We start from the raw sequence: 57,671 nt of genomic DNA on the forward strand, positions 1-57,671 counted from the left end.
AGGACCGGGAAGCGTGGCAACAGCTGTTTGAGCGCACAGCGCATGCCGAGGCTTTATTAAAACTACTGCAGGTAAAATGCATCTCATTGCTGTTAGAAAGTAAAAATCTGACTGAGATCGGGAATTTTTGGCCAATTCTGATTGAAGAACTGACTGAAAAACTGGGATCTGAAAATCAGGTGGTCAAGTGGCTTCATACTTTGCCGGCATCCTTGCAACAGCGTTTTATCCAACGCCTGCTTAAAACGCATGGTTATCCTGTAACGGCACTTTCGCAGCCGCTGCTTGTCAGCGAAGCCTTTAATCTTGGGCTACAGGAGGGATATCTTAGCCATCTTAAAAGTGAACAACCGGTTATAATGCGAGATAAAGATTTACGCGGTATTGATTTAAGCGCCCTGGATCTGACCAATATCGAGTTGATTAACTGTGATTTAAGACTTACCGGGATATTTAAAAATAAAACGATCACCAAGGCTCATATTGAAGAGAACCGGCTGGATAAGAAATTTTTTATCCAGTTATTTCTCGACGGAAACATCGAGGCTATCAAACTTGCTCTTTCAAGCACGAAAGCGTTTAGTCTTTTCGATGAAAAATATAAAGGTATGAATATATTCTCCTACATGGGGGACAGCGAATTTCGTAGATTCCACGGGATCGATAGGTCAATCTGGCGGCAGCTGGTTTACCACATCTATCAAGCGTTGATCGAAAGCCCTTATTTCACTCCTCAATATTTAGCGCGATCTGGTGTATTGAGCTCTATAGTAAAGTATAAATATGCCGATTTAATGCGTACGTTTATAGAAAGTCCAAAGTGCTCAACCGAAGCATTTAAGCGGGTAATAGAATCCTCATATCAGCTAAAGACAGAATCCACCATCCTATATGATATTATAAGCGGTTTGTCAGAAAGCCAGGCTGATAAACAAGTGCTTTTAACAATGGCCGATATGGTGTTGCAAAGTTCCCATATGAAACCAGAAATTTTATTGGTTAAACATAGGGGATATTATGATGCGCTTACGCAAGCTCTATCACTAGGGCAAACTGAGATGATTTTGAAAATTTTGAATAGCCCCTGTTGTAATGATGTAACAGTTCGGACAGCAATGAAAACAACTGATTATCTGATGATGAATTACAAGGCAAAAGGCTACTGGACCCTTTTAAATAATTACATCAATCCTCCACCCAGCTATCAGGCAATTTATCAAAAAACAAAAGGCAGCGAATTTAATAAAGCCTGTGCCTTGCTGAGCGATTATACCAAGGGCGGCTCAGCGGCCTTACGTTTTTTCTGCGGTCATTGGAATCGGCATTATATCAAAGAGGTTGGCCAGATTTTGCAGCAAGTTAAAAGCGGGCAGCTTTCTACTCTTGATGAGCTGATTACAGCGCTGCATCAAATTAATCCGACGAATAAAACGGGTTCCTTGACTGCCCGGACATTATTTATCGTCAGGGAACAAAAAAAAACTGTGCGGGCTCCAGAGGTTGCGCCGGAGCCGTCAGGTTACAGGCTATAAACTCATACCCGTTCGGGCAGAAGGAAAATGCGGAGCATTTGTCTCGAAGGCTTTGCACCGTACCACAGGCTTCGAGACAGCGCTAAAGCGCTTCCTCAGCCCGAGCGATGTCAAAACGACCCAACCTACAAAAATTATCCGGTACAAAGAGCGCTTATGCTTTTAGCTCATACCTTAATAAATATTTAATCACAAAATTTAATAGGGCGCATACTATTGTAACCCCAAACAAAATCAGGAAAAGCACTAAAAACGTATTGGCGTAATGTACCTTTAACTCAACAATACTGAGCTGATCCGGATCAACAGAGGTAATCTCCGCCAGTTTTCCTGATAAAAAAGCACCAACCCCCAGAGAAACGAAGAATATTCCCATCATTGTACTGACTTTGCGGCGGCTTGCCAGCATGGTAATAGCCGATAAGCCTACAGGAGAGAGTAACAGTTCAGCAATCGAGATCAATAAATAGGCCGGAATAAATAGCAGGGGCGATAATAATCCCTCTGTTAAATTGTGATTACAGACATATGCAATTAACGCATAGGCCATAAACATGAAAATAATGGCCAGCATAAATTTATTGCCTGTCCTTATTCCTCTTTCTGCCAGGTTTAATGTTGGTTTGCTGCGTGATAATAAATAACCAAACAACAACATACCCAGGCTTTGAATACTGACATAATAAGGCGGAGGGAAAGCGATACCAAATAATTGCGGTTGGACAACGCGCGAAATAAACAAGGTTAACGATAAAAACATCTGAAAATAAAAGGCCCAGAACAGCACGGAAATAATGCAAAGCAAGCCGATTACAATCGTTTGCCGTGCCTGTGCCGGGGATTCGCGTTTTATCGCAACAGACAGGTAAATCAGTGAAATAACGCTTGCAATTAGAAACGCGGCATCTGCAAAATGCGGTTGCATCAGAACAAAAAATGAAAAAATCCAGAATGCCATGGTAATAAAAAAGGCTTTGACAATTTTACTATGGCGATATTCAAAATGGTTATAATCCTTGATCTGATATTTCCGAACACCAAAGAAAAAAACAGTGAATGCGATAATCATTCCAACTGCCGCGCTTGCAAAACTTGCCGACCAGCCAAGATGTTTATTGATAAGGCTTGGCAAGGTTGTTCCAAGGATAATACCAGTTGTTATTCCCATATAGAAAATAGTAAATCCGCTTTCACGTTGCGGCGAATTTTCAGCATATTCATTCCCCAGAAGTGAAGATATATTAGGTTTAAGAAAACCTGTACCCAGCGCTATGCAGGCCAGAGCGACAACCAGATTGTATTCTGAGGTAGACAATGCAAGCGTTGCGTAACTAAAAAATAAAAACACGGCGCCGGCAAGAATACTGTTTTTCTGGCCTAACAGCTGATCGGCAACCCAGCCGCCCATAATCGGCGACAGGTAGGTAAGGGCCGTAAATGATGCAACAAGGGAATAAACCTGTTTGTCTGGCCATTTGAAATGGAGCGCCAGATAAAGTGCGAGTAAAGTCTGCACAACATAAAAGCCATAACGCTCCCACATTTCAGTAGCAAAAAAAACGCGTAACGAAGAAGGTTGTTTAAGGTCTTCAGTATGCACAATAGTCAACCTGAACATAATAATCAATCAAGTAGTCTATCATGAGCAAAATACGCTTCATATAGCCAATGTTAATAATTATTTGTCTGATTATTGAGCAATCCGGAGTTGGATTGGAATCCAAAAATGCTAAAGAGCAAAAAAATAAACAAAAAATGCTGCAAACGAAACTTTTTGGTTTAAAATTACAATTTTTTTAGTTGGTAAAAGCGATGCCCAATTTTATACCGGTTATAAAGTCCAGTTTTATTAAAAAAATTGTCACCCTTGCCCAGAACAATGATATTGAAGGCTTAAATCAGATTATGAGTGACCGGGTACCGGTCAACGTATTACGCTGGGGGTATTCTGCAGTTTATTATCTGGCTTGCATGGGAAAAACCAGGGCAGTATACCTGCTTCTTGATAAATTTGACGGTTCTCCAGAGCAGGCATTGTTTGGGGCTGCCGAGGCAAATAACCAGACATTAATAGAAAATTTATCAAAAAAATATTTTAAAAACAAACCGCCTGCAGGCCCGATTGCCAGAGGATACGCTATGGCAGGCAACGAAGCAGGATATAGGATAAAAAATCTAAAAAGTAATATGCATATTGCTATTGATATCACAATCGGTTTGGCAAAAGGTGAACACAAAGATAAACTAGTCAATTTTATTAAAAGCCAACCTCAGTCAATGCGCGAAGATCTATATCTTGCTGCATCGATGGGCTATGCAATGGCAGGCAATGAAAGAGAATTTTTACATTTCAGTGCATTAGCAAAAAAAGCAAAGAATAGTGATGTTGATATCTTTCTGAATGGATTGATTTATGCTTTTGATTTTGGCCACTACCAACTGGTTGCCTCACTATTGAGACGGCTTGAAAATGTTGCTGAAAGAGATAGAAAAATCAATTGCAAAATTATTGATTTAGTTGTCGATAAAGGTAATATTGAACTGGTTGAAAGATTGTTAGTGCATTATGATGCGTTAGGAATTGCGGTACAGGGTTATAATCAACGAAACAATAGCAAAATGAAAGAACGGTTAATTAGGCCATATGTTCTGATTAGCTCCCAAGCCGTCGAACAGCAATCGGAATTGGCGCCACCCAAAGAAGAAAAACCAACTGAATCATCCAAACTGACTTTTGATATACTGGCTCGTGAAATTCAAGACTATATCAGAACCCACAAGATTACTGTTATGCCCGACACTGATCTATCGTATTTGATAGAATCGCTACAAGGAGAGATGAGCTTTGCAAATATTGAAAATTATTTTGAAAAGCTATTTGTTAGCAAAAACAATGAGAAACGTTCGCCGCTCTTTTATTTTACTAGAGAACGTTGTATAGGTTTATTTGAATATTTAATGAAAAAATATCCCTGGCTAGGCAGCCAAATCTCTGCAAAAGCACTAAATCAACCTGCGAAATTTGTGACATTATCAGTGGAAATGGAAGATAAACAAACTTGTGAATTGATTAGAAATATATCACCGCTATACACGTTACTGTCAACTGATAATTGGGAGTTTTGGACAAAGGCAATTGATATTGCAGAAAAGGCAAATGAAGAAGTAATGACTGCACCGTTTGAAAACATGAATGGCCTGGCTACAACCTATATCTCTCCGATGCTTAATTTGTTACTTCGGCCAAAGGGTTTAGCCTATGTTTTACAGCACTCTCGTTTACGGCGTATTCTTGGAACAAACCTGAATAACCGGGCTTTTCTGCACTATGTATTATCCGATTCAGCCGGTGTAGATTGGTTAGCAGCAAATCCTGAGTATCTTGATAGAATTGATGTAACAATTTTTGCTTATGGCAATATGACTGATTTGATGCTGTCATGGCCGCAGCTTAAAGAGATAATAAGTAACAGGGAAGCGGTATTAAACAAATTGCCTGCAATTAACAGACTGGAGTTGCTGGCAGAAATGATGGATCTGCCTCAACCTCAATTAAATAAACAGGAAAATTTACCTTCAAATGATGCCGGGAACTACAATACACAAGAATGGATGGACGGCTTAAAAGCCATTTTTTGCGAACCGGATCAGAATAAGCTTCCAATTGAAGAAATAACCAACGGAGCCAGAAAAGGCTTTGTGGTTAAATTGCCATTAAACCCTTTAATGGTAAAAATTAAGGACGGTAATCCGTCTTCAGACCCAGTTGAAGTAAAACTTTCTCAACAATTGATAGAAAAATTTATTATTATACCTTTCAAGTCTTATGCGGAAAAGGAAGGGATAGCGGAAGTAATTCTTACCGATAGTGAAGTACGGATTTATCCATTAACAGAAACCCTGAAGCGTTTTACATCCCGTCAAAATCAGAATTATAAAATCTTGACCAAAGAGCTGAACATTGCATGTGATATTATTGAAAAACCTGTACAGCATGAGGTGTTTTTACCGATTTCAGGCACGCTGCCAAAAGAGCAAAGCTTTAAAAAATGCCAATATTCGCCAACGATAGCGAAAGTTATTGCTCGTATTAAAGAGGAATTAAAAAAAGAAAACCTTAAAATCAAGTTGGCTATTACAGGTAGTAATGCCAGCAATGCCGTAGAAGGTATTGAGTATAAAGAAGGGGTCGATCTTGATTTGACATCAACGCCGCTACCAGCCGAAATTCTCAAAAAATTAGGATTAGAGAAATGTCCATATACAGTTGGAGGTAAAAATTTATTTACCGGTACTATAGAAGGAGTCCCCGTTGACTGGTTGATAACCGAAGACAGTGAACAATGGTTAACTGATAATGCAAATCAGCGGGATTTTTTCAAATGCGCATTTTTTCTCGATGTGGACGGTAATGCCTATGATCCAACTGGTCAGGGTGTACATGATTTGTATACTAATCAGCTACGTACGATTGAGATGCCAGAGGACTCATTCAAAAATGATCCGAGCCGCCTGGTACGTGCAATTAAAATGAATGTTCTGGGGGCCGGATTTTCTTATCGTTTAGAGCGGGCAATCAGGGGGTGGCAGCGTGCTTGCAGTAATTATGATGAAGGACATATTGCCGCTTTGAGCAATAATCTGCTTCAGCGCTTAAATCCACAAAAGTTTTTGCGTAAGCTGGAGGAATATGATCTCCTGAAAAAGCTTTTTGATATTGATTACGATATTACCAATGTTGAAGCGGTTGTTGAAAAATTCAAAGACAGAGTCGCCGTAATGCTGCTTAAAAGTAAAATCAATCGTTGGCTCCGTGATGAAAAAATTGATGAAGTTGAGCAGGCATGGCGTGTATTTAACGGCCTTAGATTTAATAATAAGCATTTTTATTTAAAAGCATTGTGTGAAACGGGGGCATTGAAAAAACTATATGATCTGGAATACCAGCCAGGCACAGAAGACAAGCTAGCGGTAGCTTTAAATGATAAACTGGAACCGTTAATATTTATCCGGAAAATTAATGGCTGGAAAGCCAATATGACGCCGGTACAATACCCTATGCGGATAGTCAAGGAGTTGTCTCAGGGTAAGGAAATTACCTGGATAAAGGCGCTGCAAAAGACAGGACTGCTGAAAGAAATTTATGGTATTGATAATACTGATACATTAGAACAATCAGAAGGAAAATTCAGAGCTATCGCTGAAGACAAAGCATTGCAAATTCTGGTTGCCGCTCTTGCCAGCCAGCATCTTGAACCTGCCAGTTTTGCGTTAACAGTTAAAAATGCTTTGACCATGTTTAATCAGGAGCGATATCTGGGGGCGCTGGCAAAGGCTGGCGTGTTGAAACGGGTTTTCAATATTGATTATAAGCCAGGGTATTGTAAAGAGATTGCCGACAATTTTAGCAACCACGTCGCTGAAGTGATTGCAGCCGTGAATCAGGCAGCAAAGAAGAAAACGCCGTTAATGTACGAGTTTTTCAAATTGCCTCTGACATACGCTGAAGCGACGGTAAAGGCGGAAAAAATATCCACGTTGACAGTCGCACCTGCTTGATCAGGAGTGCCTGATAAAAACCTGTTGGGTCGTAACCGCCCAACCCGGCGTAAGCATATTGACCCGGCAAATTTCTGCTGTATGCTATGAAAAATTCTTTATCCCGGGAAGGAAAATGGCAACAACACGATTTGTTAAAGCAGCACACGGTACTACATTACAAGCTAAAAGCTGGCTAACCGAAGCCGCTTTACGAATGCTCTGCAATAACCTTGATCCGGAAGTTGCAGAGCATCCTGACCAATTGATTGTTTATGGCGGGCTTGGAAAGGCTGCCCGTAATTGGGATTGTTTTGTAAAAATTGTTTCGACATTAAAGAAACTCGAACACAACCAGACCTTGCTAATTCAATCTGGAAAACCAGTTGGCGTATTCACTACTCATCCTGACGCACCGCGGGTTTTGATTGCCAACTCTAATCTGGTTCCGCATTGGGCCAATTGGGAGCATTTTAACACCCTGGATAAAAAAGGCCTGATGATGTACGGTCAAATGACAGCTGGAAGCTGGATTTATATCGGTTCACAAGGCATCGTCCAGGGTACTTATGAGACATTTGTATCAGCCGCTAAAAAACATTTTAATGGCGACTTGACCGGGCGGTGGATTTTAACCGCTGGTCTTGGCGGCATGGGCGGAGCACAACCACTGGCGGCGACAATGGCCGGAGCCAGTATCCTGGCAATTGAATGCGATCCCAGCCGATTGAACAAACGATTACAGACACGTTATCTTGATAAATCAACGGACAATCTTGGGCAGGCTCTGCAATGGATAAAGCAGGGTTGCGAATCCGGACAGCCGGTATCGGTAGGATTACTTGGCAATGCGGCTGAACTCTATCCTTTATTATTAAGCAAAAATATTCTTCCTGATTTGGTCACAGATCAAACAAGTGCTCACGATCCCTTGAATGGCTATTTGCCAAAAGGTTGGAGTCTTGAACAGGCAGCGGCTATGCGTAAAACAGAACCAGAGCAGGTTATCGCAGCGGCCAAAATATCAATGAAAGAACAGATAGAGGCGATGCTGGGTTTTCAGGCTCTTGGCGTTCCGGTATTTGATTATGGCAATAATCTACGGCAAATGGCCAAAGAAGCTGGCGCCGAAAGGGCATTTGATATTCCCGGATTTGTTCCAGCTTATATTCGGCCGTTATTTTGTCAAGGTATTGGCCCGTTTCGCTGGGCTGCATTATCTGGCGATCCGGAAGATATTTATAAAACCGATCAAAAAGTGAAAGAATTATTGCCTGATAACAAGCCGTTACACCGCTGGCTGGATATGGCGCGTGAAAAAATTGCTTTTCAGGGATTGCCTGCACGTATTTGTTGGGTTGGTTTAAAAGACCGGGAACGTTTGGGGCTTGCTTTTAATACCATGGTGAAGCAAGGGGAACTTAAGGCGCCGGTTGTGATCGGACGCGATCATCTGGATTCAGGTTCAGTAGCAAGCCCTAACCGGGAAACCGAAGGCATGCTCGACGGCAGTGATGCCGTTTCTGATTGGCCATTATTAAATGCGCTGTTAAATTGTGCCAGCGGAGCAACCTGGGTCAGCATCCATCATGGCGGAGGCGTCGGCATGGGCTTTTCACAACATGCTGGCGTGGTGATTGTCGCTGACGGAACGGAACAGGCAGCACTTCGGCTTGCAAGAGTTCTGCATAATGATCCGGCCACAGGCGTTATGCGGCATGCTGATGCAGGCTATGAACTTGCGGAGCAATGCGCCCGCGAAAATCAGTTATGGTTGCCGATGTTTGACGTGGAGGCAAGCCATGACTAATCGTTTTACGCTTAATCCGGGCCAGTTGAAAATTGCCGATCTTGCCAGATTGACTGCAGAAAATACGCCGATTCAATTGGCCGAAGAGGCGTTAGCCAGAATTGACTCGGCCAATGCCTGTGTCAGGCAAGTTCTTGAAAATGACAAAATTGTTTATGGAATTAATACCGGTTTTGGTTCCTTGGCTAACCAGATAATTTCAGCTAATAATCTGAAACAGTTGCAACGCAACCTAATTCTGTCGCACGCATGCGGTACAGGTGATTTACTGGATAATGGTACTGCCAGACTGTTGCTGCTCCTTAAAATTAATAGCCTGGCGCAGGGATATTCCGGAGTCAGTCTTAAATTACTAAACTATTTAATCACGTTTAATAACCGCTCCATTATTCCCTGCATTCCAGCCAAAGGGTCAGTGGGCGCTTCAGGTGATCTTGCGCCACTTGCCCATATGTCGTTACCGTTATTAGGCGTAGGCGAAGTGTGTCATAACGGGAAGATTATTTCGGCGGAGGAGGGGCTGGCTATTGCCGGGTTGCCAGTGCTGGAATTAGAGCCAAAAGAAGGTTTGGCTTTGATTAATGGTTTACAGGCCTCAGCGGCGATTGCGATTCAGGCTTATCTTAATGCTGAAAAGCTGTTTAATACTGCAATTATTGCTGGAGCGCTATCGGTTGATGCCGCCAACGGCAGTGATGTGCCATTTGATGCCAGAATTCATCAGGCCAAAGGCTATAGACATCAAAGTGAAGTGGCGGCCTGGTATCGAGATTTGTTGGCTGGAAGCGCGATTCGGGAGTCGCATCGTCATTGTGAGCGAGTACAAGATCCCTATTCGTTAAGGTGTCAGCCGCAAATAATGGGTGCAGTATTGCATCAAATGGAATTCGTAAAAGAAACATTGGAAATTGAAGCTAACTCAGTCTCTGATAATCCATTGATTTTCCCGGAACAAGGAGAGATTTTGTCAGGCGGGAATTTTCACGGAGAAATGTTGGCAATGGCATCTGATAATCTGGCATTGGCAATTGCTGAAATCGGAGCGGCAGCGGAAAGGCGTATTGCTTTATTGATTGATAAAAACTTTAGTGGTTTACCTGCCTATCTGGTAAAGGAGGGCGGGCTTAACTCCGGTTTTATGATCGCTCATGTAACAGCTGCCGCCTGTGCAAGTGACAATAAAGCGCTGGCACATCCGCATTCAGTCGACAGCTTGCCTACTTCCGCAAATCAGGAAGACCATGTTTCAATGGCGACTAATGCGGCACGGCGGTTACATGCCATGATTGATAATACGGCAACGATATTGGCTATTGAATTGCTGGCTGCATGTCAGGGACTGGAGTTCCGTAAACCATTGCAAACTTCTTCAGCATTGCAAAAATATTATGCCGAAATTCGTCAGAACGTACCTGCTTATGATCAGGATCGCTATTTCGCACCAGATATTGCAGTGATTAAGAATAAAATCTTACAAGGAGATTTTAAGCTTGATAACGTATATAATAACGCGATTTAATAGCATTCGGGAGTGAGCCATTAACGAAATAACATTGCAGATTTTTACCGATGGAGCCTGTAAAGGAAATCCAGGCCCAGGGGGCTGGGGCGCTTTGTTGCGTTATGGTACACAGGAAAAAAAGCTCTATGGCGGTGAACAACTCACTACCAATAACCGAATGGAGTTAATGGCTGCAATTAAAGCGCTCGAAGCGGTAAAACGTAGCTGCAAAATCGATCTGTTCACAGATTCGCAATATTTACGGCAAGGTATTACTGGCTGGATTTTCGGCTGGAAAAAAAATGGCTGGAAAAACTCCAAAAAAGAACCGGTAAAAAATGCCGATTTATGGCAACAACTGGATATACTTGCCAATCAGCATCAGATAACCTGGCATTGGGTCAAAGGACATTCCGGCCATCCTGAGAATGAATTGGCTGATGAGTTGGCGAATCAAGCTATCAGAGAATTAACAGGTAATTAATTATGCGTCAAATTGTTCTCGATACGGAAACAACCGGGATCAGCCATGAAACCGGACATCGGATTATTGAAATTGGTTGCGTTGAAATTATTGATCGCAAGCTAACCGGTAATCATTATCATGTCTATCTTAATCCAGAGAGGGAAGTGGACGAGGGGGCGTTTCGCGTTCATGGCATAAGCACCCAATTTTTACAAGACAAACCGCTTTTTAAGACTATAGTTCAGGAGTTTATTGATTATATCGCTGGCGCTGAACTGGTTATCCATAATGCAGCGTTTGACGTTGGTTTTATTAATGCTGAGCTTGGGCTGCTAAAATGGCAGAAAAATCTTTCTCATTACTGCACAGTAGTTGATACCCTGATGTTGGCACGCGAAAAGCATCCCGGCCAGCGGAATAGTCTGGATGCTTTGTGTAAGCGCTATGACATTGATAATTCAAACCGTCAGCTGCACGGCGCGTTACTTGACGCGGAAATTCTGGCATCTGTCTATCTGGCCATGACTGGCGGACAAGGAAGCCTGTTTGATGAGGTCAGCACGATTGCGGTTAATAAGCATGCAGCTGCAGTATCAGTGATAGAAAAGCTGACTTCTAATTCACCAGTGCTTTATCCAGATGATGCTGAATTGGAGCAACATAACAATTTTTTGGAATTTTTAGTAAAAAAATCAGGCATTAACCGTTGGGAAACAAATTAAAACTGGAACTGTGCTTTTATTGTTCTATATTTAGGTTAGTAAACCTCGACAATGGAACTAAGTATGGAAACAATAAGCACGAAAAAAGGGTTGTTGTCATTTTTTTTAGCCTTTGTATCTTTTACAGCCACACAGTCCAGTGTTGCGAACACCTCATTGAGCAGTTCGTCTAAACTGACTGTTGCGTCCAATACTTTTATTTTTAACCCTAAAAGCCTTACCTGGAGTGCAGTCAACTCGAATGGCAAGGTCATTCGCTCAGGCAAAGCATCTGGCGGCAGTAAATATTGCCGCGATATCGGCCGCGCATGCAAAACGCCAAGTGGTACTTACAGTATAATCCACAAACGTGGCGCCGATTGCCGCTCAAGCCGTTATCCGGTAGGCCGTGGTGGAGCCAAAATGCCTTACTGTATGTTTTTTAGTAAGTATTACGCAATTCACGGTTCTTACGAAGTACCAAACTACAATGCCAGCCACGGTTGTATCCGTGTTAAACCGCATGATGCTTTGTGGTTGCATCAGAACTTTATAAAAATTGGCACTAAAGTCATTGTTAAACCATATTAATAAACCACCGCAGGTTGGAAAATTGGGCTTCACAGCCCAACCCACATCAGGATTCCTGCATTTGATTCGTGTAGGTTGGCTGTAAAGCCCAACACTCATTTTCCTTGTTTATTAAAACACATATTTTCCTCTCAGGCTCAAGTCAGTTATATTTATAAAGCCCCATTTATTTGCCCTAAGGATTACGATTATGTCTTTAAAAATATTATCAGTTGAGGAAGTAAAGCAGAGCATAACCATGGCGCATGCTATTAATGCAATGGAAAGGGCTTTTATCCAATTAGCCAATAAGCAGGTTGTCCTGCCCTTAAGAACCAGTGTTGCAATTGAAGAAGAAAATGCAGTGACGCTGACAATGCCGGCATATCTTGCCAGGGAAAAGGCACTGGGGCTTAAAGTGGTTTCCGTTTTTCCTGATAATATCGCAAAAAATAAACCGGCTATTGCTGGTTTTATCATGCTGCTTGACGCAACCACTGGTGAACCGCGAGCTTTAATGGATGCAGGCTATTTAACCGCATTAAGGACAGGGGCAGTTTCTGGCCTGGCAACAAAATATTTTGCTCCAATAAATGCAAGCCATGTCGCTATCATTGGTTCAGGAGTACAGGCAAGAACCCAACTTGAGGCAGTTGCAGCTGTTCGTCCAATTGAACAGGTTTCTGTCTGGTCAAGAACACGTGAAAATGCAGTAAATTTTGCGCACAGCATTGAACATCAATACGATGTTCTGATATGCGATACCATATCAGAAGCCGTAAAATCAGCAGACATTATCTGTTCCGCGACCAACAGTACTGAGCCGCTCATTCATCTCAAAGAGCTTAAGCCGCATGCGCATATCAACGCCATCGGATCCCATTCACGAGCTATGATGGAAATTGCGCCAGAAGTTCTGGAGCGCTCAGTGGTTATTGCCGACCAGTTACAGGCAGCCCTCGCTGAATCAGGAGAAATTATTGCCGCAATTGAACAAAATCGATTAAAGCCTGATGCGATTATTGAGTTTGGCAACTGGTTATTGCATAAAAAGGAGGATTATAAGAATAAGCTAACGGTATTTAAGTCAGTCGGTCTTGCAATTCAGGATATAGCTGTGGCTGATGAGGTTTATAAAAATGCCTCAAGGGATAAGCTTGGCTTTGATTTTTCTTTTTAAGGGAGTGTTGGGCTTTACAGCCCATATCCGTCAAGCTAAGGAATTAAATTTCTACATTTCACAATATCGTTCGGGCTGAGGAAGCGCTTTAGCGCTGTCTCGAAGCCTGTGGTACAGTGCCACGCCTTCGAGACAAATGCTCCGCATTTTCCTCAGGCCGAACGAATATGTGCTGTAAAACCCATAGCAGGCAGTTAAGGAATTTTGTACATTTACTATTCTAATTTCCTGTGTACCTGGCTTAGCTTGACGGCCAATGGGCTTTACAGCCCAACCTACTCTGTTTTATCCATCTCGCTTTATTCGTCGTCGTCCATACTAAATGAAGAACCACAACCGCAGGTTGTTTTGGCATTCGGATTGCGAATAACAAACTGCTCGCCCTGAATGCCTTTTACATAATCAACTTCGGCATTTTTTAAAAATTGATAGCTCATAGAATCAACCAATAATTTGACAGTGCTCTTGCCATCCGTGCAGTGCTGGGTAATCACGGTATCATCTTCTTCATTGATTACTTCATCAAAAGTAAAGCCATACTCAAAGCCTGAGCAACCGCCGCCAGAAATATAAATTCTTAAATTCAGGTTGGGATTCTTTTCTTCTGCGATAAGGGAGGCAACTTTATCTGCCGCGCTGACAGAAAATAGAATACCGTCTGATGTTGTTGTTGCGTCCATTGTTACTCCAAAATAATGTATGATATTAAGTTTACTATATTATCGAATAATTTGTTCTATTACAGCACCGCCCAGACACTGGTTTTTATCGTAAAACACAATATATTGTCCAGGCGTCACGGCTCGTTGCGGCTCTGAAAACATGACATAATATTGCCCATTGTCTTCAGGAGAAATAACACAAGCCTGATCGGGTTGACGATAACGGGTTTTGGCATAGCATGTCAGCGGTAATTGTTCCTGACAATCTGCCAGCCAATGGATAGACCCGCAGATCAAACCGTTAGCATACAGCATAGGATGATCACTACCTTGAGCTACCAGTAAGGTATTGGTTTTTGTGTCTTTATCAACGACATACCAGGGTTCATCTGTCGCAGATTGACGGCCGCCGATCCCGAGGCCTTGTCTTTGTCCTAAGGTATAGAACATTAAACCGTCATGAGTGCCTAATAATTCTCCCGCAGTACTTCTAATTTCACCCGGTTTAGCCAAAATAAATTCCTGTAAAAAGGTTTTAAATCGACGCTCCCCGATAAAGCAAATTCCGGTGGAATCTTTTTTATCGTGCGTGATCAATCCTAATTGTCTGGCAAACTCTCTGATCTCGGATTTATGATAATCGCCAATTGGGAAAAGGCTTTTATTCAGTGCAGCTCTGTCAATAGCGTGTAAAAAATAGGTTTGGTCTTTATCGCGGTCTTTAGCTTTCAGCAGGGCGCCGTTTTTTACCCGGGCATAGTGGCCAGTAGCAATATAATCCGCGCCAAGGGTCATGGCATGGTTTAGAAAAGCATTAAACTTGATTTCTTTATTGCATAAAACATCAGGATTCGGGGTTCGTCCCATTTCATACTCATGCAGAAAATGAGTAAAAACCCGCTGCCAGTAGGTTTCTGCGAAATTGACCGCATGCAAGGGAATGCCAATCTGTGAAGCGACAGCCTGGGCATCAGCCAAATCAATGGCTGCAGCACAATATTCGTTGGTATCGTCCTGTTCCCAGTTTTTCATGAACAAGCCTTCAACCTGATAGCCCTGTTCTTTTAACAGCCAGGCAGCAACTGAGGAGTCTACCCCCCCTGACATCCCAACAATAACTTTTGCTTTCATGTGCTTTTAGGTTCTAAAAAAAGGCATATTGTAACCTATTTTTATATTTTTATAAATCGAATCAAATAAATCTATCTAATCTGGCATCGATTGTCAGGAATCGAATACTCGATTTTCTACCTACAAGAAATAGCAATACTATGATATAATCCTTTTTTTAACGCTATTTGTACAGAAAATGCTTATCAACCTAAAAAATATAACCAACAGCAATACTGTAGAGCATGTCCGCCTGACTCTTACTGAACGGCTGCCGGAAAAAATTCATTCTCCCTGTGAGGTTGATTGTGCTTATCAGATTACAGCGCGTGACGGTTATTATTTGCTTGATCTGACAGTGAAAGGGGATTTGGTTATTAATTGCCAGCGTTGCCTGAAAGAGTTTCATGCCTTATGCGACAGTAATGTAATGATTGCGTTGTGCGAGACGGATGAACAGGCTAATGAGTTGATGGAATCGTATGAATGTGTCGTGTTATCAAATCGTTATCAATTTGATTTATTGGAAACAGTGACTGATGAATTATATCTTTGCACACCGGATTATCATGCAGATTTTAATGATTGTGACCCGCAAACAGAGCGTTATCTGAACGAACAAAAGCATGAAATATAATATTTTCTGCAAGTAGTACTTGGATTACCGAAAAAAAATAGGTAATATTCCGCCCTAACAAATACAAATTGCCTAGGAGTAATGCAATGGCTGTAGCCCAAAATAAAAAATCACGTTCAAGACGTGACATGCGTCGTTCACACGATGCTTTAACCGCACCTACATTATCTGTAGATCCTACAACAGGTGAAACTCATCTGCGTCACCATATTACACCTGATGGTTACTATCGTGGTCGTAAGGTACTGGATACAGACGCTGCTTACGAAGAAGAAGAAAAAGAGTAATACCATTGAAAAATATCACCATTGCTATCGATGCGATGGGCGGGGATCATGGCCTGTGCGTCATAATCCCTGCTTGTGCACGCGCAGCTAAAAACAACCCGGACCTGAGATTGTTGTTAGTAGGTGATCAGACTCAGGTAGAAGCGCATCTTAAAAAGCAGGGGCTGTCCGATTCCAGTCAATTTAGCATAATTCATGCGTCAGAAGTTGTTGGAATGGATGAATTGCCATCTCATGCGATGCGCAATAAAAAAGATTCGTCAATGCGAGTCGCTATTAACCTTGTGAAAAACGGCCAGGCACAGGCATGTGTTAGTGCAGGTAACACAGGTGCGTTAATGGCGACTGCGCGTTTTGTTCTTAAAACATTGCCCGGCATCGATCGCCCCGCGATTATTGCCGAAATGCCAACCATGCAAGGGAAAACCCGAGTGATGGATCTGGGGGCAAATGTCGATTCATGTGCGGAACATCTTTTTCAATTTGCTGTTATGGGCTCTGCGCTCATTCAGGCTGTTGATAAGAAAGATAATCCCAAAATTGCTCTGCTGAACATCGGCGTTGAAGAAATCAAAGGCAATGATCAGGTTAAGCGTACTGCCCATATGCTGGCTGAATGCAGTCTGTTGAATTACGTTGGTTATGTGGAAGGCGATGATTTCTACAGCGGTAATGTTGATCTGGTTGTTTGTGACGGTTTTGTCGGTAACGTTGCCCTGAAAGCAAGTGAAGGGTTAGCCAAGCTGATGCAGTCCGTACTTAAAGAATCACTTTCAAGAAATTTATATGCCAGGACAGCCGGGTTAGTAGCTTTGCCTGCGCTCGGTCATTTGAAAAAACGCATGGATCCTGCGCGTTATAACGGTGCCAGCTTACTGGGCCTTAACGGTATTGTTATTAAGAGTCATGGCGGAGCGAATGATTTTGCTTTTCAAAATGCGATTGAACAGGCTGCGCTTCAGGTAAAAAATAATGTTGTTGACTTGGTAAGAGATCAAATTACAGACTTTATCAATCAAGGTTTATTACTATGAAATTTGCTGTTATAAATGGCACTGGCAGCTATTTGCCCGAACAGGTTGTTACCAATCATGATCTGGAAAGCAAGCTTGATACCAGCCATGAATGGATATATACCCGCAGTGGAATTAGCAGCAGGCATGTAGCCGGTGAACATGAAACGACATCGTTCATGGCGGCAAAAGCTGCCGTCAAGGCGCTGGAAGCTTCCGATATCTCTCAGGACGATATTGATTTGATTCTTGTAGCGACCTGTACGCCCAACCATTTTTTCCCAAGTATGGCTTGCCATGTCCAGAATGCGCTGGCAATTCAAAAACCGATTCCTGCTTTTGATATCAGTGCTGCATGCAGTGGTTTTGTCTATGCGCTGGATGTTGCACGGCAATATATTGAAGCTGGTGCAGCCAGACATGTAATGGTTGTTGGCAGTGAAAGTATGTCTCGCGCGGTAGACTGGAATGACCGTTCCACTTGCGTTCTGTTCGGCGATGGCGCCGGCGCAGTCGTATTAAGCGCCAGTGAAACCCCTGGCGTTTTGGCAAGCAAGATTCATTCATCTTTTGATGGCGACATGCTTCTAACCTATCCCAATTGCTCTCCCAATACTGACAGGGCAATCATCGGAATGAAAGGGAACGAGGTATTCAAGCTGGCTGTTAACATCATGGGTGATATCGTTGATGAAATTCTGGCTGCTTCCGGTTTGGAAAAATCAGATATAAAGTGGTTAGTTCCTCACCAGGCAAATATTCGAATCATTCAGGGTATTGCCAAAAAATTACAATTACCTATGTCACAAGTTATTGTGACTATCGAAAACCAGGGTAATACCTCAGCCGCATCCATACCACTAGCCCTTGACTATTCAATCAGAAATGGGAAAGTCAAACGGGGGGATATGTTATTATTGGAATCATTTGGCGGTGGTATGACTTGGGGCGCTGCTGTTATCCAATATTAAATCTGCAAACTAGTGGAGAGTTCATTTTACTATGGCTAAATTGGCGTTTGTTTTTCCCGGTCAAGGTTCTCAGTCAGTTGGAATGCTTGCAGATCTTGCCGAAAAATATGAAATAATCACTGAGACTTTTAACCGCGTTTCTGAAAAGCTGGGCTATGATGTCTGGGAGCTGGTTCAGCATGGACCAGAGCAAAAACTTAACCAGACTGAGCATACGCAAGTTGCTATGCTGACTGCCAATGTAGCGTTATTCAGGCTTATTCAGCAAATCAAGCCTTTCCAAACCGAAATTATGGCTGGTCATAGCCTGGGTGAATATGCGGCCTTAGTCTGCGCTGGGGCGATTACCCTTGAAGAAGCAGCCTTACTGGTTGCCAGACGCGGCCAGACAATGCAACAAACCATCCCGCTTGGGCAGGGTGCAATGGCAGCAATTGTCGGCTTTGATGACGGGCAGGTACAAACGTTGTGCAAACAGGCATCCACTGTCAGCGAACAGGTTACTCCTGCTAATTACAATGCGATTGGTCAGGTAGTCATTGCAGGCCATACTTCTGCGGTCGAGCGTGCAGTGCAGGCAGCGGAAGAGCAAGGAGCACGACTGGCTAAAATTATCCCGGTAAGTGTACCTTGCCATTGCCCATTACTGGCAGATGCAGCCGAAATATATGAGCAATATTTGGCACAGGTTGATTTTAAAGTACCGGAAACTGCAGTAGTCAGTAATGTTGATTTAAGTATTTACAACTCACCAGAACAAATACGTACATTGCTAAAGCAGCAGCTGTATAAACCGGTCCGATGGGTTGAAACCATACAATTAATTAAATCCCGTGGTTTTGACGCTATTATTGAGTGCGGGCCCGGTAAAGTATTAACTGGCTTGGTAAAACGAATTGATAAAACCATGTCGGCATTATCAGTTTGCGACAATGTTACTCTTGATCAGCTAAGAGGTTTATAATAATGAGTTTAATAGATTTACAAGGAAAAACCGCTCTGGTCACCGGCGCAAGCCGTGGAATCGGCAAAGCGATTGCCATTCAGTTGGCGCAATTAGGCGCTTATGTCATTGGCACTGCAACTACCGAAAGCGGTGCGCAGACAATCAGTGAATATTTTGATTCGGCCAATCTTGCTGGCCAGGGAATCATGCTTGATGTCACTAATCAGGATGCGATTGATAATTTAATGACAATGCTTGCTGATCAGGACAAGCAACCAGCAATACTCGTTAACAATGCAGGCATCACTGCAGATAATCTGCTGTTAAGAATGGATGATGATGAATGGGATAAAGTGATCAATACTAATTTGACTGCTATTTATCGTATGACAAAAGCCTGCATCAAATCAATGTTCCGTGCCCGTTGGGGTAGAATCATCAGCATTGGTTCTGTTGTCGGCAGCAGCGGGAATTCTGGTCAGGTCAATTATACAGCAGCAAAAGCTGGTATAATTGGATTTTCAAAATCACTGGCGCAAGAGATTGCCAGCCGGGGTATCACAGTGAATGTTGTTGCTCCCGGTTTCATTGATACCGATATGACTCATTCATTACCTGATATGGTAAAAGACGAAATGCTCAAGCGTATTCCAATGAAACGTATGGGTAAAGCTGAAGATATCGCTAATGTTGTGGCTTTTCTGGCGTCTGACTGTGCAAATTATGTTACAGGTGAGACAATACATGTCAATGGCGGCATGTATATGGAATAATTGGGCTTGCGTTCTTTGTATAAAAGAATAAACTACCCGTCATGAATTTTTTTAACTAAGAGGAAAAGCAAATTATGAGTACAGTTGAAGAAAGAGTTCGCAAAATTGTTATGGAGCAATTAGGCGTTGAAGATAAGGACCTGAGCAATAGCGCATCATTCGTTGATGATCTGGGTGCTGACTCTCTTGATACTGTTGAGCTGGTAATGGCGCTGGAAGAAGAATTTGAAACTGAAATTCCAGATGAAAAAGCTGAGAAAATCACAACAATTCAAGAAGCTATTGATTACATCGAAGCAAATATCAACAAAGAAGAAGCCTGATAATTGAGGAGTTTTCATTGAGCAAGCGGCGAGTAGTAGTGACCGGAATGGGGGCAATTACCCCATTAGGTCATAATGTAGAACAGACCTGGCAAGGGATTCTTGCTGGTAAAAGTGGCGTCGGCATGGTTGAAGGATTCGACACTACTGACTATCCAACTAAAATCTGGGCCAAAGTCAAAAATTTCGACATTGAGCAATACATGCCGTTAAAAGACGCACGGAAAATGGATGTATTTACTCAGTATGGCACCATTGCAGCGAGTGAAGCCATTCATGATTCCGGTCTTGTGATTGATGAAAAAATTGCCTTGCGTGCAGGGGTTGCTGTCGGTGCCGGGATTGGCGGTATTGAAACAATTACTAACAATCAGGACAAATTGGTCGCCGGCGGACCACGCAAGGTTTCTCCGTTTTTTATTCCAGCTGGTATCATTAATATGGTAGCTGGACAGATTTCAATACAGCATAACCTGAAAGGACCTAATATTTCTGTGGTTACCGCGTGTACTACCGGAACCCATAATATTGGCCTGGCAGGGCGTATGATTGCTTATGGCGATGCTGATGTGATGGTTTGCGGCGGCGCTGAAATGACTACTACACCGTTGTGCCTGGCCGGTTTCTCAGCAGTACGTTCCTTATCCAAACGCAATGATGAGCCAGAAAAGGCATCACGGCCATGGGATAAAGATCGTGATGGTTTTGTGATGGGAGAGGGCGCTGGAATCCTGGTCCTTGAAGAGTACGAACATGCCAAAGCCAGAGGCGCAAAAATTTACGCTGAGCTGGCAGGATTTGGTATGTCTGGCGACGCTTATCACATTACAGCTCCAGATGAAGATGCAGACGGCGCATCCAGAGCAATGGAAATTGCTATCCGTGACGCTGGTATTAATCCCGATCAAATTGATTATATTAATGCGCATGGTACATCAACATATCTGAATGATATGAACGAAACCAAAGCAGTAAAACGTGTTTTTGCAGATCATGCTTATACACTTGCAATTAGTTCAACCAAATCCATGACAGGGCATTTGCTTGGTGCTGCCGGCTCGGTGGAAGCGGTTTTCAGCATTCTGGCAATCAGGGATAATGTTGCTCCGCCAACAATTAACCTCGATAACCCGGATGAAGGTTGTGATTTGAACTATGTTGCGCATGAAGCACAAAATAGAAAAATTCAATACGTGTTGAGTAATTCACTTGGATTTGGTGGTACCAACGGAAGTTTAGTCTTTAGACGGGTATAATCAGCGTGCGCCTGCTTAAACAAATCGTTTGTTCTTTGCTGGCGCTGCTTGTTATCGGATTCGCACTTTATTTCTACCGAATTTATTATTTACTGAACAAACCCATGGCTGAAGGCGTTGTGGATATCCTTGAGATCAAGCCGAGCTCCTCTGCAAATGCGCTGGTCCAACAGCTTTTTGATAGAAATTTAATTTATTCAAATCAGTTAGTGCTCAATTATATCAAATACAAGCACTTGGCAAACCGCCTTAAAGCAGGCGTATATGAAATTAAGCCCAATGAGTCTGTCATCCAATTACTTGATCGGATTGTGGATGGCGATGTGTTAGTACTGGCATTTCGTATTATAGAAGGTACTACCCAAAATCAGGTTACTCAAAATCTGCAGCAAGCTCCCTATCTTGCTTTTAATCCTGATGATTGGAAATTGGTACAAGGCAACTATTCCAGTCCGGAAGGTCTGTTGTTGGCAGATACCTATCATTACGATGGCGGTAGCGATGCCAAAAAGCTGCTGCAAACAGCTAATAAAAGCCTGTTAAATTATCTTGGTACAAGCTGGAATAACCGGGATCCGGAACTGCCTTATAAATCATCTTATGAAATGCTGATTGCTGCCTCTATCATTGAAAAGGAAACGGCATTATCAGAAGAGCGCAAAATTATTTCTGGCGTGATGGTAAACCGAATTAATAAACACATGCCATTGCAGATGGATCCGACCGTAATCTATGCTCTTGGCCCTGATTTTAAAGGTCGGTTGAGCCATCCGGATCTGGCAATTAATTCGCCATATAACACATATCGTTACCGTGGACTGCCGCCTACACCCATTGCAATGGTTGGTAAAGACGCAATTGACGCTGCCGCTCACCCACAAAAATCCAATTATTTATATTATGTTGCCAAAGGTGATGGCTCCCATGAGTTTTCAACGAATTACCGTCAGCAACTTGAAGCCATTTCCCGATACCTGCATAAGTAAGGATAAGCAATGACAAAACCTGGAAAATTCATTGTTGTGGAGGGGCTGGAAGGCGCTGGCAAGAGTACGGCCATTCAAATTATCAAAAAAGTTATTGAACGCTCAGGCAAAACGGTTGTGGTCACCCGTGAGCCAGGCGGTACGCTGATTGGCGAAAAATTGCGTAGCATTGTTAAAGAACCAGGTACAGAAAAGCTGGAAGAGCGCAGTGAATTATTAATGATGTATGCTGCTCGAGTGCAACTGGTTGAGCAAGTAATCAAACCGGCTTTACAACAGGGGCTCTGGGTAATTGCTGATCGTTTCGAATTATCAACTTATGCTTATCAGGGGGGCGGGCGCAGGTTGGATAAATCCATTATTGATAATTTGTCAGCCATTTGTCTGGGCGATTTCAAACCTGATCTAATCCTGTTTTTAAACGTTTCACCACGCCAGGGTATGGAAAGAGTCAGACGGCGAGGCTCTTTTGATCGTATAGAGCAGGAATCAATTGATTTCTTTGAACGGGTATATCAAGCTTATCATCAGGTTATTAAACAGTTGGATAATGTACGAATAATTGATGCATCAGCGCCTGTTAATATAGTCAGGAAAGCAATTACTAGCCAGTTGGAAGATTTTATTAACCATGATATTTGCCGAACACTTTAAACAATATCCTGCTCATCAGCCGCTTGGGGAGCGATTTACGCTTACTCATCAACAAGGCCGGCTTGCTCATGCCATTTTATTGACCGGGCCACAATATGAAAATTTGCCGGCACTGGCCGGGATACTCGCAGCAAGTGTTTTTTGTAAAACAGGCTGCGGACAATGCCAATCATGCACCTTGTACGCAATTGCCCAGCATCCCGATATAACCTGGTTGACTCCAGAAAAAGAGGGTAGTTCAATCAAAATTGATCAGTTAAGAGAACTGCAGGCTGCGATCTTCACCTCACCGCAATTAGGCCCTAGCCGGGTTATTATTATCCATCCGGCCGACAAAATGAATACTGCAGCAGCCAACGCATTACTGAAAATTTTGGAAGAGCCGCCAGATAATACTTATTTTATCCTTGCTGCAGAACAGGTTAATACGCTGCCAGCAACTATTATTAGCCGTTGCCAGCATTGGCGACTAGCAGGGAATAATACGCTTGAAAATTATAATTACCTGAAAGAAGCTGCCCATTATCCGCCTGACAGCGCTCGCGGTAAAATATATAGCTGCCTTGAGACTATACTTGATGATTTACTCCAGTTGAAAGCGGGTAAATTAACCAGTTGCCAATTGGCAAAAAAATGGGCGGATTATGACTTTAGCAGTTTAATTTGGTTGCTATATTTGATAAATGCTCAATTAATTAACGACTTTTTTACTCCAGAACAACACGTTAATCCCTCCATGCCAAAACTTATGCAATTGGCAAATCAATTTAAACCGGCTAATTTATTCAGTCAACAGGGTAAAATCTCAGCAATAACAAAAAAAATAAACCATACTATTAATATTAATCAGTTACTGACGCTTGAGGATTTACTGCTTGGCTATGCCGGAGAAGTAATATGACAAATGATGTACAACAAATCACTTGCTCTTTCCAGACAGAATCAGCACTTTTTACTTCATATATGCCCTTTTTAAAGGGAGGTGGTTTATTTGTGCGCACTAATCAGTGCTTTCCTTTGGGGACGCCGATTAACTTATTGGTTTATCTTTTACAAGAGCCTGATCCATATTGTATTACCGCAAAAGTAGCCTGGATAACGCCACGCGGGGCGCAGGGTAATAAGCCTGCAGGAATGGGACTTCAGTTTACCAGCGAGAACTGCCGTCTTTTTTGTAATAAAATTGAGACTTATTTGGCAGGCATGCTAAAATCGGCTCAATTAAACGATACGATGTGATACCATGCTTGTCGACTCTCATTGCCATTTGAATTTCATTGAGTTGAATGATTTTAATTATCAGCTTGATGAAGTGATTTCCCAGGCCGAAGCCAATGATGTTTCCCGCTTCCTGAGCGTTTGTGTTGAGCTTAAAGATTATCCTGAGCTGTGCAAAATTGCCGATCGTTTTCCACAAGTGAAAATTTCAGTCGGATTGCATCCGGACAATGAAATTGCCGGTGAACCAGACACGGAGGAATTAATAAATCTGGCTAATAGCCACGCATCCTGTATTGCTATCGGCGAAACCGGGCTTGATTATTACCGAGTCAAAGAAGAAGAAGCTCTTGATCAGCAGCGTGAGCGTTTCCGCCGCCATATTCATGCTGCGAAATCAACCGGCAAACCACTTATTATTCATACCCGCCAGGCTGCGGAAGACACTATTAAGATTATGCAGGAAGAAAACGCTCGTGATATTGGCGGCGTTATGCACTGCTTTACTGAAAGTTGGGAGGTTGCCAGACAAGCGATGGAAATGGGGTTTTATATTTCAATTTCCGGCATTGTAACCTTTAAAAACGCGACCCAGCTTCAGGAAGTCGCTCAGAAAGTGCCGCTGGATCGCTTACTGGTTGAAACCGATGCCCCATTTCTGGCACCGGTTCCATTCCGCGGCAAGCAAAACCATCCTGCACTGGTTAAATATGTCGCACTGGCAGTTAGTGAATTGCGGCAGATGGATTATGAGGAATTAGCCAGGCAGACAACTGCAAATTTTGAACGTTGTTTTAAAGTAGCGAATGAGAAAGTTCTGGGGGAGGTTTAGGGCACTGCTATTAAGTTAAGGATACTGTCATTCCCGCGAAGGCGGGAATCCATTTCTCAAGTCGGCTCCCTACCTTGTTTGATAGATGGATCCCCGCCTTCGCGGGATGACGCCATGACCAAAACCTCAACTGCTGGGCTGAGGAGAAGTGGTTGGAGCATTTGATGTTGATGAAGGTTCAGCGTGTGAAAAAAACTGAGCAGCGGTTGGTTCCCGTTTTACTGGGGTTGCCGGCTCTGAAATTAAAGGAGCTCCTGAGGGGCTGCGCGATGCTTCCTCAGCATACTGGCTAAATCTTCCAAGAGCAGCCTCTAGTTCTCTTATTTTCTGTATATTCCTGGCATTAACAGATACATGTTCCTCAAGCACAGCAGGAACCAAAGCCATAACGCAATCTGCATTGTTTGCTTCATGAGCTTTTTTTAGCATGAAATCTACTGGAATTTCTTTAAATTCCTGTTGGAATTGAATAGCAAAATTACGATCATAATATTGGGGGTTAACAACACATCCAATAATCGTCTTCATATCTAAAGTATATTCGCTTTCAAGTAATGCATCTAAAACCTCTAAATCCTGCATAAAAACTGCGTGATAGGCAACACGGTTATAATCAGGTTTCCATTTGGTATTCAGTTCTTGTTCAAGCTCGACACATTTATATTTTATTGCACAATAGCTAGCTAAAGGAATCAAATTGCTATTTTTAGATAATATATCGTGAACTAATTGTGTTTGCTTACCTGCTACAGCGCCACAAAGAGCATCAGCAATAGGGGCATTCATGTCTGTAGAGAGAGCTTCTACCAGTACTGTATTTCCTGCAAGGCCGGCACTGTACATTGCATCGCGAAGAAGGTCTGACTTTTCAGCTTTATCTTTAACGCTATTTAATAATGTGTAGAGGGCTTCTTTATTACCAGCTTGGGCAGCAGCACAAATTTCGGTAGAACGAGGCATATAATTCCTCCTGTTTTATATTGATCTAAATTGTTCAATATTATACCTTAAAATAGAAAGTTGTATATATGTCCGAATTCCCTCATTGACGCTTATGCCAAACATGCCCAGATACTCAGCTAATCCAAACGTATCCTCGGGTGTACCAATTTATTGATCTTCTCCGACAACCACAATAAATACCCTTTAATTATCCCATGAATGCTTTTCTGATAATTACGGTAAATATAATGATAGGTCCAATTGGCAATTATCCCTTGCAGGAATAGCCCCCGCAATAAACCATACTTTCCTAGCGAGCCATAAGCATTGTATTTCCCCAAAGAAACAAAACCGCCTAAATGCCGGTAATGGAAGGGAGGGAGCGGTTTGCCTTTTAAATATTTTGGCAGATATTTAATTAAAAATTTTGCTTGCTGATGCGCAACTTGTGCAGTAGGTGGTAAACCGCCGCTGACAACATACGCACAATCGCCTACTGCAAAAATGTTATCATCCAGGGTAGTCTGTAACGTCGGTTTGACACACAGCATGTTATTTTTCTGAGTTTCAAGCCCATCAAGCGAATTCAGAAAATCAGGCGCTTTAACGCCGGCAGCCCAAACCATCAGGGTTGATTCGATTAAACGACCATCATTGAGCTTTAAACCATTTTCTTCAGCAGCAACTGCATTAGTATTAACCATCACATTAATACCAAGCCCTGACAAGAGCTCCTTGACTGCAATTGAGATTTTTTCCGGAAAAGCGGAGAGCAGGCGAGAACCGCTTTCAATCAGGTTAATGGAAATGGGTTTTTGAAATTTTATATTGCTGTAATTTTCAGTCATTTCAACAAGCTGAACCAGTTCAGCGACCAGTTCAACCCCTGTTGCCCCGCCACCGACAACGGATATCGTCATGCCCGAGCGATTTAAAGCGCAGCGCAGGAGATTCATCCGTACATGTTGATTAAACTGATCGGCCTCAGTGCGGCTATCAATAAAAAAACAGCGCTCGGAAACCCCTGGAATATTAAAATCATTGGCATGACTGCCCACGGCAATAATCAGCACATCATATTCAACTTCCCGCGCAGGGGCAATTTCAATGCCATCCGGCATGGTAATTGGCTTTAATTTAATCTTGCGTTGAGTGCGATCAAGGCCCGCCATTTCGCCGGGTACATAAGTAAAATGATGTTGGGAAGCATGTGCCGTTAAAGAAACCTGTTGCTGGTACAGATCATTGGTTCCAGCCGCGATGGTATGCAAAATTGGTTTCCATATATGAACAAAATCCTTGTCAATAAGAGTAATCGTATTTTGTTTGCGCGAGCCGAGGGTATTTCCCAGCTGAGTAGCAATTTCAAGCCCGGCAACGCCGCCGCCTACAATAGCTATATGACTATTTTTATTCATTATGGCTGCCTTTTGTTAATTTTACCTTAATGTTAGCAAATTATACTAATTTTTTAATTGTTTATTGCGAGAAAAAAATGCCAAAAGCTGTTTTTAATAGTCGCGTGGTTCAGGAAATAATACAAGCAGAAAGAAACTATAATAAAAACATCAGTAAAATTGCCTGTATTGAGCCGGCGAATAAATTTTGCCTGATGCATTCCATGAAAGAAGCGTTAAACAGGTTTAAAAATATTTCTGATGAGCTCCTTGCTAATATTGAGAAAGCGCGACAGGATGACATCATTGAAGATGGGGAAGAATGGATAGCTTTACGTGCAGAGAGAAGCGAATTGTTATGCCGGTTTTTTACAGAGCTGGGAGAATATACAAAGCTTTATGATCGCTACAATTCTTATCCTGCTAAATATTATAAAAAGTTTGATAATACAATGCTACGCGAACATGCATGTCAGCTTGGCGCCGTCTTAATTAATCCCGTGCAGCATGGTCCCCGTTATAAATTACTATTTCAAGCAACACAAAGCGATAGAACTTTAGACCAAAAATATCTACAAAAATTTTTAGGGTTAGAGGTAAGTATTGAAAAAAATATTAAAGAGGCACAGGATGCTGCTTCCAGTTATACAGTAGTTGAAAAGGTGACGAACATTGTTGCGCCGATTGCAGCAACCACCCTATTGAAGATATCAAACATGTGGGCAAAAACGGAAGAGATTCCACCAGAAACCCTGACCATTGACGATTTTGAAGTCGTGAATATTGAGGATGACAACGAATCAGACTCTTCATGCTCTGTATAAGGAGTATTGGGCTGTGAAGCCCAACACACCTTTTGGCTCTTATTTGTTCTCCGTGCCTCGGCCATAGGCGATTAAGAAACAGGCTAATGCACATAAAAAATAAAACCAGGGTAAATATAAAGGCGAATAAGCGATTGTAATACCGCTTATTGCACTGATAATGGAAGCGAAAACCATTCTGGACATATTTAGTATTGCGGTGGCTGTTCCGGCATTGTCTGTGTATTCGGATAATGCGAGCGATAAACTGGGAGCGTTGGTAAAACAAATGCCTAAATTAATGATTAACACAGGCGCCAATGTAAGCAATGTCAGGCCGTAGAAATAAAATAACGCCAACATCAGAGTTGCACTGAATAGAAGGGTTGCCGAACCAAAATGAATATTCCAGATCATAGGGCGTTTTGTTCTTAAATAGATGCCCAGGTAATTTCCCAGCACCATCGTGACGCCATTACTGGCAAAGATAACCGCATACGTTAATGGATCCCGGTGTAAATTATCTATAATTATAAACGATGCGTTTGTAACAGTTATCATAATGCAGGAATATGAAAAGCTGATGATGGCAATATAACGCCATAATTTTTTATGGCTCAAAATGACGCGATAATCCATCAATGATTGAATAATGGAGACATGATGCTCCTTTTTTTTCCAGAAAGGGGATTCTTCAAGGTTTATAGAAGACAACCAGAATAAAACAAAACCAATCAGTATCATAAATATAAATGTTGCCCGCCAGCCGAAATTAATAAAAATGATTGAACCGATTAAAGGAGATATGATAGGCGACACCGAAACAATCATTGAAATAAACGACAGCCTTTGCGCTCGTTCAACAGCATCGCTGATATCGCGCGAAGATGAAAAGGCAACGATATTGGCGCAACAGACTGTAAATCCTTGTAATGTCCTGGCTATAATTAATATCTCGATACTGGTTGCGAAAACACAGACGAGCGTTGCAAACGTAAAAAGATACAGACTGTAATTTAAAATTCTTACCCGGCCATAATGATCAATTAAAGGGCCCCAAATTAACTGAGAAATGCCAAACACGAAGAAAAACAGGTTTAAGGTTAATTGAGCGGCTGCATGAGTAGTATGAAAATAATTTGTGATTGCTGGCAGTGCCGGTTGATAAAGATCAAAAACAATCAGCGAGAATGCTGATAAAAAACCAATATAAAAAACCTGTATTTTGTTATTAACCATGTTTATGATCTCAATATCGAACGGCTTAAGTATCGCATATAAATTAGGAAATATAACTATGAGTTTATATATAGGATTAATGTCAGGAACCAGTATGGATGGTATTGATGCGGCATTGATTAATACAGATAATCATCAATTTATCCATGGCATAACACGTCCATATAGTGAACATGCCCAGCATTTTCTTGATCAGGCATTAGTTCAGACTAAACAGGAAATTGGTTATTTTAACCAGCTGAACACTATTCTGGGTTGTGAGTTCGCACTGGCGGCTATGCAGGTTTTGGCAGAAAGCAATTATCAGGCGAGTGATATTACCGCCATTGGCAGCCATGGCCAGACGATAGCTCACGATGCCATGGCTAAAATTCCCTATACTGTACAATTAGGTTGTGCCCATACTATTGCTGAAATGACTGGAATTACCGTGGTTGCCGATTTCAGAACCCGCGATCTGGCTACAGGCGGGCAGGGGGCCCCTTTTGCGCCAGTGTACCATCAGGCCCTGTTTAAGAAAAATTACTATCCGCTTGCAGTCGTTAATGTGGGCGGTATTGCCAATATTACCTGGCTTGGCGATTCAGGTTCGGTTAAAGGTTACGATACCGGCCCTGGCAATTGCCTGATGGATGCCTGGACAGACATGCACTTGCAAATGCCTTATGATGACAATGGCAATTGGGCTGCAACGGGTAAAATAATTAATTCCTTGCTGGATAAGATGCTGGCAGACAGCTATTTTTCCCGATCAGCGCCCAAAAGCATAGGAAAAGAATATTTTTCGCTGGAATGGCTTAATCAGCGCCTTAATTATTTAAAAAAATATAATCCTGAAGATATCCAGGCAACGTTGTTACGGTTGACTGCGCACACTATCGCCAATGCCGTTCGAGCTGAGGCTGCCATGCCCGGCCAATTGATTATCTGTGGCGGGGGGGCACATAATCGGGCATTATTAGCCGCGCTTTCTGAATTATTATCTGGCGTTGAGGTGATTTCATCGCAGGCTCTGGGTATCAGTCCCGATTATATTGAGGCAATGATGTTTGCCTGGCTTGCTGAGAAGACTATAACGCGAACACCCGTTAATCTGTCAACGATTACAGGGGCCAGGCACGCGGCTATTTTAGGGGCGATTTATCCGGCTGGAATTTTGCCATGATAACGAATTGTCGGGTCAAAGCAACCCAACCTATAAAGATTTAAACATAAAAGCAGGTTGTGGCGTTTTGCCCCGACATTCACTTGACTATACAGCCTGCTTGCGTTGTAATGTGTGATTTTCAATAATCAAGTTAAGCCATTGAACACAAAGTTATCCAATTCACCTGCTCCAGGCAGGTTTAATGCTTATATTATTTTTTTGCTATCGGCATCATTTTATTTGTACGAGTTCGTCCTTCAAGTAGCTCCGAGCGTCATGGCCGACTCGATGATGCGCACTTTTCAGGTTAACGCTGCCGGGTTTGGCATCATATCGGCTTTTTATTTTTATGCCTATGCGCCAATGCAATTACCCGCCGGGTTAATGTTTGATCGTTACGGGCCGCGTAAACTCATGACTTACGCCCTGATTTTATGCGCAGCAGGCTCTTTCTTTTTTGCGTCAACCTCAGGCCTGTTTACTGCGGGTCTTGGCCGTTTTCTGATCGGCGTTGGTTCAGCATTTTCATTTATTGGCGTTTTGGTTTTGATTTCACGCTGGTTCCCGCCCCGGCAATTTGCTTTCCTTGCCGGTATTGCGCAGTTAATGAGTTCAGTAGGCGCCATGTTTGGCGAAGTGCCTCTGGCGGCACTGATTGAGCATGTTGGCTGGCGTTCGGCCAGCTTCATTCTGGCATTTGTTGGCCTGGCGCTGGCTTTGTTAATTTGGCTTGTTATCAGGGATTATCCGCATCAGCCTACCCAGACCGCGCCGAAACGGCAATTTATTGATGAATGGAAACGGTTACATGCAGTATGCAGCCGATCCTATACCTGGCATATAGGTCTTTATGCCTGCGCAATATGGACTCCTATCGCTGTTTTTGCCGCACTATGGGGTGTTCCCTATCTGCAGCAGAAATTTGACATCAGTGTCATTACTGCATCCAGTTTATGTAGCATGATCTGGCTGGGTATTGGAATTGGCAGCCCGCTTCTGGGCTGGGTTAGCGACCGTATCGAAAGCAGACGTATAGCCTTGGCCATCAGTTCCGTATTTGGCTTGATTGCCACTATTCTGGTTTTATATGTGCCTAATGTTTCGTTGAGTCAAATGTACTGGGTTTTACTCATGTTTGGCATAGGCGCAGGCGGACAGACTGTCAGTTTCGCTGTAGTCAAGGATAATAATCCCGCTGAGCTTGTAGGTACAGCCTCCGGTTTTAACAATTTATCGGTATTGATTGGCGGGGCAGTATTTCAACCTTTGGTTGGTATATTTCTCCATCACTTCAGCAATGACTGGTATCAAACCGGCGGTGTTCATGTCTATTCAACAGCCAATTACAATAAAGCACTGCTTGTGATGCCCATATGCTATTTGTTGAGCTTCATTATTGTAGCTTTCTTTTTAAAAGAATCTCATCCTGGAAGGGTGAAAGAGTGATTGCACGTGTAGGTTGGGTCGTTTGACCCAACAAGCATTTCTCAAATACACCAAACCCAAGGGCTGATTGGAGATTGGTAATGTTGGGTCAAAATGGCCTAACCTACAAAAATTGTCTTGTGCAAAGGTGGGTTAGTGAGCTATTTATTATTTTAATATTATTATCATCAGGTAAATGATATCATTAAGCGTTTTTGTCTGGACTACAAAATTAAAATATGGACGTTATTTCTTCCAAAGCAGATTTTCTCTATACAAACGTGCGCAGTTTAAGCTTACTTGGCTTATTGATGCTTAGCCCGATAAGTGCATATGCTATTGAAGTCAGTGAAGAATACCTGAAAGCGCTTATTGAAGAGACAAAAGCCCTGCATAAAGAAGCTCGAGAACTGAGAGTCGAAGTAACCCAATTGAAAAAACAGCTTGTGGCTAATAAAGCGGCTACTCCAGCGAAATCCGCTAAACAGACCAGGCCTGCTGCCTCAGTACCAGTTAAACCTCTAGCTGCAACGCCTGCCAAATCAACGCCCCCTCCAGTTACTTCCGTTCCGCCTGTTAACAGTGATGATATTTACCGTGATGCCAGTGTTTTGAAACCAAAGCCAACGCCCGCTTTACCTTTTATAAACGCGCCAATTTACCTTGCGCCGTCACTGGGCTTACCGCCGCCATACAACGGTTCACAGTTATTAACAAATATATCGCAAACCAACAGTGATCTTATGGCGCTGCAGTTCAGACAGTCAATGGTTGGGAATAATCAGCCCGGCGATTATTATCTGGTCTTGAGCGGTTCATTAAATGCTCAGGTAAGCACCATGCAACCTTATATTGATGACAGTCAGAGCGATATTGATCTGACTGGAGCAAATATCACTGCACTTGCTGGAATTGGTAAATGGGTCACAGGGTTTCTAAGCCTGGACTTTGATAACCTGCCGCCTGACGGCCTTAATCCACCACAAATTGGCCCGCGCTATCTCAACTCGCGTATTTACCTTGATCAGGGTTTTATTACTATTGGTAATCTTGACGCAGGTGATGCTTATGCATCCATTGGGCAAATGTACTTGCCTTTCGGACAATATGACGGGTTTGCAATTAACAGTCCATTAACGTCATCCTTATTCACTACTATTGAACGGCCAATATTACTGGGATACAGCCAAAGCAATGATACAACCGAATTTGATCTGGAGTTTTACGGATATCAGGGCGAGACGACAGTAACAAGCGCAACAGCCATCAATGAGTGGGGCGCTAGCGCGGATTACTATCTTAACAAGAATAACTGGAATGCGAATGTAGGATTTGGTTATATTTCCAATATAGCTGATTCAGAAGGAATGCAAATTAATGGGCAGTATGCGATTCAGTGCGATGTTTTTGGTGGTTTTGCATATCCCTGCAACAATGGTGAAAGCCTGGTGCACAAAGTACCTGGTTTTGATACCCATGGCAGCTTTACTTATGGCCCATTCAGCGTAATTTCAGAATATATCACTGCTACCCGTCATTTTGATCGGGGCGACCTTGGCTTTAACCGCCATGGCGCAAGACCGGCAGCATTTGATGTTGAAGCAGGCCTGCAATTTAAATTCCTTAAAAAACCCAGTATCGTTTCCGTTGGTTATGGCTATACTAAAGAAGCGCTTGCTTTATTATTACCGGCCAAACAGTATGTTGCCACCGTAAGTACTTCATTGTGGCGCAACACTACGCAAAGCCTGAGCTTTGAACATGATGTCAATTACGGCCGTACCAGTGAAGCGGGCGGGCAGGGATTGCCGGTTTACTTTAAGATTGACAGGATCAATCTTGGTAAGAGCAGCAATACGGTATTATTTGCAATTAACGCCAGTTTTTAACAGGGAATTAATTATGACAAAAATGATGAGATTAATACTGATTCTGGCACCTATCTCAGGACTAACTGGTTGTATTATCGAGCCGGCTGACTCCTTTGATACATTAGGCTCAACATCCAGTGCCTTATCAGCTAATGTCAATAAAGTACCGTCCCAATTAAACAATTCGACAACCTTTGTAAAACACCGGCTTCCACAGCGTATACACAATCGTCGCCATCATTCATTACATTCGTCTTCAGATTAACACCGCTATTTTCCCTCTCCCTAACCCTCTCCCGATACGGGAGAGGGGACTTATTCATGAATGCTCTCTCCTGGATTTATTCATGGATACTCCTCTCCCGTATCGGGAGAGTGTTTAGGGAGAGGAGACTTATTCATGGATACCCCTTCTCCCGTATCGGGAGAGTATTTAGGGAGAGGAGACTTATTCATGGATACTCCCTCTCCCGTATCGGGAGAGGGCTGGGGAGAGGGAAAAAATACATTTAATTTCATATTATTTTTGTGATAATCTCAATTAAATAAATACTGGAGATTGGTCATGAAAATCAATGCAAAATCTCATTCAAAATCCCCCTTGTTTCTTCTCTTTTTTTGTCATTTAAACGTTGCTTTTTCAGTAGTTTACCCAACAGATATTGTAGCAAGGGATCTCAATGCGCCAGGTATGGGATGGATAGGGCATATCGGTATGGCTATTGCAGATAATATGGATATGGAAGCGGATAATGTTATCGAAGTTTTATATGAACCTGTCGCCATACAAATCAATTCACTCGCTGATTTTAAAAGTAAAACCCTCTATTGGGGCGCGAAATATGGTATTAACCGGAATGCAGCGACAGGGATGAAAATGATGGATGAAGCGGCATTTCAAATGAGTTTCAATTGCGCGGAATATACCTATACTAATCATTATAATCCAGGTATGGGCGAGTGGGGTATGCCGTTAATCTGTCCATTGTTTCGATGTGATACTTTCATTAATTACATTTACTGGTGGGGCGGATATATTTTACCAACGTTCAAGCCGCCTGGAGTACCTTCTGATACAATGCCAAGGGCAGTATATAATGCATTTCCAGATCAGCGTGATGATGAGTTTACTGGTTATAATTCAGAACTGGTACAACAAAACATCGCCATGTATCAAGGCACTATTAATACTTTATCGCTAAAGCAATTAAATCAACTTGATTTTAACCAGTTTCGCCAGATAATTGATAAACCCGCACTTACTACAGCAGAAATTAATACACTAATAACATTCGTTGAAAACCCGAACTTCGATATGCAAAAAAAGATTTTTATCCTTGATGAGCTGGGTTTTACGGCTAGCCCGGATGTATTACCAAAACTGATTAGACTATATGCCATAAACCAGCAAAATGATGAGTTCCGGCATATGATAATCCGGGATACTCAAGCTATTTATCAACGAAATTCGATAGACAATTATCCTGCTGAAAAGCAGTTTTTACTGGACTTCTATAATGAACTGCTCGATACAGCTCTGCCGCATGACGCTATGATTGCAATTCGCGGGATTATAGCTCTGTCGGCTGAACAGGCGCTTAATCAGAAAATAAGCAAAATAAACGCCATACTACAACGCAGTTCAGTGACCCCGGAAAACCGAATTTCCATAAAAATAATTCTGGCATTTAAATTAGCGTCGCGTGAATCGCTTTATATCACAGAAATTATTAATGAACTTGAGCAGCAAAATAAAATGGAACTTGATGTTATGTTTGCCGGAGCTATTGCAGCAAGGCTGACAAACCATGGCCGGCAATCTCTCAATATTGATTCAAAAGCAAAAATTGCTGAATATCTCGATATAATGAACAATAAATTTGATGGTCATATTAAGCCCGTTTGGCCGCAGAGCTATAGAATATGGCATGAATGTATGACTTTAATCCACTAACGCAGGTTGGGCTGTGCTGTATTTAGTATGCTAATTACGTATCTTCCTTATCGACCCAACATCGCTTGATTTTGAGGTGCTTGAGGAAGATTTTCCAGGATTGCTTTTGGATAATTAGCCAAAATAGTTTTTAATTTTTGATTGTTATAAATGGCATCCCAATCCTCCGATGTCATAATCAATGGCTGCCCGTTACTTAACTCTTGATCGCCTCGCAGTAAACGAACCAATTTTTTAATAGGCGAATTGGCGACGTCCGTTTTATCATCAGCGGTTAATTGCGCTAAATTTGACATAAGTTTTATAGTTAAAAATTGAGTTGGTAAAATTGAGGGGGGATATTTTTCCAGTACATCCTTTAACGGTTGGGTTGAAAAAGCAATGATATCACTTTCAGTAAATTTCATTTTTTCATATTGCCACGTTACCGAGCCATTCAAAGCATGCCACATTCTTAAAGCAGGAGGTAAATATGTCTCAACTTTAGGTTGCGTATCAGGGATAAAAGATTTCAATTCATTCATTAAGTTCTTTTGAAATATCTTTAAAAGCTCAGCAGGTATGAATTCATGGTACTTTATTAATAATGGCCTAAGCCTGGAGTCTTGACTTAAACTATTGAGCTGACTGTCAGTAAAATCAAGAGGTTGTTCCATAAAAATCCGATCGCCACGTATTTTTCGAAACAATACGGCCATAGCTGATAGGTTCTTAACAGAAGCAGGTTCGATAAATGTTTCAGGAATCATAGGTGCTAGTTTTTTTAGTAAATTATCTTTATTGACAGGCTCATCATGATTGTCTGTTTCTGGTTTAACAGGCGTTTGATTTGCTGTATCGGCTAATTCATTACAGTAATTGAAAGCGAGTTTCGGAATTAAATTAACAAATTCCTGCTCAAATATTTGTTGATTAGAATCTAATGAACCGTGGTTTTCGGCTATAAGATAATTTTCAATAAGTGCCTTAAATTCTTCTTTCGTTGATTGATCGGCCGCTTCATAAACATTGATAATATCGACTAATATAAAGGGGCTGTTATGAACACTAAAAAAAGTATTTCGTAAGAATGCATAAATAGAACTATTGTTGGGTTTTCCCAGCCCCATCTTTTCTAAAAGCGGTCCGTAAATTGTTAATGGATTTGTATATTGGTTTTTCCAATTAATAACAAGTTCACACTGTTCTTGATAAAGAGCATAACTTTCCTGTTCATTCTTTACAATAAACTTCTCCATTTCACGCCTATCTAGAAGCGCTTCATGAATACTTTTCTGACTAGTACCTAAATAAGCTAACATTTTTGCTGAGATGCGACCGCAATTATATACATCAGTCTGATATCTGACATGATGTGATTGCACATTTACATCTGGAAATGCCTCTCTAATGAGTTTTTCATAATCTTTTAATGACGCTTCATAACCAATACTTCCATAAGGCTCTCCAATAACTGCTTGTTTATTTTTAAGATCAATTACAGCATAGCCAAAATGACCGCCTAAGTTTAAAGGCAGTAAAACTCTTGAAAAAAAATTGCCGTCACTATCATAGTCGGATATTGTTTTTTTTATATGGTCTAAATATTCAGCAAATTCCGGTAAGGATTCTTTGACACTTCTCTGAGCTTGGATAAGCCCCAAAAGGAGCCTGGGAGCAACCTTTGGGTGGGGTATTAGATAGCTTGATATGATGGGTTGTAAATCAATACTATAATCAATCCACTCTTTAAATTTAGGTTGATTAGGATAGTTTCGCATATACTAACCTTAAATATTTAGTTATTAATGATATATTATATGCCAATATTTAATCATAGTGCCAAATTAACTGACTTTATAGTTGCCGGCCTACCATTATTCCTAAACCTGTTAATGTAAGACATAGAACAACGCTCAGTAATATATTCAAAAAACCGCCAAGCCAGGCGCCATTCTCAAAAAGGGCCATAGTTTCCAGTGAAAAAGAGGAAAAAGTCGTATAGCCTCCCAGAAAACCGATTAGCAAAAGAGAGCGTAACTGAGGCCCAATACCATCAAAGCGCTCTATAATCAAAACAAACAACAAACCCATCAAAAATGAGCCAGTCGCGTTAACAAATAAAGTGCCATAGGGAAAATGGCGTCCGACAAAATAATGAATTCCGGTAGAAACCCAATATCGAGACAATCCGCCAAATCCGGCGCCGAGGAAAATAAGTAAAGTATTAAGCACGCCATCTCCCTGCGAATTGTTGAGAAGACGCCATAGGAGTTCAGGATGACGTCTTTGCTTGAGTTTTTTTAATGATGAGATTTTTGCAATAATACTGATTTTCTAATGCTGGAATTACCAACAGCAATAAAATTATTCATATCTGTTATTGTCATTTCTCCAGCCCATTGCAACCGTAGCGGGGAGGTCATAATCGCTTGTCCGTTCGTGCCATATTTTACGACAGCAAGCAACATTATGCTTGGCTGCATAAAAAATCCTAATTGTTGCATGCAAAGTGCTTGAGTCGTATGTTGGACATCTCTATTGGCATCCCATTTAAAAAATGTTCTTTCAGGGTGTTCTTTCGCTAAAAGCTCAAATTTATCCATAAATGCTTCTGATTCACTTTCATTGCCGATTTCGCTTGTGTATGCAGCAATAACAGGGAGATCATCAGAACTTTGGAGAATCTGTTGTCGGCAGTGATCCGGATCAAATGCATCCAATTCAATAATACCAGCATTAGAATAGCCGGATATTGCTGTAGCCAATAGACCTAACGCGAGCTTTTTAAACATTGTCATAATTCCTGTAATTGATGAAAGCTTAAGAATTAAATCATATAAATTGTGTTTATTCCATCTTATCTGCTCCGCTCGCGAAGTCAGGCATCTATTCATTCATTCGGCATTGTGCTTAAATTATGAGAAGATGTGCGAGAGGTGATAGCGTGACAACAGATACCAATAAAAAACGTTGTAGTTGGGTGCCGGATGATAAACCGGACTATATCCATTATCATGATAACGAATGGGGCGTACCCGTTCATGATGATCGATTGCTTTTTGAAATGCTGATACTTGAAGGGGCGCAAGCTGGACTAAGCTGGTATACGATCCTTAAACGTCGTGATAGCTACCGTAAAGCGTTTAATAATTTTGATCCGGAACAATGTGCAAAAATGACAGATGCAGACCTGGAAAAGCTGCTTACCGATAGCAATATTATCCGAAATAAGCTCAAAGTATATTCCGTACGGAAAAATGCATGGATTTTTTTGGAAATTCAGAAAAAATTCGGTTCGTTTGATGAATACCTTTGGCGTTATGTGGACGGCAAACCAAAAATTAACCGCCCCGAAAAAATACTCGCAACCTCTCCAGAGTCTGATGCAATTTCCAAAGATCTCAAAAAATATGGAATGAGCTTTGTTGGCTCAACCATCATCTATGCCTATATGCAAGCGATCGGCATGGTAAACGATCACATGCCCGGATGCTGGAAATTCAGTATTGATTCGTAAGTTGATCCAGCACCGCCAATCATCTTTCTACCTGTTTAGAAAATTAACTACAGGGAAGGGATAAGCTACTAACCATACTGGGAACAGGTGGCAGGAATAGCTCATTAATATGATTTGCGAATGCTATTACAGGCCAAAAAATTGCCGAATAGGGCGAAGTACGCAATGTATGTTCCCATTTCGTAATTAATGATGTCAGCAGGTTTGGTTTGCTCAATGCCTCTGTCAGTTGAACCGTAATTTGTGCCGTAGTGTGTATTTCCTTGGAAAAACGACGAAAAAAGCAACAAGGAATATCTTTATAGTCATGCTTAACTGGAACTTGAGGCAGTTGATCGTCCAGGTTTCGCAGTTTTTGAATAGCTATATTGTAATCAGCTAACAGAGTGTCAATCCTGTTTTTTAACTGGGTTATTAACTGATTATGTTCTCGTGTATTGTAAGAGGCTAAATTTCTTCCCTCGCTGGTTGCGAGTATGGTGGAGAGCAAGCTGATTAACAAGCTATAACAATCCCTGTTTCGTTCTTTTAAATAACCGCGCAATAATAATAAGCAAGCTTTTTTGGGTCCTTCAAACGGCTGTTGATTCAAATTTGTTGGCTCAAAGTCAAATAATTGCATATTTGCCATACGAAATAATTCGCTTGCTTCAGCATAATTATCAGTCAGCAAGTATTTTTCATAGTAGGTAAATGCTTCTTTATCTTTATGCTTATTAAGCAGATGTCTAAACTGTAAATAATTAATTAAATGATAATCAGGCACAGGCTGTTGTTGTAAAAACGCTAATAATGGCTTTAGAAACGGTTCGTCAAGTGGATAATAAAGTTTTTTCAGGATATCAGGATAACTGCTATAAATCTCTTTCGCTTTAGCAAGATTATTACTGCTTATCGCTATCAAAAGCCATGCTTGTAAAGCAGGTGGCCATTTATATTCTTTCCAGAGATATTGCAATCTGAATAGGGCGCTATTATTTTGCTGAATACAATAGGATTGATAGTACAATTGACAAACCCGATCAAGATCATAACGCTCAATTACGCCCTCTAAAATCAATTCTGCCTGCCTGCAATAGGCTTTATAGTTGTTGAGTTCCATAGCGCGAGCGAGGTAGTTAATCACTTGAGAAATATTTCTCCGTACTAACCTTCCGCTAAGATATTGATTTGCTATCGCAATCATTGCATCGCTATCGCCTAATTCACAGGCTCTATTAAGACACTGCATGGCTCGCTGCTGATGATCAGAATAACGGCGGCGATACCAGCTCCCATGCTCATAACAAACAGCTAACCCTATTAATGCTTTAGTATGGCCTAAATCCGCTGCCGCATTTCTATTTTTTATTTCTGCTTCAAAATTTTGCTCTGTGCTCCATTCTGCCCGAGAAATTGCCCCAAACCGATGCAGAGCCTCAGGATTGTTCAATTGGCATGCACGCATGAAATAATTAACTTCCAAGCTATCATATTCCAGAGACCAGGTTACGTGCTGCTCCCGACGTGTTCTTATTCTATTAAGCTGTATTAAATAGACCATGGCGTTGCTATTGTCTAATTGACAGGCTCGCGTCAGCAAGGTCATTGCGTTAGCTAGTTCTTCTTCATTTTCTTTATTATTTTTTTTATCATTTAAATAGGAAATATAATGCATAAAACCTTTTAAAGTTAATGCATTTGAATCCTCAGGATTCTGTGCTAAAGCTTTTTCAATTTCTTTGCATGCTCTTTCCTTTTCATGCTCTAAAAAACCCATTTCCACGCCATAATTTTCTTTTCCATATTCTTCGAGGCGAGAAAGTGCAGAATAATTACCCCTAAGCGCAGAGAAAATTAACTCATTAAAAATAGATTTTTTCATGATAAACTTCTTTTAAAGCGAGGTGATTTTACCGTAACAATAATTTCAATTATTGGCAATAATTTCTTTCATAAAACACACTATTTATTATAAAAAAAGCGTAGGTTGGGCTATAAAGCCCATGGCCGTCAAGCTAAGGAATTAAATTTCTATATTTCACAATATCGTTCGGGCTGAGGAAGCGCTTTAGCGCTGTCTCGAAGCCTGTGGTACAGTGCCACGCCTTCGAGACAAATGCTCCGCATTTTCCTCAGGCCGAACGAATATGGACTGTAAAACACATAGCAGTCAGTTAAGGAATTTTGTACATTTACTATTCTAATTTCCTATGTACCTGGCTTAGCTTGACATCTATGGGCTATAAAGCCCAACACTCATATTATTAAACTAAATTACGGAGTAAGATGTTATCAGCGCTCTTGATCTGAATTAGTTGTTTACCAAGCGACTATCTCCTTGTAATATAATAATTTATTTACAGAAATCAGGTGTAGTTTTGAGCTGGTGCCGCAAAAAACTGTTAGTTAGACTGTTTGTTTCTATTTTGTATATTTACAGCTCAGGGAGCTGGTGTACTACGCAACGCGATTTCCAGTCCTGGCTGAATTTAACAATCAGTGGCCCTGTTAATAAGGAAAGTAGATCGTTTCAGCGCTTTAAATATTGGTTAGAAGGTCAAGAGCGCATTGGCGATGATTCCAGCCGCTCTTCACAAACGATGTTTCGCACAGGAATAGGCTATATGCTGACTGAAAAAGCCAGTTTGTGGGTTGGTTATGCCTGGATTAAAACTGGTATACCTTTCACAATGCATCCGTTTACTGAAGATCGGATATGGGAACAGCTTTTGTGGAATAAAAAAACGCCTGATTGGAACTTTTCTAGCCGGACACGTATGGAACAACGTTTTACAACGAATAACCATAAGGTAGCTTATCGTGTAAGACAGCTGCTTAAAATTGCAATACCCATTAAAAACCATCCTGATTTCAGGCTAGTCGGTTCTGACGAAATATTTTGGCATACAAATAACTTCATTGGACGAAATGGCAAAGGTTTTGATCAGAATCGGTTATTTGCCGGTATAGGATATCAATTTAATCCGACAATAAGTACGGAGATAGGCTATATGAATCAATATATACGCCGCCTTGGTATACCAAATTTTTTAAATAATATTCTCTCGATAAATTTCTTTATAAATTTTTAGGTCCTGCGAACAGACGATGGCAAAACTCTCTTGATTGCATGCGAATTTTGCTAGCCATCTATCAATTAGGGAGTAAAAACCCGGACACAACGTACATAAGTAGTAATATTCTTACTAAATCCGCCAAACGCAAGAGCTGGAAAGCGCACACCCCAGTAATTGAAACTGGATGGCGGCGTCTGCTGCGAAGAACTCAAATAGTAGGTGGGCAAAAATACGCCAAAATTACAGGGGGAGACTGCATTAGAGCACAGTGCGGTATTGATTGCAGATAGCTCATTTGCTGCAGGAAGATACCAGTCTGCACTAATATCGCGGCAACGCTGAGCTGCGCAATTGGCAGTGTCATTCGAGCAGGACGCATCAGCAATAATAGCATCAGTATTGCTTGCGCCATCATCCATACTTGTTGCGCCGACTATATCATTGTCGGTATTCGTCCATTCACTGAAAAACTGCTGCAGTCTATCAATGACAATTTTGCCGCTGCCGCCGCTTTCTTCAAATACAAGACCGCCAAGATGATAAAAAGCAATCAACGTTTGCGGGTTATCGATGGTATTACTGCCGCCAAGGGTAATCAGGCAGGGGGCGTAGGGGGCGTTCGAACTTAACTCCAGAGTACAACTGGTTCCAGGCGCAACACTGGTGCAATCGCTGTCGTTCACCGACAGATTAGGACAGGCTGCCTGATTGCTGACTGTTACTGCATAAGCATTATCCATACTATCTGCATTATTTGTGATTTCCAATGATAATGGTGTCATGCCCGATACCGTGACTATTCGGCTTTGCTGCACAGGGCTAGTGATGGTTATGGTAGCTGGAGCAGTGCTGCGCGTAATGTGCAGGTTGTTAGTACGGTCTGGTTGATAACACTGATTGAGATTGTCTTGCTGGCAAACCATAGGGCCCGTTGTAATCGGACTATTTAACTGGCTACCGCTTATCTCTAAAGTCAAAATGCAAGCACTTTTACCACTGAGCACAAACGGATTTCTGCAAACGTTGGGTCCTGAGGTGATTTGCGTAATGCCCTGCATAGGCTGCATAGTTAAGGTATGGGACCTGGCAGATTGATTGGTCACCCGGTATTGCACGATAACTGTACCATATTCCGACACTGTAATTGTGGTGGCTGTCAATGGCTCGAAAGTCCATAATGGGGAACCTGCAAAAGCGGTTGTTGACATCAATCCAGATAACAGAAACGCCCCCAAAAGCCTATTATATTGTTGCATGATTTAGTCCTTAAACCACGTTGATTATGCTTTCCTTGGCTCGCAAAGACGCAATTTTATTATTATAAACAACCAATATATACCAAAACAGATATTGGATACAATGATAGGCCAAGCAAAGGCTCAGGCTTAACTGGAATGTATAAGTTGCCTCTCACGCCACTAAATTACCTTTCAAAGGGAGTAGGGATAGTGTTAATCAGTTTTAATTTGAATAAGAGAATCTATTGATTATAATACGAGGATCTTGAATTTGGTTGAGCAATAAATGCCGATACAGCTACTGGAAAAATGGATAAAGGAAGAAAAAGATATTGGTGCTCCTAATCCGCAACAAGCAATATTATCTACGGCGACAAAAGAAGGAATACCTCATTCTCGAGTGGTCGCTATTAGAGAAATTACTCCTCAAGGTATCTTATTTTTTACACAAAAAGGAACGAGAAAAGTAACTGAAATAGCAGACAATCCTCGTGTCAGCCTTGCATTCTGGTTTGAATTAATACAAAGAAGCGTTATATTAGAAGCTTTTATTGAAGCTCTTAGCGAGGGAGAAAATAAGGCATATTGGTCGGCTTATCCCAGAATCGCTCAACTTAGATTTCTTGCCTATGCACCTACCTCAAGCCAGCCAATCGACTCAAAACAGATCCTGGAAGACAAAAAATCTGCAATTGAACAGGAATATAGAGATAAAGAATTACCTTATACCCCATTGTATTGCGGTTATCGCATCATCCCCCAAAAATTTACTTTTTACCAATATCGCACCGATGAGCTTTCTGATGTTTCTCAATACGTTTTACAAGATGGCAAGTGGCAAAAGCAAATCATCTCACCTTAAAACCATGGATAAGAGATAAAATTGGTCTGGTTAAGTGCATGAGTGAGCATGCGTGGAGGGCATAATCCAGCGAGCGTTTACAAAAGAGGGGAATATTAGATGGGCTGTATGAATATTAAACCGATTCTTCCTAATCCGTCAAATTTTGCTCGCCACATTATAAAATGTGGCTGCACTTATGACATGTTCGCGGCAAAGCTCTGAAACAGGAGTTCCGCCTTCCGCCGATTTAAAATCGATAGAATTCATAAATAAATTAGAAAGGAAAGGGAGGAAGCTGACTCTTATCTCTAAGCCAGAATGGATGATGCCATTCTTCATAGATGGAAACGGGCATATTGCTTTGCTTAAATTCATCAAAAGATAAGCCGCAAAGAAACCATTTAAGGAATTTCCCGCAAGTTTCTGGACTTATTAATTGACCAGACTGATAAGCCTCATCAAACATTTGATGTAAATGAAATGAAGTTGTTTCTCTTAAAATTTTTTGAATTTTTGTATCCACTTCCCCTGGAATAACACAGGATACACCGATATTTTTTTCGGCTAACTCTTTTCTCACAATAGCCGTTACTTCATCCAAACCTGCTTTACTTGCACAGTATGTTGAACTTTCTTTAAGTTTCAAAGTGGCTGCCCTTGATGTAACAAATAAAATCCGAGACTTCTCAGGCATCCGTACCGCAAGAAGTGCCGTTAGTTTCATTGGAGCTAATAAATTAACCTGGAAAACTGCGTCAATACTGTCACAATCATATTCAGTTAACGGACGTGGGGGGCTTTTCATTCCTGCATTATGAACTAAAAGATGAAGGGGTATTCCAGATTCATTAATAATTTTTGCAACCTGTTCAATATCACTATTTCGGGTAAAATCCGATTGAATGGGAACAAAACGAGGAAATAGGGCTTTAGTATCTTCTAAACTGCTCACATCCCGCCCTGTTCCATAGACAACCCAACCGTCACCTAAAAGAATTTTAGCGAGTTCAAGACCAATTCCATGGCTGGCTCCGGTCACTAACGCAGCTTTATTATTGTTGATGTTCATCATGAGGCATTCCTTGAAACTTAAGTTAATTTCGTGCGATATGGTAATCAAAGTTGAATAAAGTTAAAAGTTTATTCCTAATTCACGTGCTACTAATTGAGTATTTTTCAAAAAACCAACGTGTGCTTCAAGCCAGGGCGAGATGAGAGAGACTCTAAGATTTGCATATAGCCCCTCCTGGATTAACAGAAATCGTTTAGTTAAAGCTCATTGACTTTTTGATTGCATATTAAGTATAGTGATGATTTATTGTCCTGGGCAATTATTTTGAAAAAAAGCATCCGAAATAAATTTCTGACAATTAGTGATTCTTCTTATTCTAAGCGTGATTCACTCTACTCTTTACAAGATGATGATGGCAAAGTAAATTTTGGGCTATTGAAGGAAAAAGTAAACACTTGGTGTGAAGATGGAGTAGATTTAAACCATATACTTAAACAGTTAACCATTGAACAAGCCAAAGAGCTTTTGCCTTCAATATTCATTACAAAAGTTCTAGGAGACGAGGGCGGATGTTACTGGGCTTTTCGGGGTCTTTCTGTCGAAATGGCGGCTGTTCTGGCGGAGTTTCTTGCAAAAAATGTCAGAATATTGCCAAGGCAATTAGGGGAAATGCTAAAAGAGCAACCGACTGAGATTGCAAAAGTTATCCTTGAAAATTTCAAAACAGAGTTACCTCTCATAATTAAATCTGTAAACGATATTAGTATAGTAGCTTCCTATATTGGAGAATGTACGACTTTTTACGAAGAAGTGCTTCCGGTTTTGGATTTGAGTACCATTCTTACCTCTTATCAACATATTAGAACGCTGCCAAGCGGAAAAATATATAAAGAGACGATTGCAATACAAATAGCAAAACAGGCGAATACTATCTTCCAAAAAAACCATTTCTCTATGCATGATTTTATGAACATTATTGTTTTTGTTCCCTCAGAAAATACCGAATATTACAATTTAATGTACCTGGCCATGCTTCAGGCCTTACCTAAAGTATTAAATTATGCAACAAATAAACAAAATAATGCTGATCCAGTTACTGATGAAATCTTTTATTTTTTAAAATATCTAAAAAATTCCAGTCAAGAAGTGCAAAATAAAGTTTGGTCTGCACTGAAAGAACATCTACCCAGGATTATCACTCAATCAAAAGAGAAAATGGCCTTACTAAGAGATTATGAGAAATATCCTGAACAGTATTGGCAGTTTCTTTCAATTTTCCCTGACTCATATAAAAGGGATGATTTAGTGCATTTTTCGCCAGAACGTACTCCCTTGGCTGCTCTAATAATAGAGTTATCGGCTTATAAAAAAGAGCGAAACAAAAACCCTAATAATTACTACTATTTTGGTATTTTTAAATGTTTCGGGGCTTACAGTAAAGCGGAAAAATTTGATGCTGTTGATAATTTAATTAAAGCAGTATTCACTCCAGAAAATGCGGAATTAGATTCAAAGCATATTGCAGTGCTTTCTCAGGGCAACGTCTCTCGGCTACTTAAACGCTGGGCCAGGGACTATGGTTTGGATTGTGAAAAATTTCTTAATGGTTTTCAGAAAAATGATATTTTAATGCAATGTAAATAATGTATTAAAGCCAAAAAACAAATCGGATTGCAGTAGCAGTGGTGCTTTTTGCAAAATGGCAATAGCAGAATTTATCATAATAAGTCTGATTATTTTGATAATCAGACTTATTGCTAGACGGGAGGGGGCAGTCCGCCAATATAGGATTAAATTAATTACCTTGCTCTCATACAGGATAATGAAAGGTAAGACTAATTATCATTATCTTTATTATCTTCAATATACTCATCTACCCATTAGTAATTAATTTTAATATTGAGTTTTATTTCCAGTTGTAGATTTTAGTAGAAATATAATAAACAATGTAGACAAGTAACTACTTTTGTTCTATATTGTAGATATGTAACTACAGATAATGGATTGGCAATGGCAATTTCAACTTTTTCTAGTCGTGAATTTAATCAAGACGTCAGTAAAATAAAGAAGGCTTCTGCGCATGGGCCTGTTTTTATTACTGATAGAGGTCATCCGGCTCATGTACTTTTAACAATTGAAGACTATTTAAAATTAACTAAAACTAAAGAAACAATAGTAGATTTGTTAGCTATGCCTGATACAACAGATATAGCCTTTGAGGCACCAAAGCTAAAAGGAAATATTTATCGTACAGAGGAGTTTGATTAATGTATTTAATAGATACAAATGTTGTATCAGAAATAAGAAAAGGCGCCAAAGCTAATATTAATGTAATATCGTGGGCTAAAGCCGAGTCTACGGCATCTTTATTTTTATCAGTAATTAGCATACTTGAGCTAGAAATGGAGGTTTTACAGAAGGAACGTGTAGACCCCTCTCAGGGAGCGATTTTGCGCACGTGGCTTAATACCCATGTGCTACCTGCCTTTTCAGAACGAATTTTAAACATAGATGTTGCAGTAGCACAACGTTGTGCTAAGCTCCATATACCTGATCGTCGGTCAGAAAGAGATGCATTAATTGCTGCTACAGCTTTAGTTCATGGATTTGTGGTTGTAACAAGAAATATAAAAGATTTTGAAGATTCAGGTGTAGAGTTACTAAACCCTTGGGAATCTCGGTAAGGGAACAAAATAATGACACGCTCTTATATTAGATACTCCAACTAGATCGCTAACTTCACTGGCGGCTGCTCATTCCGAATAGCCTCTACCACTTCTAGAAAATCACTGTTTATGAATTTAGTTTGGAGGGTCTGATAATCATTTAACATTGTATTTAAAGCTAAATCAGAAAATTCTTTCATACAAAGTGCTGCCTTTTCATAACTAGCAGTTAGTATTTCTTTCTTGAGCAAAAGATTAGAATTAAATTGTGAGTTCTCGTGAATTCTTTGATGAATTAGACATAGAAAAAAAGTGATGTTAAAAGCAAATTTTGCTGAGATAGATGGACAAAAATTATCTTTTTGTGCGTCAAGGTCTATGTTTAATAATGCTTTGGTTTCATGTGATTGCCATTTATCTACCAAAATTGGGGCGTGGCGAGTTTTTGTGTATTTGCAAAACTCATAAAAACTAAAAGCAGGATTCTCAAAAACAGAAAAATCATGACGGCCTAAACCACGATCTGCCTCAACTACTATATGAGAATTAGGCCCTGTTTTGACAAAACCCGTTACTGCGATATGCGAGCTGCCAAAACCATCGTAAATATATATTGGAAGAATAACAGGTTTGCCTTGATTGTATTCTTCATAAAGAGATTCAGGATTATAATCACCATTTTCGCTATATAAAGAAGTAAGACGCGTATTTAATTGATTTACCATCGAAGAAGGTAAGTCAATCTTAAGTGCATTAGCTATATTGCGTTTGAAATACAAATCCAAGAGAAAATTCCAATAGGCCTGAGGATCCTGCATATCGGCATGTTTACATACCGTACCATTGGAAAAGCTGATTCCTGGAATTTCCAAAAATAATGCGATGAATTTTTGTAATCTTATCGCCTTAAATGCTTCATGATGATTTACTCTCAAATTGAGAAAAGGTAAATAACCAAGAAGAGTCATATCAGTCCTCTTTTGTGGCGCATCTCTTAGACTAAGACTAAGATCCCCTCCATTTTCCATATAAACATCAAGTCTACGTTGCTTTTTAGACGTAAGAGTATAACGAGATCCGATGCTTTGCTCCAACAAGCTAACGCCGTCTCTGTTTGTTATATTAGTATTAGCCCCAAACTTAATAAGTAACTTGGTAATCTTAGGTTTATGATAAAACCGGAAAAGTAACTTGGCAGCAAATTCTTTTCTAGTAGTTAGAAAAGCTGGATTATCTTTGAATAGGCGCCCTGCAATATCAAGTTTTTTACGGGATAAAGCATTCTCTACAATTTGCTCTAATTGACTATAAAATTCTTCAGTTTTTTCTTTTTTATTAAAATATATAAAAAAATTGTTATACAGAGATTCATTATTAATTTGTTTCTCTATTAAACGCATCAAAGTGCCTTTTAGATCCAGCTCCCCATGAGGAAAAATAGCCATTAGAAGGTTAAGTAATTGCTCGTCAGTCCGACACCTTACTGCACGATTTACCATTTGGAGATTTTCAACTAACCACCCTTTTCTCTCCTCAAGAAATTGCAGAATCGCACTGCCATTTGCATTATTCTGTTCAAAAAATTCAAAAAGATTTGTGAGTACCTGCTCAGGGTAGAGTAAAAACAGAGTATCGATATGATGAAAAGCTTTATAGATACATAGATGACTTAGGATATAACCAAGATCTTGTTTACTGGGTTTTGGATATTTACTAAGGAATCGTTTTAGAAGCAACATAAATAAACTTAAATTTTGATTTTGCCTGAATATAGTGCAAATAGAGACGCAATCAACTTTAAAGTTTTTTTCATAAAGATGATTGATCAGCGCATTGTTTCCAATCTGATGAGCATTTATAAGCATAGTTAATTTTTGTTTTTCATTAAGATGAACCTGTTTTTTTTCCAGTTCAAGAAAGTCTGAACTGTTTTCTGCTTCTATAGCACGCTTAATTAATTCGTTGAGGCGCCTATTATCATATTTTTTTTTCAACAATAATGTTGTAATTGTTGCTGCAAGCGGCACAGGACCAAAGAAAAAATAAATAGCCCCAGCGGCTACTCCTGCAAAGACGAGTTTTTGTTCAAAGTCTGATACAGGAAGTAAGTTAGGCATAAAAGATCACTTTGATTCTTTAAATGAAATACTTTAATACATAGTGATCTATTATTCAACTTAACAAGGCTTTACATTTATTAATAAAAAATTTAAGTGGTAAGTATTTACCATAGCTTAAGTGCGTTGCAATAATTTTTTGTAATAGCATTTGAGAAATGGATTCCCGCCTTCGCGGGAATGACAGTATCTTAACTGATAAAAATTTATTCTTTAAATCCTTTGTAACAGAGGAATAGCCCAAGAAGTAAATCAAGGCCTGCAGCAGCATAAGTCATGTATATATTTTCCACGAATGACAAAGAAACTGTGTCAATAAAATGTGGAAGGAAGATAATACCTATGCCTTTTAATAAAACGATCCAGGCTATAATTGTGATTAAAAGCCGCCAATTCCATTGCCAGATATTGTGGCTTACAACCATTAGTATCCCTAAAATCAAGGTAAAAAATCCAGTTACAAACATCAATGTCGGATCATGAATTAAACGCTGTACATATCCTGTAAATTGCTGCATGTCGACATACATTGCAACTGAAACAATGATAAAATAAATACCCAGCACTTTACTTAAAAATTTTGAGGTGTCCATTTTTGCTATCCTTAGTAGTTTTTTATTAATTATAGGATTACTTTTAATATTTGTACAAATTAAGGACAGAACGCTGGCTACATAGGTTGCCTTGTAGCCAGCTAATTATAAGCGTATGATGTTTGCGATTTTTTATTATTACAAGGAATGTGTTATGAAGCGGTTGTTATCGTCATTTTCTCTCGCTCTTATGGTATCCGGTTCAGCGTTTGCCTTAGCTCCCTCCCGATGTCCCAGTGCCGAAGCTTTAGCGGCTGTTGGCGTCAATGATGCTGTAGAGACTATTGGCTGGCTGGGATTAAACTGGAGTAATTATTTTGATACTGACAATGAATGGAGCCTCCTTGTCTGGGTTGATGTTGCCAAAAATAAAGCGGATGCAATTAAAAAAGCAAATCGTGTGTTGAAAAAGCTTAACAACTCTGGCGGACCTGAACGGGAAGGCGATTCATGGTTCTGTGCCTATAAGAATAAGAAAAATAACGCCCTGGTTGCAGCCTACACCCCTAAAATTAAAGTAGTTAATCCCTCCAGATTTATAGGCAAGTAATAGCGACTGGTGCCTCAGATTGGATGAGGCATCGGATTTTAAGGCAAACTTGCAAAAAGATGCGTTTGTAAATTAAGAATAAAGCCATGTTTCAGGCAATATTCAGCAGCATATTCATGGTTACGCCGGTTTTTTTCCATATCGAGTAAATCAGGCTCCCAGAAACTGACGACCTCGTTGATTTCAGATCTTTCTTCGAGAGTCAGATCCCTGCCCTCCTCCCGGATTGTTTTCACGCGCTGTGGTTCATTTTTATAGATATTCATTGGACTTATGAAAACTGGCTTCTTTGTATTTTGCGCCCAATCGTGCGCCCATTCCGGAACATTGTTATATGGGGAAATACCATTTTCTGGCGCGGACATAACAAATTTCAAACAATCGGCTCGCGCCAGCATTTTATCTCCTGGCTGTAAATAGCGTACCGGTATTCCTTCTTTCTGCAAACATTTCGGGCTGACAACCAGAGTCACTTGGTCAGGTAAATCTGGCAGAATGACTGTGCCATTGGATTCAATTTGCATGGTTTGAAAATAATGTTTTGCCGCGTGTAGAAATGGAGCAAGATTAGCCTGCAACGCCGGTTCGCCGCCAGTAATGACCAATACCATTTTGCGCGGACTTGATTGTGCCCATTCAGGAGTAACCATTTCACGGCTGTTAAAAAACTGATTTATTACCTGTTCAGCTTCCTCGAATAATGCCTGAAAGGATTTCCAGTCACCGGAGTCAAAATAAGTATCGCAAAAAGAACAGGCAAGATTGCATTTCGCCAGCCGGATAAAATAGGCGGGCTGCCCGCGATAAGGCCCTTCACCCTGCAAAGTAAAAAATCGGCTGGTAACAAATAGTTCATCTGATTTTGCCGAATTAAAAAAGGACTTACCGACAACTTCATTAAGACCAAACACAACTTTGCCCTTTTCAAAACAAATTAAAAGGCTATTATAGCGAAATTTAATTTTTACCGCGATGTTTCATTAATGCAGTAAAAAATTCCGGTTTGTTTAGACCGATCGCTGCAAAAATCTGAGGGACTTTATCCCAGCTTCCTTCCTGCTCAATACTCGCAACGACTAATTCAAAGCCTTTATTCTTATCTGTTTCAACTCCCCAGCCATTAATATAGCAAAGGCCGCGCAACCTTTTTGCCAGAACATGCTCAAGGTTTTGTGCGGCCAGTAAATAAGCATGAGCCTCTTCATACAACTGAGTCGCCATCCGTTTGTTACTGGGGTTGGCGAAGAGTTCTTCCTGCTCCAGTTTCTCACGGAACTTGGCCTCTTCAAGCAATTGTTGTCCTAACAGATATTGCGATTCAGCATGATCCATAGCGGCGGCAGCCCGCATACATTCATTAACCATTTGGCTAGCAAATGGATATTTTTTCTTGCCAATCAGAGACTTGTACTTTTTCCCCAGAAGCTCGTACATGGCAATTTCTTTTTTTAACAGATCATCATTAACCGCATTCATTTTACGGTTATGCTGCATTGCTTTCAGCTTTTTTGTTAATGATCGGATTTTCATTTGTTTAATAAGACCCATGATAACTCCTTTATTCTTATTGCGGTGGTGGAACAGCAATCAGCCATTCAACAAAAAAGACAAAAGCTACAACAGCAATAATTAACAAAAACAATTTGCTGCCAAAACTTGCGGTTTCTTTTATATCCTCAACAATGAGCCCTTCCTCCTCAGGATTTTTCTCAGGAGTTAGGCCATAAATGTCGTTATCAAGCCGATTGGAAGTAAAATAGGCAATTAAGCCGCTGACCACAGCCGGAATGAAAAAGCTGAAAAATATTGTCCAGTTCGCTGAAGTCCGTGTCATATTATGGTTTTCAACAAGTCTTTCCCGCCAATGCGATACGAATTCTGGAACATCATAATGCCAGTTCCATATTAGATGCGGCATGATATAAATGATGAACGAAGCTAAACTCAGGCATATGACCAAAGAGATCATGCAAGTAATAAATAATTTACTATTATATGCATAACGGTCGTACTCCATGCTCCAGCAAGCTCCTGTTTTATTTCTGTATTTGAATTAATGATAGTCTATCTTTGCAATGAATCAAGAAAAATTAAGAGATTCAACGGACTATCTTATTATGCCATCCTCCTTGTTTTGTATCGATCACTGCTGAAATACTGTCTTTACAGCGCAATCTACAAATTGCTACAGTATCAAAAAACTTTACTGGAAAACCAATGAAACGGCATGTTTTTATGATTTCGGATGGAACCGGGATTACAGCGGAGAATCTTGGGAATAGCCTGATTACGCAATTTGAAAATATTGAATTTGAAAAAGCCACTATTCCCTATATAGATACGCTGGATAAAGCTAATGCGGCAATTATTCGGATTAATCAGGCTTATGAGAAAACCGGAATTAAGCCGCTTTTATTTATGACCCTGGTCAATGTCGAAATAGCTAATCGAATTAAACAGGCTGAGGCTTGTGTCTTTGATTTGTTTAATACCTTTTTAGGCCCGCTGGAAATTGAACTGGGTGAAAAATCTTCCTATACAGTCGGGCGAACTCATGGTGTAGTCAATCCACAGACGTATACCAGCCGAATGGAAGCGGTTGATTACGCCCTGCTCCATGATGACGGCGTAAAAACCCGCGGCTATGATAAGGCGGATATTATTTTGATTGGCGTATCCCGTTGTGGTAAAACACCCAGTTGCATATACATGGCTCTGCATTTTGGCGTGTTAGCTGCCAATTACCCTTTTACTGAGGAAGATTTAACCAGTTTTCGTCTTCCCGAGAGCCTGCGGCCTTATAAAAACAAATTATTCGGTTTAACCATTGATCCGGAGCGTCTGCAACAAATTCGTAATGAACGCCGGCCAGGCAGCCATTATGCGTCTCCTGAGCAATGCCGTATTGAAGTAGCTGAAGTTGAGGCAATGTATAAGCGCGAACATATCCCCTATTTAAATTCCACGCGCTTTTCAATCGAGGAAATAGCTACCAAGGTGCTGACAACGGCAGGAATAAAGAGAAAGTTTTGATGGCAATAAAGAGTGTTGGGCTACATTTCGTTTAGCCCAACACTCAATCATTCATTTCAAAAGTGGCAGTTAATTCACCCACATTGCCATAAACTCCGTCACTGGCATCTTGGCTAATGTATTGGTATCGCTCATCGCTTTCACAATAGCATTGACCTTTGCATCATCAAACCGGGTTTTCAGATTACGGACAAATTTATCCTCTAACACTGGAATGCCCTCATTGCGGCGTCGTTTGTGGCCAATCGGGTATTCAATAGTGATTTGTTCTGATTCAGTACCGTCTTTAAATTTGATCTGAATACTGTTAGCAATTGAACGCTTTTCAGGATCATGATAATCGCGTGAAAACTGTGTATTTTCAGTGACGCGCATTTTCGCTCGCAACTCATCAATCCGGTTGTCAGCAGCAACATTGTCTTCATAATGATCAGCAGTTAAATTACCATGCAACAATCCGATTGCAACCATATACTGCAGGCAGTGATCACGATCAGCCGGGTTATGCAGAGCGCCCTGCTTGCTGATGATAAGAATCGCTGACTCATGTGTAACTAATTCTATGCTGGCGATATCGTCAAACCGTTCTTTAACCAGCGGATGCAATTTAACAGCACATTCCACTGCAGTTTGCGCATGGAACTCGGCAGGATAGGAAAGCTTGAATAAAACATTTTCCATAACGTAACTGCCATAAGGACGCTGAAATTTAAACGGATTACCTTTAAATAATACATCGTAAAAGCCCCATTTCGGCGCTGTCAGTGCACTTGGATAACCCATCTCCCCGGCTTTGGTAATCAGCGCTAACCGGACGGCACGTGATGTTGCATCGCCAGCTGCCCAGGATTTTCTGGAACCGGCATTAGGAGCATGGCGATATGTGCGCAGGGTTTGACCATCTACAAAAACCTGGGATATCGTACGTTGTAATAGTTCGGTATCTGCTCCCAGCAAAGCTGCGGCAACCGCTGCGCTTGCAAGTTTTACCAGGACGACATGATCCAGTCCAACCCGGTTAAAACTGTTTTCCAGCGCCATACAACCCTGGATTTCATGAGCCTTAATCATGGCAGTCAGTACATGCTGCATGGTTAAAGCCGGTTTACCCGCTTTCAGATTTTGCCGGCTGACATAATCGGCTACGGCCAGAATTGCTCCCAGGTTGTCAGATGGGTGTCCCCATTCTGCTGCCAGCCAGGTATCATTGAAATCCAGCCAGCGCACTATAGCGCCAATATTAAACGCAGCCTGAACCGGATCAAGCTCAAATGAAGTGCCAGGCACTCGCGCTCCGCCAGGCATATCAGCGCCGGGTACAACCGGGCCGAGCAGCTTGGTACATTCAGGGTAATTAAGTGCAAGAATGCCGCAACCTAATGTGTCCATCAGGCAAAGCCGTGCCGTTTCATAGGCTAAAGGACTTTTGATTTCCGCATGCAACACATAATTGGCAATATCTGATATTACCGAGTCATAATCAGGTTTTATATTATCTTCTACATAAGCGCTCATAATTATTCCCTGTCTTCTATAGCAGTAAACGCTCTTGGAGCCGGACCAGTATACTCTGATGACGGCCTGATCAAGCGATTGTCTGCACGTTGTTCGAATACATGCGCAGACCAGCCAGTTATCCGCGACATAACAAATATCGGGGTAAACAATGGCGTTGGAATGCCGCAATAGTGATAAGCTGACGCACTGTAAAAATCAAGATTGGGAAACAGCTTTTTCTCACGCCGCATAATCGCTTCTACCCGCTCGGAAACTTCATAGAGCGTGAGGTCATTATTTGCTTCGGCCAGCTTTTTTGACCATTGTTGAATAATGGGTGAACGCGGATCACAATCTTTATAAACTCGATGGCCAAAGCCCATGATTTTGGCTTTATTGGCAAGCATAATCATCAGTTTCTGTTCTGCGTCGTCGGGGTCTTTAAATTGTTCCAGCAGTTCCATTGCCGCTTCATTGGCGCCACCGTGCAGAGGTCCGCGTAAAGTACCAATCGCTGAAGTAATCGCTGAATAGAAATCAGCAAGAGTAGCCGCTGTAACCCGCGCAGCAAAGGTTGACGCATTAAACTCATGCTCGGCATATAAAATCAGTGATGCATTCATCATGCTGCGTTCAAGTTCAGTTGGTTTACGGCCATGCAGCAATGCCAGAAAATGGCCGCCGGTTGTTGTTTCATCGGACAGCTCATTAATTTCTTCCCCACGATAATGATAGGCATACCAGTAACACATCATGCCGGGAAATAAAGCCAGTAATCTGTCCGCTATGTCGTACTGCTGTTTAAATTCCAGCTCGGGTTCCAGTGTACCTAACATTGAACACGCTGTCCGCAACACATCCATGGGATGAGTATTTTTAGGTATCAGTTTAAGTACTTTTTTTAGATTAGCTGGCAGATGACGCAGACCAATCAACCGCTTCTGATATGCAGTAAGCTCATTGCGAGTCGGCAATTCGCCATAATGAAGCAGATACGCCACTTCCTCAAAGCTCGCCTTTTCAGCCAGATCTTCAATGGAATAGCCACGATAATTAAGACCTGCACCTTCATGGCCTACAGTGGCGATAGCGGAACGCCCTGCAATAACCCCAGCCAATCCCGCTGTATTATTAACCATTTTCTTCCTCCATTAATTGGTCGAGTTTTTGTTCATATTGGTGATATCCCAGAATATCGTATAATTCGTTTCGCGTCTGCATTTTATCGAGCAGCGCCTTTTGCGTACCCTGATTATGGATTGCCTCATATACTAACAGGGCTGCCTGCGACATGGCGCGAAATGCGCTTAAAGGATACAGAATAATACTGACGCCGGCCTGAGCCAGTTCATCACGGGTAAAAAGCGGAGTTTTACCAAATTCGGTAATATTCGCTAAAATCGGGGCGTTAACTTTCTGACTGAACTCCCGGTATTCATCCAGTGTAGTCATGGCTTCAGGGAAAATCATATCAGCGCCCAACTCAATACAAAGCTTTGCACGCTCAATTGCCGCGTCCATTCCTTCAACTGCATAAGCGTCAGTACGTGCCATAATGACAAAATCAGGATCGGTACGGGCATCAACCGCTGCTTTAATGCGATCGCCCATTTCATGTCGGGAAACAATAGCCTTGTTCGGTCGGTGTCCGCAGCGCTTGGCCAGAACCTGATCTTCAATGTGAATGGCAGCAACACCTGCTTTTTCCATCATCTGTACGGTGCGGGCAATGTTGAAAGCATGCCCCCATCCGGTATCAACATCCACCAATAGCGGCAAGTCAGATGATTGGGTAATCCGGCGGGCATCTTCCAGTACA

General features: G+C 41.2%; 56 protein-coding genes and 1 pseudogene (1 of these 57 running past the window's edge). 36 read left to right on the forward strand and 21 right to left on the reverse strand.

Annotated features, from left to right (window positions below; genetic code table 11):
• On the forward strand, window positions 1–1,532 hold a 1,532-nt coding region (locus ACFORL_RS00005; RefSeq protein WP_382339839.1), incomplete at its 5' end, for a DUF5617 domain-containing protein.
• Window positions 1,533–1,686: 154 nt separating this feature from the next.
• Here ACFORL_RS00005 and ACFORL_RS00010 read toward each other — a convergent pair.
• Window positions 1,687–3,132 (reverse strand): peptide MFS transporter, encoded by a 1,446-nt coding sequence (locus ACFORL_RS00010; protein WP_382339840.1) that lies wholly within the window; start codon window positions 3,130–3,132, stop codon window positions 1,687–1,689.
• A gap of 212 nt (window positions 3,133–3,344) precedes the next feature.
• Between ACFORL_RS00010 and ACFORL_RS00015 the strand changes: the two genes are divergently transcribed.
• The 7 genes from ACFORL_RS00015 to ACFORL_RS00045 all read left to right on the forward strand — a co-directional run bounded on the left by ACFORL_RS00015 (window position 3,345) and on the right by ACFORL_RS00045 (window position 13,298).
• Entirely contained in the window at window positions 3,345–7,091 is a 3,747-nt protein-coding gene (locus tag ACFORL_RS00015; protein WP_382339842.1) for a hypothetical protein, read from the forward strand.
• A 115-nt stretch (window positions 7,092–7,206) separates the two neighbouring features.
• Window positions 7,207–8,880, forward strand: a complete 1,674-nt coding sequence (hutU, locus tag ACFORL_RS00020) for a urocanate hydratase (protein ID WP_382339844.1) — start codon at window positions 7,207–7,209, stop codon at window positions 8,878–8,880.
• Window positions 8,873–10,399 carry a histidine ammonia-lyase gene (gene hutH / locus ACFORL_RS00025; protein ID WP_382339846.1) on the forward strand — a complete coding sequence of 509 codons (1,527 nt, stop codon included), beginning with the start codon at window positions 8,873–8,875 and terminating at the stop codon, window positions 10,397–10,399. Before hutU ends, hutH begins: the two co-directional genes overlap by 8 nt.
• Before the next feature lie 28 nt (window positions 10,400–10,427).
• The gene (gene rnhA / locus ACFORL_RS00030; protein ID WP_382340833.1) at window positions 10,428–10,865 is read left to right on the forward strand and encodes a ribonuclease HI; all 438 of its coding nucleotides are present in this window, start codon (window positions 10,428–10,430) and stop codon (window positions 10,863–10,865) included.
• 2 nt (window positions 10,866–10,867) lie between these two features.
• Window positions 10,868–11,569: a DNA polymerase III subunit epsilon gene (dnaQ, locus tag ACFORL_RS00035; protein WP_382339848.1), complete on the forward strand. Its 702-nt coding sequence runs from the start codon at window positions 10,868–10,870 to the stop codon at window positions 11,567–11,569.
• Between the two features lie 63 nt (window positions 11,570–11,632).
• Window positions 11,633–12,139, forward strand: coding sequence for a L,D-transpeptidase (locus ACFORL_RS00040; RefSeq protein WP_382339850.1), 507 nt, complete (start codon window positions 11,633–11,635; stop codon window positions 12,137–12,139).
• Between the two features lie 190 nt (window positions 12,140–12,329).
• The gene (locus tag ACFORL_RS00045) at window positions 12,330–13,298 is read left to right on the forward strand and encodes an ornithine cyclodeaminase family protein (RefSeq protein WP_382339852.1); all 969 of its coding nucleotides are present in this window, start codon (window positions 12,330–12,332) and stop codon (window positions 13,296–13,298) included.
• Between the two features lie 299 nt (window positions 13,299–13,597).
• On the opposite strand, the gene erpA is transcribed toward ACFORL_RS00045, so the two are convergent.
• Entirely contained in the window at window positions 13,598–13,978 is a 381-nt protein-coding gene (gene erpA / locus ACFORL_RS00050) for an iron-sulfur cluster insertion protein ErpA (RefSeq protein WP_382339854.1), read from the reverse strand.
• A 39-nt stretch (window positions 13,979–14,017) separates the two neighbouring features.
• Window positions 14,018–15,091, reverse strand: coding sequence for a tRNA 2-thiouridine(34) synthase MnmA (gene mnmA / locus ACFORL_RS00055; protein WP_382339856.1), 1,074 nt, complete (start codon window positions 15,089–15,091; stop codon window positions 14,018–14,020).
• Between the two features lie 178 nt (window positions 15,092–15,269).
• Here mnmA and ACFORL_RS00060 point away from each other — a divergent pair, with 178 nt between their 5' ends.
• The 13 genes from ACFORL_RS00060 (at window position 15,270) to ACFORL_RS00120 (ending at window position 24,966) form a co-directional block, all read left to right on the forward strand.
• Window positions 15,270–15,707, forward strand: coding sequence for a YceD family protein (locus ACFORL_RS00060; RefSeq protein ID WP_382339858.1), 438 nt, complete (start codon window positions 15,270–15,272; stop codon window positions 15,705–15,707).
• An 86-nt stretch (window positions 15,708–15,793) separates the two neighbouring features.
• The gene (gene rpmF / locus ACFORL_RS00065) at window positions 15,794–15,994 is read left to right on the forward strand and encodes a 50S ribosomal protein L32 (RefSeq protein WP_382339860.1); all 201 of its coding nucleotides are present in this window, start codon (window positions 15,794–15,796) and stop codon (window positions 15,992–15,994) included.
• Between the two features lie 5 nt (window positions 15,995–15,999).
• Window positions 16,000–17,028 carry a phosphate acyltransferase PlsX gene (gene plsX, locus ACFORL_RS00070; protein ID WP_382339862.1) on the forward strand — a complete coding sequence of 343 codons (1,029 nt, stop codon included), beginning with the start codon at window positions 16,000–16,002 and terminating at the stop codon, window positions 17,026–17,028.
• Window positions 17,025–17,978, forward strand: coding sequence for a beta-ketoacyl-ACP synthase III (locus tag ACFORL_RS00075; protein ID WP_382339864.1), 954 nt, complete (start codon window positions 17,025–17,027; stop codon window positions 17,976–17,978). Before plsX ends, ACFORL_RS00075 begins: the two co-directional genes overlap by 4 nt.
• A 31-nt stretch (window positions 17,979–18,009) precedes the next feature.
• Complete coding sequence (gene fabD, locus ACFORL_RS00080) at window positions 18,010–18,942, forward strand: ACP S-malonyltransferase (protein WP_382339866.1); 933 nt, start codon at window positions 18,010–18,012, stop codon at window positions 18,940–18,942.
• Window positions 18,943–18,944: 2 nt separating this feature from the next.
• Complete coding sequence (gene fabG / locus ACFORL_RS00085; RefSeq protein ID WP_382339868.1) at window positions 18,945–19,697, forward strand: 3-oxoacyl-ACP reductase FabG; 753 nt, start codon at window positions 18,945–18,947, stop codon at window positions 19,695–19,697.
• Window positions 19,698–19,771: 74 nt separating this feature from the next.
• Window positions 19,772–20,020, forward strand: a complete 249-nt coding sequence (acpP, locus tag ACFORL_RS00090; RefSeq protein WP_382339870.1) for an acyl carrier protein — start codon at window positions 19,772–19,774, stop codon at window positions 20,018–20,020.
• A 17-nt stretch (window positions 20,021–20,037) separates the two neighbouring features.
• The gene (gene fabF / locus ACFORL_RS00095; protein ID WP_382339872.1) at window positions 20,038–21,276 is read left to right on the forward strand and encodes a beta-ketoacyl-ACP synthase II; all 1,239 of its coding nucleotides are present in this window, start codon (window positions 20,038–20,040) and stop codon (window positions 21,274–21,276) included.
• On the forward strand, window positions 21,276–22,262 hold the full coding sequence (gene mltG / locus ACFORL_RS00100; protein ID WP_382340835.1) for an endolytic transglycosylase MltG: 987 nt from the start codon (window positions 21,276–21,278) through the stop codon (window positions 22,260–22,262). Before fabF ends, mltG begins: the two co-directional genes overlap by 1 nt.
• Before the next feature lie 9 nt (window positions 22,263–22,271).
• Window positions 22,272–22,916, forward strand: a complete 645-nt coding sequence (tmk, locus tag ACFORL_RS00105; protein ID WP_382339874.1) for a dTMP kinase — start codon at window positions 22,272–22,274, stop codon at window positions 22,914–22,916.
• Complete coding sequence (locus ACFORL_RS00110) at window positions 22,894–23,817, forward strand: DNA polymerase III subunit (RefSeq protein WP_382339876.1); 924 nt, start codon at window positions 22,894–22,896, stop codon at window positions 23,815–23,817. Before tmk ends, ACFORL_RS00110 begins: the two co-directional genes overlap by 23 nt.
• Window positions 23,814–24,155 carry a PilZ domain-containing protein gene (locus tag ACFORL_RS00115; protein WP_382339878.1) on the forward strand — a complete coding sequence of 114 codons (342 nt, stop codon included), beginning with the start codon at window positions 23,814–23,816 and terminating at the stop codon, window positions 24,153–24,155. The genes ACFORL_RS00110 and ACFORL_RS00115 overlap by 4 nt, the downstream gene beginning before the upstream one ends.
• Before the next feature lie 4 nt (window positions 24,156–24,159).
• On the forward strand, window positions 24,160–24,966 hold the full coding sequence (locus ACFORL_RS00120) for a TatD family hydrolase (protein WP_382339880.1): 807 nt from the start codon (window positions 24,160–24,162) through the stop codon (window positions 24,964–24,966).
• 126 nt (window positions 24,967–25,092) lie between these two features.
• Here the strand turns inward: ACFORL_RS00120 and ACFORL_RS00125 are convergent, their stop codons facing one another.
• Together ACFORL_RS00125 and ACFORL_RS00130 are read right to left on the reverse strand one after the other, a co-directional pair.
• On the reverse strand, window positions 25,093–25,926 hold the full coding sequence (locus tag ACFORL_RS00125; RefSeq protein ID WP_382339882.1) for a hypothetical protein: 834 nt from the start codon (window positions 25,924–25,926) through the stop codon (window positions 25,093–25,095).
• A gap of 119 nt (window positions 25,927–26,045) precedes the next feature.
• A complete protein-coding gene (locus ACFORL_RS00130) occupies window positions 26,046–27,326 on the reverse strand; it encodes an NAD(P)/FAD-dependent oxidoreductase (protein ID WP_382339884.1) in 1,281 nt (426 codons plus the stop codon).
• Between the two features lie 77 nt (window positions 27,327–27,403).
• Here ACFORL_RS00130 and ACFORL_RS00135 point away from each other — a divergent pair, with 77 nt between their 5' ends.
• Window positions 27,404–28,129 (forward strand): RhoGEF domain-containing protein, encoded by a 726-nt coding sequence (locus ACFORL_RS00135; protein ID WP_382339886.1) that lies wholly within the window; start codon window positions 27,404–27,406, stop codon window positions 28,127–28,129.
• A 39-nt stretch (window positions 28,130–28,168) separates the two neighbouring features.
• Here the strand turns inward: ACFORL_RS00135 and ACFORL_RS00140 are convergent, their stop codons facing one another.
• Window positions 28,169–29,347, reverse strand: a complete 1,179-nt coding sequence (locus tag ACFORL_RS00140; RefSeq protein ID WP_382339888.1) for a multidrug effflux MFS transporter — start codon at window positions 29,345–29,347, stop codon at window positions 28,169–28,171.
• Between the two features lie 58 nt (window positions 29,348–29,405).
• Between ACFORL_RS00140 and ACFORL_RS00145 the strand changes: the two genes are divergently transcribed.
• The 6 genes from ACFORL_RS00145 (at window position 29,406) to ACFORL_RS00170 (ending at window position 35,744) form a co-directional block, all read left to right on the forward strand.
• Window positions 29,406–30,512 (forward strand): anhydro-N-acetylmuramic acid kinase, encoded by a 1,107-nt coding sequence (locus ACFORL_RS00145; RefSeq protein WP_382339890.1) that lies wholly within the window; start codon window positions 29,406–29,408, stop codon window positions 30,510–30,512.
• Between the two features lie 141 nt (window positions 30,513–30,653).
• The gene (locus ACFORL_RS00150; RefSeq protein ID WP_382339892.1) at window positions 30,654–31,940 is read left to right on the forward strand and encodes an MFS transporter; all 1,287 of its coding nucleotides are present in this window, start codon (window positions 30,654–30,656) and stop codon (window positions 31,938–31,940) included.
• Between the two features lie 290 nt (window positions 31,941–32,230).
• Window positions 32,231–33,808: an LbtU family siderophore porin gene (locus ACFORL_RS00155; protein WP_382339894.1), complete on the forward strand. Its 1,578-nt coding sequence runs from the start codon at window positions 32,231–32,233 to the stop codon at window positions 33,806–33,808.
• 13 nt (window positions 33,809–33,821) lie between these two features.
• Entirely contained in the window at window positions 33,822–34,055 is a 234-nt protein-coding gene (locus ACFORL_RS00160) for a hypothetical protein (RefSeq protein ID WP_382339896.1), read from the forward strand.
• 56 nt (window positions 34,056–34,111) lie between these two features.
• Complete coding sequence (locus tag ACFORL_RS00165; protein WP_382339898.1) at window positions 34,112–34,303, forward strand: hypothetical protein; 192 nt, start codon at window positions 34,112–34,114, stop codon at window positions 34,301–34,303.
• Window positions 34,304–34,355: 52 nt separating this feature from the next.
• A complete protein-coding gene (locus ACFORL_RS00170; protein ID WP_382339900.1) occupies window positions 34,356–35,744 on the forward strand; it encodes a hypothetical protein in 1,389 nt (462 codons plus the stop codon).
• Window positions 35,745–35,791: 47 nt separating this feature from the next.
• Here the strand turns inward: ACFORL_RS00170 and ACFORL_RS00175 are convergent, their stop codons facing one another.
• From ACFORL_RS00175 to ACFORL_RS00185, 3 genes are all read right to left on the reverse strand, one after another.
• Window positions 35,792–37,504 (reverse strand): hypothetical protein, encoded by a 1,713-nt coding sequence (locus ACFORL_RS00175; RefSeq protein ID WP_382339902.1) that lies wholly within the window; start codon window positions 37,502–37,504, stop codon window positions 35,792–35,794.
• 76 nt (window positions 37,505–37,580) lie between these two features.
• Complete coding sequence (gene crcB / locus ACFORL_RS00180; protein WP_382339904.1) at window positions 37,581–37,958, reverse strand: fluoride efflux transporter CrcB; 378 nt, start codon at window positions 37,956–37,958, stop codon at window positions 37,581–37,583.
• A 68-nt stretch (window positions 37,959–38,026) separates the two neighbouring features.
• Window positions 38,027–38,518 (reverse strand): hypothetical protein, encoded by a 492-nt coding sequence (locus ACFORL_RS00185; RefSeq protein ID WP_382339906.1) that lies wholly within the window; start codon window positions 38,516–38,518, stop codon window positions 38,027–38,029.
• Between the two features lie 152 nt (window positions 38,519–38,670).
• Here ACFORL_RS00185 and ACFORL_RS00190 point away from each other — a divergent pair, with 152 nt between their 5' ends.
• Window positions 38,671–39,243, forward strand: a complete 573-nt coding sequence (locus tag ACFORL_RS00190) for a DNA-3-methyladenine glycosylase I (protein ID WP_382339908.1) — start codon at window positions 38,671–38,673, stop codon at window positions 39,241–39,243.
• 43 nt (window positions 39,244–39,286) lie between these two features.
• Here the strand turns inward: ACFORL_RS00190 and ACFORL_RS00195 are convergent, their stop codons facing one another.
• On the reverse strand, window positions 39,287–41,107 hold the full coding sequence (locus ACFORL_RS00195; protein WP_382339910.1) for a tetratricopeptide repeat protein: 1,821 nt from the start codon (window positions 41,105–41,107) through the stop codon (window positions 39,287–39,289).
• 496 nt (window positions 41,108–41,603) lie between these two features.
• Here ACFORL_RS00195 and ACFORL_RS00200 point away from each other — a divergent pair, with 496 nt between their 5' ends.
• On the forward strand, window positions 41,604–42,317 hold the full coding sequence (locus ACFORL_RS00200; RefSeq protein WP_382339912.1) for a DUF2490 domain-containing protein: 714 nt from the start codon (window positions 41,604–41,606) through the stop codon (window positions 42,315–42,317).
• Window positions 42,318–42,382: 65 nt separating this feature from the next.
• Here ACFORL_RS00200 and ACFORL_RS00205 read toward each other — a convergent pair whose 3' ends face one another.
• Window positions 42,383–43,558 (reverse strand): DUF1566 domain-containing protein, encoded by a 1,176-nt coding sequence (locus ACFORL_RS00205; protein ID WP_382339914.1) that lies wholly within the window; start codon window positions 43,556–43,558, stop codon window positions 42,383–42,385.
• Between the two features lie 268 nt (window positions 43,559–43,826).
• Between ACFORL_RS00205 and ACFORL_RS00210 the strand changes: the two genes are divergently transcribed.
• A complete protein-coding gene (locus tag ACFORL_RS00210; RefSeq protein ID WP_382339916.1) occupies window positions 43,827–44,402 on the forward strand; it encodes a pyridoxine/pyridoxamine 5'-phosphate oxidase in 576 nt (191 codons plus the stop codon).
• Between the two features lie 131 nt (window positions 44,403–44,533).
• Here ACFORL_RS00210 and ACFORL_RS00215 read toward each other — a convergent pair.
• A pseudogene (locus ACFORL_RS00215) lies at window positions 44,534–44,651 on the reverse strand (transposase); the annotation flags it as partial.
• Between the two features lie 7 nt (window positions 44,652–44,658).
• A complete protein-coding gene (locus ACFORL_RS00220; protein WP_382339918.1) occupies window positions 44,659–45,456 on the reverse strand; it encodes an SDR family oxidoreductase in 798 nt (265 codons plus the stop codon).
• Window positions 45,457–45,720: 264 nt separating this feature from the next.
• Here ACFORL_RS00220 and ACFORL_RS00225 point away from each other — a divergent pair, with 264 nt between their 5' ends.
• From ACFORL_RS00225 to ACFORL_RS00235, 3 genes are all read left to right on the forward strand, one after another.
• On the forward strand, window positions 45,721–47,040 hold the full coding sequence (locus ACFORL_RS00225) for a hypothetical protein (RefSeq protein ID WP_382339920.1): 1,320 nt from the start codon (window positions 45,721–45,723) through the stop codon (window positions 47,038–47,040).
• Window positions 47,041–47,406: 366 nt separating this feature from the next.
• Window positions 47,407–47,664, forward strand: a complete 258-nt coding sequence (locus ACFORL_RS00230) for a type II toxin-antitoxin system Phd/YefM family antitoxin (RefSeq protein ID WP_382339922.1) — start codon at window positions 47,407–47,409, stop codon at window positions 47,662–47,664.
• A complete protein-coding gene (locus ACFORL_RS00235) occupies window positions 47,664–48,080 on the forward strand; it encodes a type II toxin-antitoxin system VapC family toxin (protein ID WP_382339924.1) in 417 nt (138 codons plus the stop codon). Before ACFORL_RS00230 ends, ACFORL_RS00235 begins: the two co-directional genes overlap by 1 nt.
• 41 nt (window positions 48,081–48,121) lie before the next feature.
• Here ACFORL_RS00235 and ACFORL_RS00240 read toward each other — a convergent pair whose 3' ends face one another.
• Both ACFORL_RS00240 and ACFORL_RS00245 read right to left on the reverse strand, forming a co-directional pair.
• Window positions 48,122–50,179 (reverse strand): hypothetical protein, encoded by a 2,058-nt coding sequence (locus ACFORL_RS00240; RefSeq protein WP_382339926.1) that lies wholly within the window; start codon window positions 50,177–50,179, stop codon window positions 48,122–48,124.
• Between the two features lie 206 nt (window positions 50,180–50,385).
• On the reverse strand, window positions 50,386–50,772 hold the full coding sequence (locus tag ACFORL_RS00245) for a hypothetical protein (protein WP_382339928.1): 387 nt from the start codon (window positions 50,770–50,772) through the stop codon (window positions 50,386–50,388).
• Window positions 50,773–50,926: 154 nt separating this feature from the next.
• Here ACFORL_RS00245 and ACFORL_RS00250 point away from each other — a divergent pair, with 154 nt between their 5' ends.
• A complete protein-coding gene (locus ACFORL_RS00250; RefSeq protein WP_382339930.1) occupies window positions 50,927–51,322 on the forward strand; it encodes a DUF4949 domain-containing protein in 396 nt (131 codons plus the stop codon).
• 38 nt (window positions 51,323–51,360) lie between these two features.
• On the opposite strand, the gene ACFORL_RS00255 is transcribed toward ACFORL_RS00250, so the two are convergent.
• From ACFORL_RS00255 to ACFORL_RS00265, 3 genes are read right to left on the reverse strand one after another with little or no spacing between them, the layout of a single operon-like run.
• The gene (locus tag ACFORL_RS00255; RefSeq protein WP_382339932.1) at window positions 51,361–52,233 is read right to left on the reverse strand and encodes a 7-carboxy-7-deazaguanine synthase QueE; all 873 of its coding nucleotides are present in this window, start codon (window positions 52,231–52,233) and stop codon (window positions 51,361–51,363) included.
• Window positions 52,234–52,279: 46 nt separating this feature from the next.
• Complete coding sequence (locus ACFORL_RS00260) at window positions 52,280–52,870, reverse strand: hypothetical protein (protein WP_382339934.1); 591 nt, start codon at window positions 52,868–52,870, stop codon at window positions 52,280–52,282.
• A gap of 16 nt (window positions 52,871–52,886) precedes the next feature.
• Complete coding sequence (locus ACFORL_RS00265; RefSeq protein ID WP_382339936.1) at window positions 52,887–53,240, reverse strand: hypothetical protein; 354 nt, start codon at window positions 53,238–53,240, stop codon at window positions 52,887–52,889.
• A 299-nt stretch (window positions 53,241–53,539) separates the two neighbouring features.
• On the opposite strand from ACFORL_RS00265, the gene ppsR reads away from it, so the two are divergent.
• Window positions 53,540–54,355 (forward strand): posphoenolpyruvate synthetase regulatory kinase/phosphorylase PpsR, encoded by an 816-nt coding sequence (gene ppsR, locus ACFORL_RS00270; protein WP_382339938.1) that lies wholly within the window; start codon window positions 53,540–53,542, stop codon window positions 54,353–54,355.
• 69 nt (window positions 54,356–54,424) lie between these two features.
• On the opposite strand, the gene ACFORL_RS00275 is transcribed toward ppsR, so the two are convergent.
• The 3 genes in view from ACFORL_RS00275 to prpB are tightly spaced (at most 2 nt apart) and all read right to left on the reverse strand, a layout consistent with a single transcriptional unit that may run on beyond the window.
• Window positions 54,425–55,870: a bifunctional 2-methylcitrate dehydratase/aconitate hydratase gene (locus ACFORL_RS00275; RefSeq protein ID WP_382339940.1), complete on the reverse strand. Its 1,446-nt coding sequence runs from the start codon at window positions 55,868–55,870 to the stop codon at window positions 54,425–54,427.
• Between the two features lie 2 nt (window positions 55,871–55,872).
• Window positions 55,873–56,991, reverse strand: coding sequence for a bifunctional 2-methylcitrate synthase/citrate synthase (gene prpC / locus ACFORL_RS00280; protein ID WP_382339942.1), 1,119 nt, complete (start codon window positions 56,989–56,991; stop codon window positions 55,873–55,875).
• On the reverse strand, window positions 56,984–57,671 hold the 3' portion of the coding sequence (prpB, locus tag ACFORL_RS00285) for a methylisocitrate lyase (protein ID WP_382339944.1). 194 nt of this gene lie beyond the right edge of the window; the window shows 688 of its 882 coding nt (coding positions 195–882); the start codon falls outside the window, past its right edge; it ends in the stop codon at window positions 56,984–56,986. The genes prpC and prpB overlap by 8 nt, the downstream gene beginning before the upstream one ends.

It is taken from the genome of Legionella dresdenensis (assembly GCF_042649825.1).
GTDB lineage: Bacteria > Pseudomonadota > Gammaproteobacteria > Legionellales > Legionellaceae > Legionella_C > Legionella_C dresdenensis.

Coding starts and splice junctions, on each gene's coding strand:
- ACFORL_RS00015 (WP_382339842.1), top strand. CDS start 3,345: ATGCCCAATTTTATACCGGTTATAAAGTCCAGTTTTATTAAAAAAATT.
- hutU (WP_382339844.1), top strand. CDS start 7,207: ATGGCAACAACACGATTTGTTAAAGCAGCACACGGTACTACATTACAA.
- hutH (WP_382339846.1), top strand. CDS start 8,873: ATGACTAATCGTTTTACGCTTAATCCGGGCCAGTTGAAAATTGCCGAT.
- dnaQ (WP_382339848.1), top strand. CDS start 10,868: ATGCGTCAAATTGTTCTCGATACGGAAACAACCGGGATCAGCCATGAA.
- ACFORL_RS00040 (WP_382339850.1), top strand. CDS start 11,633: ATGGAAACAATAAGCACGAAAAAAGGGTTGTTGTCATTTTTTTTAGCC.
- ACFORL_RS00045 (WP_382339852.1), top strand. CDS start 12,330: ATGTCTTTAAAAATATTATCAGTTGAGGAAGTAAAGCAGAGCATAACC.
- erpA (WP_382339854.1), bottom strand. CDS start 13,978: ATGGACGCAACAACAACATCAGACGGTATTCTATTTTCTGTCAGCGCG.
- mnmA (WP_382339856.1), bottom strand. CDS start 15,091: ATGAAAGCAAAAGTTATTGTTGGGATGTCAGGGGGGGTAGACTCCTCA.
- ACFORL_RS00060 (WP_382339858.1), top strand. CDS start 15,270: ATGCTTATCAACCTAAAAAATATAACCAACAGCAATACTGTAGAGCAT.
- rpmF (WP_382339860.1), top strand. CDS start 15,794: ATGGCTGTAGCCCAAAATAAAAAATCACGTTCAAGACGTGACATGCGT.
- ACFORL_RS00075 (WP_382339864.1), top strand. CDS start 17,025: ATGAAATTTGCTGTTATAAATGGCACTGGCAGCTATTTGCCCGAACAG.
- fabD (WP_382339866.1), top strand. CDS start 18,010: ATGGCTAAATTGGCGTTTGTTTTTCCCGGTCAAGGTTCTCAGTCAGTT.
- fabG (WP_382339868.1), top strand. CDS start 18,945: ATGAGTTTAATAGATTTACAAGGAAAAACCGCTCTGGTCACCGGCGCA.
- acpP (WP_382339870.1), top strand. CDS start 19,772: ATGAGTACAGTTGAAGAAAGAGTTCGCAAAATTGTTATGGAGCAATTA.
- tmk (WP_382339874.1), top strand. CDS start 22,272: ATGACAAAACCTGGAAAATTCATTGTTGTGGAGGGGCTGGAAGGCGCT.
- ACFORL_RS00110 (WP_382339876.1), top strand. CDS start 22,894: ATGATATTTGCCGAACACTTTAAACAATATCCTGCTCATCAGCCGCTT.
- ACFORL_RS00115 (WP_382339878.1), top strand. CDS start 23,814: ATGACAAATGATGTACAACAAATCACTTGCTCTTTCCAGACAGAATCA.
- ACFORL_RS00120 (WP_382339880.1), top strand. CDS start 24,160: ATGCTTGTCGACTCTCATTGCCATTTGAATTTCATTGAGTTGAATGAT.
- ACFORL_RS00125 (WP_382339882.1), bottom strand. CDS start 25,926: ATGCCTCGTTCTACCGAAATTTGTGCTGCTGCCCAAGCTGGTAATAAA.
- ACFORL_RS00130 (WP_382339884.1), bottom strand. CDS start 27,326: ATGAATAAAAATAGTCATATAGCTATTGTAGGCGGCGGCGTTGCCGGG.
- ACFORL_RS00135 (WP_382339886.1), top strand. CDS start 27,404: ATGCCAAAAGCTGTTTTTAATAGTCGCGTGGTTCAGGAAATAATACAA.
- ACFORL_RS00140 (WP_382339888.1), bottom strand. CDS start 29,347: ATGGTTAATAACAAAATACAGGTTTTTTATATTGGTTTTTTATCAGCA.
- ACFORL_RS00145 (WP_382339890.1), top strand. CDS start 29,406: ATGAGTTTATATATAGGATTAATGTCAGGAACCAGTATGGATGGTATT.
- ACFORL_RS00155 (WP_382339894.1), top strand. CDS start 32,231: ATGCTTAGCCCGATAAGTGCATATGCTATTGAAGTCAGTGAAGAATAC.
- ACFORL_RS00160 (WP_382339896.1), top strand. CDS start 33,822: ATGACAAAAATGATGAGATTAATACTGATTCTGGCACCTATCTCAGGA.
- ACFORL_RS00165 (WP_382339898.1), top strand. CDS start 34,112: ATGAATGCTCTCTCCTGGATTTATTCATGGATACTCCTCTCCCGTATC.
- ACFORL_RS00170 (WP_382339900.1), top strand. CDS start 34,356: ATGAAAATCAATGCAAAATCTCATTCAAAATCCCCCTTGTTTCTTCTC.
- ACFORL_RS00175 (WP_382339902.1), bottom strand. CDS start 37,504: ATGCGAAACTATCCTAATCAACCTAAATTTAAAGAGTGGATTGATTAT.
- ACFORL_RS00185 (WP_382339906.1), bottom strand. CDS start 38,518: ATGTTTAAAAAGCTCGCGTTAGGTCTATTGGCTACAGCAATATCCGGC.
- ACFORL_RS00195 (WP_382339910.1), bottom strand. CDS start 41,107: ATGAAAAAATCTATTTTTAATGAGTTAATTTTCTCTGCGCTTAGGGGT.
- ACFORL_RS00205 (WP_382339914.1), bottom strand. CDS start 43,558: ATGCAACAATATAATAGGCTTTTGGGGGCGTTTCTGTTATCTGGATTG.
- ACFORL_RS00210 (WP_382339916.1), top strand. CDS start 43,827: ATGCCGATACAGCTACTGGAAAAATGGATAAAGGAAGAAAAAGATATT.
- ACFORL_RS00220 (WP_382339918.1), bottom strand. CDS start 45,456: ATGATGAACATCAACAATAATAAAGCTGCGTTAGTGACCGGAGCCAGC.
- ACFORL_RS00230 (WP_382339922.1), top strand. CDS start 47,407: ATGGCAATTTCAACTTTTTCTAGTCGTGAATTTAATCAAGACGTCAGT.
- ACFORL_RS00235 (WP_382339924.1), top strand. CDS start 47,664: ATGTATTTAATAGATACAAATGTTGTATCAGAAATAAGAAAAGGCGCC.
- ACFORL_RS00240 (WP_382339926.1), bottom strand. CDS start 50,179: ATGCCTAACTTACTTCCTGTATCAGACTTTGAACAAAAACTCGTCTTT.
- ACFORL_RS00245 (WP_382339928.1), bottom strand. CDS start 50,772: ATGGACACCTCAAAATTTTTAAGTAAAGTGCTGGGTATTTATTTTATC.
- ACFORL_RS00250 (WP_382339930.1), top strand. CDS start 50,927: ATGAAGCGGTTGTTATCGTCATTTTCTCTCGCTCTTATGGTATCCGGT.
- ACFORL_RS00260 (WP_382339934.1), bottom strand. CDS start 52,870: ATGGGTCTTATTAAACAAATGAAAATCCGATCATTAACAAAAAAGCTG.
- ACFORL_RS00265 (WP_382339936.1), bottom strand. CDS start 53,240: ATGCCGCATCTAATATGGAACTGGCATTATGATGTTCCAGAATTCGTA.
- ppsR (WP_382339938.1), top strand. CDS start 53,540: ATGAAACGGCATGTTTTTATGATTTCGGATGGAACCGGGATTACAGCG.
- ACFORL_RS00275 (WP_382339940.1), bottom strand. CDS start 55,870: ATGAGCGCTTATGTAGAAGATAATATAAAACCTGATTATGACTCGGTA.
- prpC (WP_382339942.1), bottom strand. CDS start 56,991: ATGGTTAATAATACAGCGGGATTGGCTGGGGTTATTGCAGGGCGTTCC.